Source organism: Mycobacterium sp. MFM001 (assembly GCF_003402475.1).
In the GTDB taxonomy this organism is placed as follows: domain Bacteria; phylum Actinomycetota; class Actinomycetes; order Mycobacteriales; family Mycobacteriaceae; genus Mycobacterium.
Window position 1 is genome coordinate 1 of the sequence record NZ_BFAB01000019.1, and the last position, 56,024, is coordinate 56,024.

A 56,024-nucleotide genomic window follows, 5' to 3' on the forward strand; every position below is an offset into this window, starting at 1 on the left:
TCTTGACATGAGGCAACAGGATGACAAACCCCCACTGACGGGTACGCCCGCCATTACGAAGCCGAGCTGGGCACAAACGATCTGCGCATGTACTCGAGCGCCTCGTCGCTGAACACCGCGGTGGGAACCGGCCCGCGATGAGGTCAGTGAGGTAGGCGACCAGTCCGCCGGGGTGGTAGTCGTTCGTCCAGCCGTCGGCGATCGCAACTGCCGCCCAGTCGTCAGGGCTGCCACCGCTCATGTGCCAGTAGCCGGTCTCGCCGCCCGGCGCACCACCCCAGCCGTAGTACGGAACCGGCTCGACATCCTCGATCACCATGGGAGCTTTGGTTCCGTCCGGGTAGATCCAGCTGTGGTCGCTGTAGGTGTCGCGCAAATCGGCCAACGACTGCCGGCAATAGGCCCCGCCGTCGATCAAATCGTCGCGGGTCGGTGCCATCAGCCCCAGGTAGCCACCGAACGACCCGCGACCGTAGGTGCTGATCAACTGCTTGTAATCGTCCGGCAACGCGAATCCCACGGCCGTCTCGACTGCCCCAAAGTCAAAGCGAGGTACCGGCTTTGGGGGCGGCACAAGACGGGTCAGCTCATCAAGCGACATAACCGGACCCTACGACAAGCCTCCGCCCGTCTGGGTCGACGACCCGCCGAGTTGCCTCGCGGTGTTGACCAGCCCGACCATGCTGAACGCCTGCGGCGTGTTACCCACCAGCCGCTGAGCCGAAGTGTCGTACTCCTCGGACAGCAACCCGACGTCGTTGCGCAGATCCAGCAGTTTCTCGAACAGTTTGCGTGCCTCGTCGCGGCGCCCGATGCCGTGCAGCGCGTCGGCCAGCCAGAATGTGCACACCAGGAAGGTGCCCTCGGTGCCGGGCAGGCCGTCGCCTCCGCCGTCGGCTTCGGGGTCATAGCGCATCAAAAATCCGTCACTGGACAGCTCGCGTTGGACGGCCTCCACAGTTCCGACGACGCGGGGATCGGTCCATGGCAGAAAACCAACGCGGGGAATCAGCAGTAGTGCGGAATCGAGACCACGCGAGCCGTAGGACTGGGTGAAGGTCTGACGATCGGCGTCATAACCCTTTTCGCAGACGTCAGCGTGGATCCGCTCGCGCAAGTCGCGCCATCTGTCGACCGGTCCGTCCAGGCCTTGGGTTTCCACGGTGTGCACCGCGCGGTCGACACCGGCCCAGGCCATCACCTTGGAATGCACGAAATGGCGTTGTGGGCCGCGGACTTCCCACAAGCTGGAATCAGGTTGGTCCCAATTCCCCTCGAGAAAATCCAGCAATGCGCGCTGAATGTCCCACGCCTCGTCCACCGCCTGCATCCCGGTTTCGCGGGCCAGGTGCAGCCCGTCGAGGACCTCGCCATACACGTCGAGCTGGAACTGACCGGCGGCTTCGTTGCCGATGCGGACCGGCGCCGAGTCCTCGTAGCCGGACAGCCAGTCGAGGGTCAATTCGGGCAACCGGCGGGTGCCGTCGACGCTGTACATGATTTGCAGCTTCGCCGGATCGCCGGCCACCGCCCGCACCAGCCAGTCCCGCCATGCCTGGGCCTCGTCGATGTAGCCGGTGCCCAGCAGCGCCTGCAACGTGAAGGTGGCGTCGCGCAGCCAGCAGTATCGATAGTCCCAATTACGCACGCCGCCAAGGGATTCCGGCAACGACGTGGTGGCCGCGGCGGTGATTCCGCCGGTCGGGTCGTAGGTGAGCGCCTTGAGCGTGATCAGCGCACGACGCACCGCGTCTTCCCACGGCCCGCGGTAGGTGCACTGGCTGATCCAGTCCGTCCAGAACTCCTCGGTGTCGCGCAGCGCGCGATCCGCTTGCGCCCGGACCGCGTCGGGCCGGTGCGACGGGACGTGGGTCAGCACGAAAGGGACCTTTTCGCCTGCGGCAACGTCGAATTCGGCGACCGTCGACATGTGCTCGCCGTGCAGTTCGACGGGTGTGGTCAGGCACAGCGTGTCCGGGCCGGCGATGGCGACCAGGCCGTCGTCGCTGCGGCGAATCCAGGGCACCACGCTGCCGTAGTCGAAGCGGATCACCAGGTCCATCCGGACCCGCACCCGCCCAGACAGCCCTTCGACCACCCGGACCAGGTCGGCCGCTTCACCGCGCGGCGGCATGAAATCGGTGACCCGCACGGCCCCTTCGTCGGTGTCCCACTCGGTGTCCATGATCAGCGTGTCGCCGCGATAGCCGCGGCGGGTGCACGGCCCGCCGGCGGCCGGCGCCAGCCGCCAGTGGCCGGCGGACTCGTCGTGCAGCAGGGCCGCGAAACATGCACCGGAGTCGAAGCGGGGCAGGCACAGCCAGTCGATGCTGCCGTCGCGTCCCAAGAGCGCCGCGGTGTGCAGGTCGCCGAGCAGCGCGTAATCCTCTATTCGCGCCATTACAGTTCGATGATCACTTTGACGTCGCCGTCGGCGGGCTGGAACGCCTCGGCTGCCTTCTCCAGCGGAACCCGCCGAGTGATCAGGCCGTCGAGCCAGTCGCGCTCGGCGCGGGCCAGCACCTCGGCGCCCTGCTGGTAGTGGCGCAGGTTGGCGTTGACGGAGCCGACGACCACGTCGTTCTCCAGCACGATGTCGCGGTTGACCAGACCGGCGTCGACGTCGATGGTGTGGCCGCCCGACGAGACGCCCGTCAGGCAGGTGATGCCGTAGGTGTCGGTGTTCATCAGCGCGCCGAACACGACGCTGCCCACGCCGGTGGCTTCGATGACGATGTCGGGCCGCAACTTCTTGGCCACCGACTCGATGTCGTCATGGTGGTAAGTGGCACCCAGTGATTTCACCAGATCCGGCTTGGGGCCGTCGGTCACCCGGTCCAGCACATGGGTGTCCAGCCCGCGCTGCACTCCGATCAGCGCGGCCAGCAACCCGATTGGCCCGGCACCGGTGATCAGCGCGCGTTTGGGTTCAAACCAGCCGCGGGCACCGATCCGCTCGACCTGCTCCCAGGCCTTGCATACCACCGTGGTGGGCTCCAGCAACATCCCCACGCGTTCCAGCGACGGGTCCAGCCGGACCGCGTAATCGGTTTCCACACACCAGGTTTGGCTGCCGTATCCGTCGAGTTCTTTGATGCCGCGTTCCCGGTAACGGCCGTTGCGGCACATGTCGAATTCGCCGTGGGCGCACGCCCCGCACGGTTCCGGGTCGGGGCGACGCACCACGCCGACCACCAAATCGCCGTCGCTGAACTTGCTCGATGCCGGCGCCTGCCGGACCCGCCCGAGCGACTCGTGACCGAGCACCAGGCGCGACGAGCCCGGCGGCGCCCAGCCGTATTCGCCGGAGACGATCTCCTTGTCGGTGCCGCACACCCCCATCGCGACACCGTCGACCAGCATTTCGCCATCACCCGGCGTGGGGTCGGGCGCGTCGGTCACCTTCAACGAGCCCTTCTGCCCGGGCTCTACCGTCAGCGCGCGCATACCAACTCCTTACCCATCCCCACCCGCATCAACTCCCTATTTTTCGCAACTGACCTAGCCGGGGGCCGGCGAGTTCGAAATCAATCCACTCGACCGACTTCTCCCGACCCACCAACGCCGAAGTCACCATCTCCGGCGGAAACAGTCCGTGCTCGACCACACCGGGCGTGGCGGCCAACCAGGCAGCCAAGCCTGCCGGGTCCGCGACGGGTCCCCGGTAGTCGGCGATCACCCCGCCGTCAGGACTCGGCGGTACATCGCGCAACGAGACCGGCGCGACCCGGCGCAGCGTGGCGCTGAGCCCGAACCTGAGCAGCTCCAGGGGGATTGGGCCATGCAGCGCGTCGACCAGCTTGGACGAATCGGCAATGACGATGAAGCGGTCCGCGGCGGCTGCGACGATCTTCTCGCGGGTGTGCGCGGCACCGCCCCCTTTCACCAGCCAACCGTCCGGGGCGATCTGATCTGCGCCGTCGATGGCGACATCGAGCTGCTCGATATCGCGGAATGCCTCCACCTTCAGGCCCAGCTCGCAGGCCGCCTGCGCGGTGCGCGACGACGTAGCGACACAACGAATGTCGAGCCCCCGACGGGCCAGGGCCGGCAGTAAAAACGCCACAGTCGAGCCGGTGCCGAGCCCGACGGTCATGCCGTCTTCGACGAGATCGGCCGCCGCTTCCGCCGCGAACTGTTTTTCTTGCTCGATGCTCATGAGCCTGCTTTCAGTGATCTCAGATCGGCATGCGGTAGCCGTAATATTCGTGGTCTTCGTTGTACCCGCCGTGACCGAGACCGAGGTGCGCGAAACTCTCCACGAACTCGATCGCCTCGATCCATTTGACTTGCTTGAAGCCGAGCTCGCGTTCGTTGCGCAGTCGCAGTGGCGCACCGTGGGTTTCGGTGAGGGGCTCGTCGTTCATCTCGTAAGCCAAAAGAGTGGTCGGTTCGCGCATGTGCTCGATCTTGTGGCAGTCGTAGTAACGGCCCTCGGATGGTCCGCCGGCGCCGTAAGCGAACGAATAGAACACCACCCAGCGAGCCGACGGGAGTGGCCGCACGATGTCGAGGATGTCTGCCATGCGGACTCCACCCCACTTGGCAACGCCGGACCAGCCCTGAATGCAATAGTGCTGGGTGATTTGTTCATGTTTGGGCAGCGCACGTAGCTCGTCGTAGGAGAGGCTGACAGGTTTCTCGACGAGCCCTTCGATGCGCAGCGAGTAGTCCGACCAGTTACGCGCCTGCAGCTCGCGATAACGGTCGGAGCTGGGAATGGTGCCGTTGGGCCATAGGTAGGGCGAGATGTCTTTTTCGGAATACGTGGCGTTGGGGTTCGGCAATTCCAGCAGCCCCTTGGCCCAGCCCACGACTGCGCGACCGACGCGGCGGACCACGGCCGGGTATCGAATGGTGACCGGCGAGGCGAGTAGCCACAACGCGACGATGACCACCATGGCGGCGGCGTAAATGACTACCGCCCAATACGATTGGGTATCGGCGCCGAAAATGATGTGGTTCAGGTTGCCGACGAGCCCCGTGGTGTAAACCATCACCGTGTGAACCGCGATGAAAAAGACCATCCACAGCAGGACCGCGAAGTGCACCGTCCGGGCCACCTGACGATTGAACAGGCCCCGGCCGAAACCGAACCGTGCTGCGATCGCCGGGCCCTGCAACAGCCCGGTGACAAACGCCAGCGGTGCCGCGACGAACACGGTGCTGAAGTAGGCGATGAGCTGCAACCCGTTGTAGTTGGTGAAGCCGTGGTTAGCCGGGAAGTCCAGCGACGCGTATTGCACCGCGGTCGATAAGGCGTTGGGAAAGACATCCAAAGACCGCGGGACGATGCGGCGCCACTGGCCGGAGGTGAACAACAGGATGTAGAAAACCAATCCGTTGATCAACCACAGCAGGTCGAAGCTGAAATGCCACCAGCGGGCCAGCCCGATCGAGTGCCGAAAACCCGGTATCCCCAACCACTTCGGAATCGCGACCGAATCGTCTTTGGCCGTCCAGATGCCTGCCGCATCGTTCTGGTCCTGCCTATCGGACGGGACGCGGCCGCGCATCCGCAACCATTCGCTTCCCGGCCGGCATCCGGAATTCAGATACAGCCGGGGATGATCGGCGAGAATCTGGATTCCTGCCCGCATCAAAAACATCATGAAGACGATGTTGAACAGGTGCTGCCAGCGCAACCAAGCGGGAAATCCTGAATCAACCGCCGGCGCAAAGGTTGTCGACGTTCCCGGGTAGCGCTCGATGAAGTTTTGCATCCACTCGTACTGGCGTAGCTGCTGTGCGACGGCGATGGCCAGCAGCAGCCCGACCGCGCCGATCGGCAACAACCACAACGAATTCACCCACCGACAACCAACCCGCACGACCGGCACTTGGGCCTTTTCACGTTGCGGCAGCCCCCCGGCCCACTCTTCGAGATCGATGTGCTGATCGAGCATTTTCTTGCGAGCACTCTGGTCGAGCAAAGATTCAAGGCGTGCGCGAGCGACCGTATCTGCAGCGTTCGCGGAACCGTCAGCCATCCTGTTTCCTCTCGGACGTGGCTGCCCGAAGCGCAGCCGCCGTACTCGAACGGATGGCAGTGCGCACGTCGAGGCCGGTGGCGGCAGCCACCCGGTGCGCAATTGCCGCGCGGCTCACCACGACGAGATCGTTACCCTGCTCCCGGCATGCGTTTGCCTGATTCGCCAGCGCCGCCAGACCGGAAGCAGAAATGAAGTCCAGGCCCGTGATGTCGACGATCACCGGGCCAGATATGCGGTAGGCGTCGGCGGTCTCGCAGAGGACCTGCCGCCAGATCGACAGGGTGAAGGCATCGACCTCGCCACGCGCGTAGAGAACCACGCCCGAACCGCAGCGAACCGTATCGGTCTGTAACCGCTCAGCGGCGTCGTCCGACCGGATGGACATCACCGGATTCGGCTGGGCAGCGTCTAACTCGGCGCCGGTTTCCACGTCAGTACTCACTCACTCCCGAAGACAACGTCTAAGGGGCGGCGCTGGCGTTTCAACGAAACCGCTCCCCCACCGCGGCACAAGAACTGGCGCTCGGCCCGGCGGATCCGGCTTACGGTAGCGCGATCGGAAGTGTGGTTTCCAGAGGACCCAGCGTTCTATCTGATAGATAGTTTCGATTTTGACGATCGATAGAATCGATTTATGGAGCTACGGCAATTGAGGCATTTCGTCGCTGTCGCGGAGGAACGCCACTTCACCCGGGCCGCGGCCCGGGCGCACGTCGTGCAGTCCACCTTGTCCGCCTCGATCAACGTGCTCGAACGCGAACTCGGGACTGCACTGCTGATCCGAAACAGCCGGCGCGTCGACCTGACGGCAGCCGGTCGTGCACTGCTACCGGCGGCGCGGACCGCCCTGGCCGCCGCCGACAATGCTCGTGCCGCTGTGGCTGCGGTCCGTGGAGTGCTGAGTGGGCACTTGACGATCGGCGTGGTCCAAGCCCTCGGGATTATCGACTTGCCACTACTACTAACGCGGTATCACGAGCGTTACCCCGGCGTCAGCGTGTCCCTACGGCACAACACCGTCGACGGTCTGGTCCGGGCCACTGTGGACGGGGACCTGGACCTGGCCTTCGTCAACCGTCCCTACGACGACCGCCGAGTCGACGAGGTACCACTGGGGACCGAGTTCCTGGTGCTCGGCGTGCGGCCCGATGACCCCCTGGCGCGGGCGAAGACCGTCACGCTGACGGACCTCGCGCAGCGTGAATTCATCGGCGGCCGAGCCGATCTCGCGATCCGTGCCCGCGTCGACGCGACCTGCTCCGAAGTCGGCCTGCACCGAAACATCTGCTGCGAATCAGACACGCTGAGCGATCTCGTGGAACTGGTCGGCAGCGGGTTCGGCATCGCATTCTTGCCACCGGCGATCCTGGAGCACACCGATCGCGTCGTGGGCATCAAGACCGAACCCGCCATTCCGTGGGAGCTTGTGGTCGTCACCGCCGTCGAGCGTCCGCCATCACCGGCTGCCACAGCCTTTCTCGAGATGCTTCCGGCGGCACCCTGATGGACCGCGAACCTCGTTTGAGCGGTGGCTTATCGCGGGTACACCCGTGCGTGGCCCACGCACAGATCACGCTTGAACCCCGGCTGCCGGCGGCGCACGGCCCGCTGTCGATGGCCGTCCGGCGCAGCCTCACCGAACCCGCACCGCGCGATCAGCCGGCGCGCCTCGGTTCTTCTGTGCGGGACTCGGATCCCTACGGCCTGGATCTGCAGCTGGCGCTGTACATGTGTTACGAGCTGCACTACCGCGGCTTCGCCGGTGTCGACCCGACCTGGGAATGGAACCCCGGGTTGCTGCAGCTGCGCGCGCAATTGGAGCGGGCCTTTTTGGCCGGGGTCCGTCGCGACGTCGGCGCCATCGACCCCGACCGGACTGCGGCGGACGAAATGGACGCGCTCTCAATCGAATCCGTCGACGGCACCGGCCCCTCCTACTGGCTGCGCGACAACGGAACCTGGGAGCAGATGCGCGAGTACTTCGTGCACCGGTCGCTGTATCACCTCAAGGAGGGCGACCCGCATGCCTGGGCGATTCCGCGTCTCTCCGGCCAGGCCAAGGCCTCGTTCGTGGCCGTCGAATACGACGAGTACGGCGCCGGTCGCGGCGCGCGGGTGCACCAGCAGTTGTTCGCCGACCTGTTGACCGCTGCCGGACTGGATGCGACGTATCTGGGTTACCTCGACGCGGTCCCGGCCGAATCGCTTGCGGTGGTGAACCTAATGTCGATGTTCGGTCTGCACCGCTGGTTGCGCGGCGCGGCGATCGGACATTTCGCGTCGACGGAGATCACCTCGCCACCGGGTTCGCGCCGGCTGGTCGAGGCCCTGCAGCGGCTGGGTGCACCTGCGGAGTGCGTGGCGTTCTACGCCGAGCACGTCGAGGCCGACGCGGTGCACGAGCAGGTGGTGCGCCGCGACGTGGTGGGCGACCTGGTCGCGCGCGAGCCACAATTGGACCGCGATGTGGTGTTCGGGATCCGCGCCCACGCGATGATCGAAGACCGCCTCGGCGACGCAATGGTGGCGGCGTGGAAGGCCGGTGAGTCCTCGCTACGACGCCCGCTTTAGGTTGCGGCAGCGCCGATGGCTGGTGTCGCACAGCGGATAGTTCTTGCTGCGCCGGCAAGTACACACGGCCACCATGAACCGATCGGATTCGACGACGCTGCCGTCGGGCATCTCGATGTGCACCGGGCCCTCAATCAGGATCGGCCCGTTGGGGACCATTTGTACCCGAGTCATGGCTTGTCCGCCCGGATCACGACCAATTCCTCTGTGCGGCAACCACGCTGGATGCGGCCGGTGTCCTCCAGCCAGCGGGCCCGCGCGGACATGACCGGGCCGAACGGGATCCATTGGGTGGCAACGACTTCGGCGTCCAGACCGGTCGAGCGCAGGGTGTCAATCGACTGTTCGACACCCGAAAGGCGGGAGTGCACAAGCAGCATCGAGCCGCCGTCGCACAGCAGGCTAGACGCCGACTCGCACATCGGGTCCAGTACCAGCCTCCCGTCGACTCCGGCGTTCCACGCCCACGCCGGGCCGGCAGTCGGCGGGATCTCCTCGGTGTCTGTAGCCAGCGGCGTGGCTACGTAAGGCGGGTTCGACATGATGACCTCGAACGGCCCGCACTCGAGCGCACCGATCCACGACCCCTCCCGCACGTCGACGTCGACGCCGGCGTGCACGGCATTGCCTTGGGAACACTGCACGGCGCGGGGACAGATGTCGAACGCGGTCACACTGGCCGCACCCAATTCCGCGGCGGCGATCGCGATGTAGCCGCTGCCGGTACACAGGTCCAAAACCCGACGCCCCGGCACCAGCCCGGTGCGTTCCATCGTGTCGACGAGAAGTTGCGAGTCCTGTTGCGGCGGGTATACGCCATCGGCGGCCAGGGCATCCGTCACGGGCGGCGCCAGGTAAGCGGTCACATGGGCCCTTCCGACACGTCGCCGCGACGGTCGCGGCGCCTGGCGTTTCTATGCCCCCAAACCGCCGGGTTGAAACCCGGACCGCTATGCGCTCGTCGGCGCGTGCGCGAATTTCTCCACGATTGTCGAGCAAAAGGCCGGCAGGTCAGACGGTGAGCGGCTGGAGATCAAATTCCCGTCGACGGCCACTTCCTCGTCGACGACGTTGGCGCCGGCGTTGCGCAAATCGGTGCGAATGCTCGGGTAGGAGGTCACGGTTCGCCCGGAAACCACGCCGGCCTCGACCAGACTCCACGGACCGTGGCAGATGGCGGCGACGGGCTTTCCGGACTCGACGAAGTCGCGCACGAACGAAATCGCCGAATCGTCCAGGCGCAGCTTGTCCGGGTTCACCGTGCCGCCGGGCAGCACCAGCGCGTCGAAGTCGTCGACCGACACATCGGACACCGCCCGGTCGACCGGGAAGGTACCGGCCGGCTCCAAATCGTGGTTGCGGGCCTGGATTTCGCCGGACTTCAGCGAAACCAGCTCGGTCTGGGCGCCCGCTTCTTCCAGGGCTGCCCGGGGTTGTTCGAGTTCTACTTTCTCCACGCCGTCCGCGGCCAGGAAAGCAACTTTCTTGCCTTGTAGTTGGTTTGGCATTGCTTGCGCTCCTTTGTTTGATTGTCCGGCTCCTCCTCATCGCGCTTCGCGCTCTGCATCGTCACCGGACTACGGTTTCAGGACAACCTTCGTGCAGTTGTCCTGCTTGTGCTTGAACATCTCGTAGCCGTGCGGCGCCTCGTCGAGCGGCAGCCGGTGGCTGATCAAAAACGTCGGGTCAATTTCGTGGTTCCGGATCCGTTCGAGCAGCGGCCGCATGTAGCGCTGCACATGACATTGACCGGTTTTGATGGTCAACGACCGGTTCATGATCGCGCCGATCGGGAACTTGTCCATCAGGCCGCCGTAGACGCCGATGATCGAAATCGTGCCGCCGTTACGGCAACTCAACGCTGCTTCCCGAAGGGCATGCGGTCGTTCGGTTTCCAGTCGCGCCGCCTGCTTGACGCGGTCGTAGGTGTCGACCACCGTCGAGGAGTTGCGGGCCTCCAGGCCGACCGCGTCGATGCAGTGATCCGGCCCGCGCCCGGCGGTCATGTCGCGAAGTTCTTCGAGCACCGAGGTCTCGGCAAAGTTGATCGGCGTCGCCCCGACTTCCTCGGCGAGCTCCAGCCGGTACGGAACACGGTCTATCGCAATGACTTTCGACGCACCCAGCAGGTAGGCGCTCAGCATCGCGAACAGCCCGACGGGCCCGGCGCCCCAGACGGCGACGACGTCGCCCGGGCTGATATCGCACATCTCGGCGCCCATGTAACCGGTCGGCAGAATGTCCGACAGGAACAGCACCTGCTCGTCGGTGAGGTCATCGTCGACCTTGAGCGGGCCCACGTCGGCGAACGGCACCCGCGCGTATTCGGCCTGCCCGCCGGCAAAACCGCCCAACATGTGCGAATAACCGAAAAGCCCTGCAGGAGAATGACCCATCAACTTCTCGGCCATCCCCGCGTTCGGGTTGGAATTCTCGCACAGCGAGTACAGGTCGTGTTCGCACGCCCAACACGCACCGCAGGCGATCGGAAACGGCACCACCACCCGGTCACCGACCGCCAAGTTCGTCACCGCGTTGCCGACTTCGACGACCTCGCCCATGAATTCGTGCCCGAGGATGTCGCCGTGCTTGACGGTCGGGATGTAACCGTCGTAGATGTGCAGATCGGACCCGCAGATCGCGGTCGAGGTGATCTTCACGATAGCGTCGCGCTCGTTGAGGATCTTCGGATCGGGGACCGACTGCACTTCCACGCTGTTGCGGCCTGCCCATACCGTGGCCTTCATCCGTTGTGTCCCTTCGGCGCTGCGGCGCGCTGATGCATCTGTCTGATCGCGGAGGTTCCTTCCGGCGAGCCGTCCGAGCGCATGACCTGACCGGTTTCCAGAAACTGCTTGAAGCGGCGCAGATCATCGTTGACCTGCTGCTCGGGCGACTCGCCGAACAACGTCGCCGCCGCTTTGCCGAGCGCGCCGCCCGGCTGGCGGTAGCTGATCGTCACACGCACCTCGGTGCCCCGGCCGCCCGGAGCGGGCGTGAATTCGACGCTGCCGCCGTTCTCGACGGGTGATCCCGGCACCGATTGCCAGGCGATGCGGCGGTTGGATTCGTCGTCGGTGATCTCCGCGTCGCGCATGAACGACGGCTTCTTGTCCAGGTCACGCCAGAATCGGTAGACCTCCTCGGGTGGGCGGCCCACGGTCACTGCGGCGCGCAGCATGCGGTGCCGGGATCCGTTGGCGTGCCTACCGCCGTTGCGGGTGGTACGCAGCGCCGCATACAGGTCGGCCGCGCCGATCGCGCCAAGCGCGGCGGCCGACATTGCGGCACGGCCGCGTCGTCCCCGGCTGCCGGCCACCCCGACGCCCAGCAACGCCAGGTCCAGGGCGTCGCCGGCCACCCGGGTCCACACGAGCCGCTCCGGCCCGAACAGCAGGGCGGCGGCGTGCCCGCATTCGCGCAGGCCCAACGCGCGGATCACCGGCCGAGACCGGCCGGTGTCGTCGACGCCCGCCAACGCGGCAACCTTGCCCGGCACCAGCACTTCGGTCAGCCCCAGGCCCAAGCTGGCTCCGCCAAGCCCCTTGACCAGCGCGTCAGTCATTGCTGGCCGCCCGCAGTGCGTCGAGCAATGGTTCGGCGGCTTCCTTGAAGAACAGGTCCTGCTCCTCGCCGCCGATCTGGATCAGCGCGATGTCGGTGAACCCGGCTTCCCAGTAAGGGCGGACCGCGTCGACGATCGCGTCCAGGTCCGGCCCGCACGGAATGCTCTCGGCGACGTCCTCCGGACGGACGAACTGCGTCGCACCGGCGAAACCGGCCGTGGTCGGCAGGTTGGCGTTGACGTGCCAGCCGCTGCCGAACCAGCGGAATTGGTCGTGGGCGCGCTGGACGGCGGCGTCGCGGTCGGGGTCCCAGCACACCGGCACCTGCCCGATCACCCGGCCGCCGCCGGCCATGCCGGTGGCCTGGCGCGCGGAGTGCCATTCGTGGACGAGGTCGCCGTTGGGCTCCACCGCCGCCAGGTGGTCGGCGAGCGTGGCGAACTTGGCGATCGACTTGGGGCCGGTCATCGACACCGCGATGCCCACCGGCACCTCCGGCAGGTCCCACAGCCGCGCCGAGTCCACCTGGTAGTAGTCGCCGCGCCGGTCCACCAATCCGCCGCCGAACAGGTCGCGGATGATCTCGATCGCTTCGTGCAGCATGTCCAGTCGCTGCCCGATGCCCGGCCAGCCCCGGCCGACGATGTGCTCGTTGAGGTTCTCGCCGCTGCCCAGGCCCAGCGTGAAGCGGCCGTCGGCGAGGATCTGCACCGTCGCCGCCTGCTGGGCGACCACCACCGGGCGATAACGCATCGTCGGGCAGGTCACGTACGAATACAGATCCACCTTCTCGGTGGCGTGTGCGACCGCCCCCAGCACCGCCCAGGCGTTGGGCGCATGTCCTTGCGACGCCAGCCAGGGCGAGAAGTGGTCACTGCAGACCTCGAAGTCGAAACCCCGCCGTTCGGCCGAAACCGCGTTCCGGACAAGGTCTTTAGGGCCGTTCTGCTCGGTCATCAGGGTGTAGCCAAACCGCGTCATACGACACGGGTACCCCTGGCAGGCGAGGGCAAACTGTCGCGAATTCCTAGAGCCGGTCCTTGACCGCCGCCGAGAGCCGCGCCCCGTCGGCCTTGCCGGCCGCGATGGCGGTGGCCGCCTTCATCACCATCCCCATCTGTTTCATCCCGGGCCGCTCCCCGATCTGTTCGGCCACCTGGGCGATCGCGGTGTCGACGACGTCGGCCAGCTCGCCCTCGGTGAGCGGCGGCGGCAGGTATTCGTCGATCACCCGGGCTTCGGCGTGCTCGTTGGCGGCCAGCTCACCGCGGCCGTTCTGGGTGTAGATCTCGGCCGCCTCGCCGCGCTTGCGCGATTCGCGGGCCAGGACCTTGATCACCTCGTCGTCGGAGAGCTCCCGCGACGCCTTGCCGGAGACTTCCTCGGTCTGGATCGCGGCCAGCAGCATGCGCAGCGTCGCCGTGCGCAGCTTGTCCTGCGTCTTCATCGCCTCGGTCAAATCTGACCGCAGCCGGGATTTGAGTTCCGCCATAGCCCAGACGCTACGCGGGCGGTCGTTGAGAATTGCCCGGACGGCCGACAGGATGGGAGCCATGCGCGCCGGCCACTCCTTCATGAGCACGTTGTGAGCACGCCGCCGTACGACTACCCGGACTATCCGGAGCCGGGGTATCCGCCGCCTGGTTATGGTCCTGTCGGCTATCCGCCCGCCGGCTATCCACCGCCGGGCTATGGCCCGCCCCCGAGCTACGCGCCTCCCCCGAATTACGGCCCGCCGCCGGGGTATGGCCCGCCCCCGAGCTACGCGCCACCGCCGGGTTATGCGCCACCGCCGGGGTACGGCCCGCCCGGTTATGGCCCGCCCCCTGGTTACGGGCCGCCACCGGCCTACGGGCCACCACAGTTCGTCCCGGGAGCGCCCAGGCCCGGGATCATCCCGCTGCGACCGTTGAGCCTCAGCGACATCTACAACGGCGCAGTCGGCTACATCCGCGCCAATCCCAAGGCCACGCTGGGATTGACGGCGATCATCGTGGTGATCGTGCAGCTCGTGGTGTTGATCGTGTCGGCGGGGCCGTTTGCGGCCGCGACCCGGCTGCGGACCAAACCGAGCGACGAGGTGACCACCGGTGACGTGGCCACCTGGGTGACGTCGGTGGGGGCCGGCGCCCTGGTCAGCTGGCTGGCCGGCATCTTGCTGGCTGGCATGCTCACCGTTGTCGTCGGCCGGGCGGTGTTCGGCTCGACGATCACGATCGGCGAGACCTGGACCAAGATCCGCGGGCGGCTGCCCGCACTGATCGGCCTGGCGGCGCTGGAAGGCGCGGGAGCGATATTGCTCGTCGCCGTGGTGGTGCTGATCATCGCCGCGATCGGTGCCGTGGGCAACGGCGCGGCGGTATTCCTCATCGGCTTCCCGCTGATACTGGCCGCGCTCGCCGCAGTGGCCTACGCCTACACCGTGCTGTCGTTCGCGCCGGTGCTGATCGTGCTGGAGCAGCTGAGCGTCTTCGACGCCATCGGCAGGTCGTTCACGTTGGTACGCAACAGCTTCTGGCGAGTGCTGGGCATTCGGCTGCTGACCGCCGTCGTGGTGTTTCTGGTGGCCGGTGCGGTCGCGGCGCCATTCAATTTCGTCGGCCAGCTACTGGCCGACCCAACCGGCGGGCCCGCGCTGATCAGCCTGACGGTCAGCGCCGTCGGATCGGCGATCGGGCGCGTCATCACCGCCCCGTTCAACGCGGGCGTCATCGTCCTGCTCTACACCGATCGGCGGATGCGCGCCGAGGCGTTCGACCTGATCTTGCAGACCGGCGCCGCGGGCGGCCCGGCAGCGGCGGCGTCCACGGATTATTTGTGGCTGACCCGGCCGGTGTGAGGACACGCTGAGCATGCCCGCCATCGACATCGACCGCGATGCCGCGCATCAGGCCGCGCAACGTGAGCTCGCCAAGCCGATCTATCCCAAGCCGTCTGCGACACAACGCTTTCACGAGTGGGTCAACGAACTGCTTTACCGCGTGGTCGAGAAAGGATCGACGATTCCGGGCGGCTGGTTCACCGTCGCCGTGCTGCTCACCTTGCTGGTGGTCGCGGTGGTGGTGGCGGTCCGCATCGCGCGGCGCACGATGCGGACCCGCCGCGGAGCCGACTACCCGCTGTTCGACGCCGGTCAGCTCAGCGCCGCGGCACATCGCGCCACCGCTGAACGCTTTGCCACCGAAGGCGATTGGGCAATGGCGATTCGGCACCGGTTGCGCGCGGTCGCCCGCGGACTTGAGGAGAGCGGGGCGCTCGGTCCGGCGCCCGGCCGCACCGCCAACGAACTGGCCCGCGACGCGGCCAGCCATATACCGCAGCTTTCTGCCGAGTTCACCCAGGCTGCAACGATTTTCAACGACGTCACCTACGGCGAGCGGCCAGGGACACCGGAGGGCTACCGGCTGATCGCCGACCTCGACGACCACCTCCTGCGATCGGCGGCCCGGTGACGACACAGTTGCGGACCTGGCGGTGGGTACTCTTGGCATTGGCCGCGATCTGCGCCGTCGCCGCCGTCACCACCTACCTGACCGCGCCGCGCCCGGGTGGCCGGATGGACCCGGCGTCCACCGGACCGGAAGGCGCACACGCACTGGTTGCGCTGCTGCGCGACCACGGTGTCGACGTCGTCGTCGCCAACAGCGTCGACGAGGCCGAAAATGCCGCGCGCCCGGACACATTGCTGCTGATCGCGCAGGCCCAGCACCTCACCGACGACACACTGTTGCACCGGCTCGCCCATACCCCCGGGGACCTGCTGCTGGTGGAGCCGACGTCGCGTGCCAGGGCCGCGTTGACCCCGGACATCCGCAGCGCCGGCGCCAGCGCACTGGAGAGCAAACCCGATTGCGCACTGCGCGAAGCGAATCGGACCGGATCAGTACAATTCGGTCCCACCAACACCTTTCGCGCCGCCGATGACCGCGTGATCACCAGCTGCTACGGCGGGGCGCTGGTCCGCTACCGCGACGGCGACCGCACGATCACCCTGGTCGGCAGTACCGACTTCATGACCAACCGTGGCCTGCCGCGGGCCGGCAATGCCGCGCTGGCGATGAACCTTGCCGGTGATCGCGGTCGCCTCGTCTGGTATGCGCCGCAACGCGTCGAAGGCCAAACGTCCGGATCGGCAACGCTATTCGACTTGATTCCGGACAACGTCAACTGGATGGTCTTGCAGCTGTGGTTGGCCGTCATACTTGTCGCGTTGTGGAAGGGCCGCCGGATCGGCCCACTGGTCGCCGAGGAACTGCCCGTCGTAGTGCGAGCCTCGGAAACCGTCGAGGGCCGCGGGCGCTTGTACCGGTCGCGGCGGGCCCGCGACGCCGCCGCGCACGCATTGCGCACCGCGACGCTGCAACGGCTGCTACCCAGGCTCGGACTGGCCGCCACCAGCCCGCCGCAGAACGTGGTGAACGCCGTCGCGGCGCGCAGCGGAACCGACCCGGAAACGGTGCGGCATAGGCTGTTCGGACCGTCACCGGCCAGCGACACCGATCTGGTAGCGCTGGCCCGGGCGCTCGACGACATCGAAAGGCAGGTCGCAGACCTATGACCGAACACGCGCGCGAGGCGCTGCTGGCGCTGCGCGCCGAGATCGCCAAAGCCGTCGTCGGCCAGGAAGCCGTCGTCAGCGGCCTGGTCATCGCGTTGTTGTGCCGCGGCCACGTGTTGCTCGAAGGCGTTCCGGGGGTGGCGAAAACACTGCTGGTGCGTGCCCTGGCGGCGGCGTTGCAGCTGGAGTTCAAGCGAGTCCAGTTCACCCCCGACCTGATGCCCGGCGACGTCACCGGCTCCCTGGTTTACGACGCCCGTACCGCCGCGTTCGTGTTCCGCGACGGCCCGGTGTTCACCAATCTGATGCTGGCCGACGAAATCAACCGCACGCCACCGAAAACCCAGGCCGCCCTGCTGGAAGCCATGGAAGAGCGCCAGGTCAGCGTCGACGGCGAACCCCGGCCGTTGCCGGACCCGTTCATCGTCGCCGCGACCCAGAACCCGATCGAATACGAGGGCACCTACCAGTTGCCGGAGGCACAGCTCGACCGGTTTCTGCTCAAGCTGACTGTGCCTCTGCCGCCGCGTGATTCGGAGATCGCCATCCTCGGCCGGCACGCACACGGCTTCGACCCCCGCGATCTTTCCGCGATCCGGCCCGTGGCCGGCCCGGCCGAGTTGACGGCAGGGCGCGACGCGGTGCAGGCGGTGCTGGCCGCTGACGAGGTCCTCGGCTACATCGTCGACATCGCCGCCGCGACGCGTCACTCACCGGCGCTGCAACTCGGTGTGTCACCCCGCGGCGCGACGGCGCTGCTGGCCACCGCTCGGTCATGGGCGTGGCTGTCCGGCCGCAACTACGTCACACCCGACGACGTGAAGGCGATGGCCCGCCCGACGTTGCGGCACCGGGTGATGCTGCGCCCGGAGGCGGAACTGGAAGGCGCCACCGCCGACGGCGTCCTCGACGGGATACTGGCTTCGGTCCCGGTGCCCCGCTAGTGGTTCTGACCGGACGCACCGGGCTGGTTGCGCTGATCTGCGTCGTGCCGATCACGCTGTCACCCTGGCCGGCAACATCTTTCGTCCTGCTGCTGGTCCTACTGGCGGTGGCGGTGGCCGTCGACGCGTTGTGGGCCGCGAGCCCACGCGCGCTGCGTTTCAGTCGCAGCGGCCCGTTGTCTGTGCGGCTCGGCGAACAGGTGAACGCCGGTCTGCTGATTCACAACGGTGGTCGCCGCCGGTTCCGCGGCCAGATTCGCGACGCGTGGCCGCCCAGCGCGTGCGCCGAACCGCGCGTGCACACCGTCGACATTGCCGCCGGGCAGCGCGTGGATACCCTGCTGCGGCCGGTGCGGCGCGGTGACCAGCGGTCAGCCTTGGTGACCGCGCGGTCGATCGGCCCGCTGGGCCTGGCCGGGCGTCAGCGCTCGCAGCCGGTAGCCGGGCAGGTGCGGGTGCTGCCGCCGTTTCTGTCGCGCAAGCACCTGCCGTCGCGGCTGGCCAAGCTGCGTGAGATCGAAGGGCTGTCACCGACGATGACCCGCGGTCAGGGCACCGAATTCGACTCGCTGCGTGAGTATGTCGTCGGCGACGACGTCCGGTCGATCGACTGGCGCGCCACCGCCCGGCGCGCCGACGTCGTCGTGCGGACCTGGCGGCCCGAGCGCGACCGTCGCGTCGTGATCGTGCTCGACACCGGCCGCACGGCCGCCGGGCGCGTCGGCGTCGACCCGACCGCCGGCGATCCGAGCGGGTGGCCGCGGCTGGACTGGTCGATGGACGCGGCGCTACTGCTGGCCGCGCTGGCATCCCGGGCCGGCGACCATGTCGACTTTCTGGCTCATGACCGGGTGACCCGGGCGGGCCTGTTCGGTGCGTCGCGGACCGAACTGCTGGCCAAGCTCGTCGATGTGATGGCGCCGCTGCAGCCCGCTCTTGTCGAATCCGACTCTGCGGCAATGGTTTCGGCGGTACTGAGGCGCGCCCGGCGTCGCGCACTGGTGGTTCTGCTGACCGATCTCAACGCCACCGCCCTCGAGGAGGGGTTGCTACCGGTATTGCCGCAGCTGTGTGCCAAGCACAAGGTGATCCTTGCCGCCGTCGCCGATCCGCGGGTCGATCAACTGGCCGTCGGGCGTGCCGACGCGGCCGCGGTGTATGACGCCGCGGCGGCCGAACGTTCCCGCAACGACCGCCGGGCGATCGCGTCGCGGCTGCGCCATGCCGGGGTGGAAGTGGTCGATGCGCCGCCCTCCGAATTGGCGCCGGCATTGGCCGACCAGTATTTGGCGATGAAAGCCACCGGGCGGTTGTAACCTCGACGCCGAGTGTGGGATTGAGGCACGCAATTCGCGAATCCGCGTGTCTCAAGTCCACATTCGACGCAGGATCAGGCGGTCGGCACCACATCAGGCGCGTCGGCGATGTCGCCGGTTTCCCCGGCCCGGGCCGCGCGGCGGCCGAAGTACACGATGTACGCCAGAAACAGTGTCTCGGCGGCGATTCCGATGCCAACCCGTAGGAAGGTGGGCAACGGTGACGGCGTCACCACCGCTTCGAGCACGCCCGAGACGAACAGCACCGCCACCAGCCCGACGGCTATCGTGACGATCGCGCGGCCCTGCTCGGCAAGAACCTGTCCGCGCGGGCGATCGCCGGGCGAGATCACAAACCACCCGAGCCGCATCCCCGCGGCGGCGGCCAAGAACACCGCCGTCAGCTCCAGCAGGCCGTGCGGGATCAGCAGCCCCAAGAGGATGTTTCCCTTGCCCGCGGCAAACATCAGCCCGGCGGCCACGCCGAGGTTGGCGGCGTTTTGGAACAGCAGAAACGGGATGGGTAAGCCCAACACCACCGCGAAGGCAATGCATTTGGCGGCCACCCAGGCGTTGTTCACCCAGACGTGGAGCCCGAAGGCCGCGGCCGGATGCTCGCTGTAGTAGGAGGCGAAGTCGTGGTTCACCAATTCGTCTATGTCGCTTGGTGTTCCGATGGTGGCTTGCACCTCCGCGCTGCCGGACACCCAGATCGCGATGACGGCCGTGGCGGCGAAGAACAACACCGCCGTCGCCAGCCACCAGCGCCAGGTTCGGTAGGCCACCACGGGAAACCCGACCGTCCAGAACCGGGCGAACTCGCCGGACAGCGGCGCGTGCGCGCCGGTGACCGCGGCGCGGGCCCGTGCCACCAAGGAGGAAAGCCGGCCGATCAGCACCGAATCCGACGACGCCGAACGCAACATCGACAGGTGCGTCGACACCCGCTGGTAGAGCTCGACGAGTTCGTCGACCTCGGTGCCCGTCAGTCGCCGTCGTTGCTTCACCAGCTGTTCGAGGCGGGCCCAGGTGTCGCGGTGCGCAAGCACGAACGCGTCGACGTCCACGGGGCTCAGGGTAACTTCTCAGGTATGTCCGAGGTGGTGACCGGGGACGCCGTGGTGCTCGATGTGCAGATCGCGCAGTTGCCCGTGCGTGCGGTTGGCGCGCTGATCGACATCGCGGTGATCTTCGTCGGCTACCTGCTGGGCCTGATGTTGTGGGCAGCCACGTTGACCCAGTTCGACGACGCCACCACGGCCGCCATCCTGATCATCTTCACGGTGCTGGTCCTGGTCGGGTACCCGCTCATCATGGAAACCGCCACCCGCGGCCGCTCGGTCGGCAAGATCGTGATGGGCCTGCGCGTGGTGTCCGACGACGGCGGCCCGGAACGGCTCCGCCAGGCGGTATTTCGGGCGCTGGCGTCGGTAGTGGAGATCTGGATGTTGTTCGGCAGCCCTGCGGTGGTGTGCAGTCTGCTCTCGCCGAAAGCCAAACGGATCGGCGACATTTTCGCCGGCACTGTCGTGATCAGCGAGCGCGGTCCGAAACTGAGCCCGCCGCCGCCGATGCCGCCGTCGCTGGCGTGGTGGGCGGCGTCGCTGCAGCTGTCCGGCCTGAGCGCCGGGCAGGCCGAACTGGCTCGCCAATTCCTTTCCCGCGCACCGCAACTCGAACCGGGGCTGCGCTACCAGATGGCCTGCCGAATTGCCGCGGACGTGCTGGCCCGGGTCGCTCCCCCGCCCCCGCCGGGAACTCCGCCGCACCTGGCGCTGGCCGCGGTGCTCGCCGAACGGCACCGTCGCGAACTCGCGCGGCTACGACTCACCCCGCCGCCTCCCCCGTCGTGGCCACCGCCCCCGTCGCCGTGGCCGCCCCCAGGAGGCGGCTTCGCACCGCCACGGTGAGCTACTGCGCGACCGTCACCGCAACGAGGACGATGTCGGCAATCAACAGCGCCAATGCAACCAACGGCACGATAATGCCCCACCGCCGTCGGGCGGTGAAGAACGACACGACGATGGTCAAGGCGGCCAGCACCGGAGCGCCGTAGAACAACACACCAAAGCTGATCCCGTCGGGTCCGAGGTTGGGGCAGGCCTTGTCACTGCAGCCGGCCGTGCTCATCACCGCGCCAAGCGTGAAGACCAGAACCACGGCCGCCGCGGGAATCGTCAACAGCGCCAGCACCCAGTTCACCCATAGCCGCAGCCGGCTCTCGCGACGGGCATCGGGCGGGGCTGTGGTCTCGGTGGTGTCGTTCATCTGACGAGTGCTACCCAGGCGCCCACGGCGGGAAACCTTCTTCAGGTTCGGTTCAAGTTCGCTGGCTACTGTCCTCCCATGATTCCGGGCCGGCTGGCGCGCGCACTGGATTTGCTGAACTTCTCGTTGGCCGATGTGCGCGACGGGTTGGGCCCGTATCTGTCGATCTATCTGTTGCTGACCCACCATTGGGATCAGGCCTCGATCGGGTTCGTGATGGCGTTCGGCGGGATCGCCGCGATCGTCGCGCAAACACCGGTGGGCGCGATCGTCGACCGCACTATGGCCAAGCGGGCGTTGGTGATCGCCGCCGCCATTGCCGTCACCGCCGGATCGTTGGCGATGCCGCTGTTTCCCGGCTTCTACTCGATCTCGATCCTGCAGGCGATCACCGGGATCGCCGGTTCGGTTTTCGCGCCCGCGCTCGCGGCGATCACCCTGGGCGTGGTCGGTCCGCGGTTTTTCGCACGGCGGATCGGGCGCAATGAGTCGTTCAACCACGCGGGCAACGCCTCGGCGGCGGCGGCGACCGGCGGGCTGGCCTACTTCTTCGGCCCGGTGGTGGTGTTTTGGGTGCTGGCGGCGATGGCGCTGCTCAGCGTCGTCGCCACACTGCGGATCCCGGGCGACGCAATCGACCACGACGTGGCCCGCGGCATGGACCACGCGCCCGGGCAGCCGCACCCCGAGCCGTCGCGCCTGGCGGTGCTGCTGCACAACCGGCGGCTGATGATTTTCGCCGCGGCCGTGGTGGCCTTCCATTTCGCCAATGCGGCCATGCTGCCGCTGGTCGGCCAGGTGCTGGCACTGCAGAACAAGGACCGCGGCACCGCGTTGATGGCGTCGTGCATCGTCGCGGCCCAGCTGGTGATGGTGCCGGTGGCCTACCTCGCCGGCGCCAAGGCGGACTCGTGGGGCCGCAAGCCGATCTTTTTGGTCGGCTTCGCGGTGTTGGCCGCCCGCGGATTTCTCTACACGCTGTCGGACAACCCGTACTGGCTGGTGGGTGTACAGCTGCTCGACGGGGTTGGTGCCGGCATCTTCGGGGCGCTGTTTCCCCTTGTGGTGCAAGATGTTACGCACGGTACCGGCCGGTTCAACATCAGCCTGGGCGCCATCACCACCGCGTGGGGCGTGGGTGCCTCACTGTCGAACTTCGCCGCCGGCTGGATCGTGGTGAGCGCCGGCTATCACGTGGCATTTCTGTCCTTGGGCGCGCTGGCCGCCGCGGGGTTCGCGCTGTATCTGATCGCCATGCCGGAAACCGGACCGTCGGCAAAAAATCTGCCAGCCGCCGTTGCATCGCGATAGTTTTCGATATATCGTCAATGCATCGGCAGCGCATCCGGCGCTGCCCTTCCAGAAACGAGACAGAACATGAACGCACCATTTCCCCCGTTCGGAGGGCCGTTCGTCGGCGGCCCGGCCGGTTTCGGCTTCGGCCCTCAGGACCGCCGCGCGCTGCACGAGCAGCGCAGGCAAACCCGCCGGCAGTTCCGCGAATTTGTCCGCGGCCACGACGCCGGGCACGACGGCCCGTTCGGGCCCGGATTCGGCCGGGGTTTCGGTCCCGGCTTTGGTCCCGGCGGGTTCGGGTTCGGGTTCGGCCCCGGTGGGCGCGGCGGTCGCCGCGGCGGTCCGGGCCGGCGTGGGCGCCGCGGCGACGTCCGCGCCGCCATCCTGGTCCTGCTGGCCGAGCGGCCGATGCACGGCTACGAAATGATCCAGGAGATCGCCGAACGCAGCCAGGACCTGTGGCGGCCCAGCCCCGGCTCGGTCTACCCGACCTTGCAGTTGTTGGTCGACGAGGGCCTGATCGTCGGCTCCGAAACCGAAGGCAGCAAAAGGCTTTTCCAGCTGACCGAGGAGGGCCGCGCCGCCGCCGAGAAGATCGAAACCCCGCCGTGGGACGAGATCGCCGACGGCGTCGACCCCTCGCACATCAACCTGCGTGCGGCGGTGGGCCAGCTGTTCGGCGCCGTGGCGCAATCCGCGCACGCGGCAACGCCTGAGCAGCAGCAACGCATCATCGAGATCGTCAACAATGCGCGCCGCGAGATCTACACGGTGCTCAGCGAAGACGAATAGCCGCCAGCTGGGCTGGGTCGACATGTCACGACACGTCGACCCAGCCCAGCGTCCGCTCGACAGCTTTCCGCCAGCCCGCGTAGGCCGCCTCACGTTCGTCGTCGCTCCACGACGGCGACCACCGCTTGTCCTCGCGCCAGTTGGCACGCAGATCGTCGGGGCCAGTCCAGAAGCCGACCGCCAGACCCGCCGCATACGCTGCGCCGAGCGCCGTCGTCTCGGCGACCACCGGCCGCACCACGTCAACGCCCAGCACGTCGGCCTGGATCTGCATGCAGAGATCGTTGGCAGTGATACCGCCGTCGACTTTCAAAACCTCAAGGCGCACACCGGAATCCGCAGCCATGGCGTCGACCACGTCGCGGCTCTGGTAGCAGATTGCCTCCAGGGTGGCGCGGGCCAGATGCGCGTTGGTGTTGTAGCGTGACAGCCCTACGATGGCGCCGCGGGCATCGGATCGCCAGTACGGGGCGAACAACCCGGAAAACGCCGGGACGAAGTACACCCCGCCGTTGTCGTCGACCTGACGGGCCAGCGCCTCGCTCTGCGCGGCGCCGCTGATGATGCCCAGCTGGTCGCGCAGCCACTGCACCGCCGAGCCGGTGACCGCGATCGAACCCTCAAGGGCGTAAACGGGTTTGGCGTCGCCGAACTGGTAGCAGACGGTGGTCAGCAGGCCGTTGGCCGACCGCACGATCTCCTCGCCGGTGTTGAGCAGCAGGAAATTGCCTGTGCCATAAGTATTTTTGGCTTCTCCGGGGTCCAGGCAGACCTGGCCCACCATCGCCGCATGCTGGTCGCCGAGGATTCCGGTGATCGGCACGTCATCCGCAGTGACACCGTATGGCTCCGGTGCCGACGACGGCGCAATGGACGGCAGCATCGCGCGGGGTATCCCGAACAACGACAGCAGCTCGTCGTCCCAGTCCAAGGTCTCCAGGTTCATCAGCATCGTGCGGCTGGCATTGGTGACATCGGTGACGTGTACGCCGCCGCGCGGACCGCCGGTCAGATTCCACAACAGCCAGGTGTCAGGCGTGCCGAAGACGGCGTCACCGTGTTCGGCGGCCTCGCGCACGCCGTCGACGTTCTCCAAAATCCACTGCAGCTTGCCGCCGGAGAAATACGTGGCCGGCGGCAGGCCCGCCTTGCGCCGGATCACGTCGCCCCGGCCGTCGCGGTCCAGCGCCGAGGCGATGCGGTCGGTGCGGGTGTCCTGCCAGACGATCGCGTTGTAGTACGGCCGGCCGGTACGCCGATTCCACACCAGCGTGGTCTCCCGCTGATTCGTAATGCCTAGCGCAGCAATGTCTTTCGGTGCGATGTTGGTTCTGTTCAGCACCGACGTCAGCACCGAGGAGGTACGCTCCCAGATCTCGACCGGGTCGTGCTCGACACAGCCGGAACGCGGCAGGATCTGCTCGTGCTCAAGCTGGTGGCGGCCCACCTCGGCGCCGTCGTGGTCGAAAATCATGCAGCGGGTGCTGGTGGTGCCCTGGTCGATCGAAGCGACGAATTCAGGCGACTCAGCCACGTCGTCCATGATGGCCTACATGGGCACTCGAACATTCGACATTGCGACCATGCCGCGCGGCGGCCCGAACGCCTCGTGTCTGGACCGGCGGCTGGAGACACGGCGTCCGGAATACCTGGACCGCGACGACGTCGACGACCGCAAGCGCGCCGTGGTGCGATCCCTGGACCGCTTCGGACGGCTGTTCGGCCATCACGAGATGTTCGCCCGCATCGCGCTGGACGAGATCGCCGACGTGCCCGATCCGAAGGTCCTCGAACTGGGCTCCGGCCATGGCGGGCTGGCCCGTGCGCTGCTCGAGCAGCATCCGACCGCGCAAGTCACGGTGACCGACGTCGAACCGGCGTCGGTGGCCGCGATTGCCGCAGGCGACCTGGGCAGCCACCCGCGGGCCACCGTACGCGAGATGGACGCCACCGCCATCGATGCGCCGGACGGCTACTACGACCTTGCGGTGTTCGTGATGTCGTTTCACCATCTGCCGCCGGCGCTGGCGTCCCGGGTGTTCGCCGAAGGCACCCGCGCGGCCGACAAGCTGCTGATCATCGACCTGCCGCGGCCACCGTCAGTCCTCCATATCGTGCAGCTGGCGTCGATGCTGCCATTGACCGTGCTGCTGCCGTTTGCGCACGACGGCTTCATCAGCTCGCTGCGCGCCTACAGCCCGTCGGCGCTGCGGGCGCTGGCCGCCCACGCCGATCCCGCGATCCACGTCGAGTTGCGTGGCGGCGGGCTGTTCAACCTTCCGGTGCGTCCACGTCCGCAGATCGTGGTGGCGTCGCGGCGTTAGCCGGCGAAGGGTCCATCAGCGCCCAGACGGCGTCCTTGTCGTCAAGGTCGACCTGAGGCTGTAGGTCGGCAGTCGCCCAGCGACCTTCCATCTCCGTGCGAGGGACGTTGCACATACCTTTGACGGTAGACCATCAGCGAACTGCGACAATGTGGTCGCTTCGTCTTCCTCGGCCTGGTGTGAATTCCGCCTCATGGCGATCTGGTTGCGCGCGCCGCACTGAACCGGTTGCATCGGCGTTGTGGGCGAAGAGGTCAAGCGGACCGAATACAACCACGCGCACCGGCAGGAATACCGCCGCAAGGTGCAGCTGTGTCTGGATGTATTCGAGACGATGCTGGCGCAGTCCAGTTTCGAGTTCGACCGCCCGCTGACCGGGATGGAAATCGAGTGCAACCTCGTCGACGGCGATTACCAGCCGGCGATGGCGAACCAAAATGTGCTGGCCGAGATCGCCGACCCCGCTTACCAAACCGAATTGGGCGCCTACAACATCGAATTCAACGTGCCGCCCCGCGCGTTGCCGGGCCGCACCGGCATCGAGCTGGAGGACGACGTTCGGGAGAGCTTGAACGTCGCCGAAACCAAGGCCAACGCCGACGGCGCTCACATCGTGATGATCGGGATCCTGCCGACACTGATGCCCGAGCATCTGGACGGCGGCTGGATGAGCGAGTCGACGCGATATCAGGCTCTCAACGACTCGATTTTCCGGGCCCGCGGCGAGGACATCCAGATCGACATCAGCGGCCCCGAGCCGCTCAGCCTGTATTCGCCCACGATCGCGCCCGAATCCGCTTGCACCAGTATGCAATTGCACCTGCAGGTGTCCCCTGCCGACTTCGCCAGCAACTGGAACGCAGCGCAGGTGCTGGCCGGGCCGCAGGTGGCGCTCGGCGCCAACTCGCCCTACTTCTTCGGTCATCAACTGTGGGCGGAAACCCGTATCGAATTGTTCACCCAGGCCACCGACACCCGGCCGGACGAGTTGAAGACCCAGGGGGTGCGGCCCCGGGTGTGGTTCGGCGAGCGCTGGATCACCTCGATCTTCGACCTGTTCGAAGAGAACGTCCGCTATTTCCCGTCGTTGCTGCCGCAGGTGTCCGACGAAGATCCGGTGGCCGAATTGGCCGCCGGGCACACGCCACAACTGTCGGAGTTACGTCTGCACAACGGCACGGTGTACCGCTGGAACCGCCCGGTGTACGACGTCGTCGACGGCCGGCCACATCTGCGGGTGGAGAACCGGGTACTGCCGGCCGGCCCAACCGTCGTCGACATGGTGGCCAACGCGGCGTTCTACTACGGCATGCTGCGCACCCTGTCCGAGGAAGACCGCCCGCTGTGGACCAAGATGAGTTTCGCTGTGGCAGAACACAATTTCCTCGAAGCCGCACAACACGGCATGAATGCCCACGTGTATTGGCCGGGCCTTGGCGAAGTGAGCGCCGACGAACTCGTGCTGCGCCAGCTGTTGCCGATGGCCGACGAGGGTCTGCGGAACTGGGGTGTCGCGGCGGAGGTGCGCGACCGGTTCCTCGCCGTCATCGAAGGCCGCGCGAAAACCGGTCGTAACGGCGCAGCCTGGCAGGTGTCGACGGTTCGGGCGTTGCAGGAGGGCGGGATGACCAGGCCGGCGGCGCTGGCCGAAATGCTGCGGCGCTACTGCGATCACATGCACACCAACGAGCCCGTGCACACCTGGGACTGAGCAAACGACGCCAAACAATTCGCCACGCGGGTTATAGTCGCCCCGTGATCAGCGGCGATCCGCTGACCGGGCGCGAGGACGAACTCGCCACTATTCGCCGCGTGCTCGGCGGCGCTGGCAATCACTGCGGCGTGGTGATTGTCGGGACCGCGGGCGTGGGCAAGACCCGGCTCGCGCGTGAGGTGCTGACCCGGGCGCAACGCTCCGGTGAACGCACGAACTGGATCGTCGGCACCGAATCCGCCCGCCGGCTTCCGCTCGGCGCCTTCACTGCGTCGCTCGGCGACGCGATGTCCGATCCGCTGTCGAGTGTGCGACGCCTGGTCGACTCCTTTATCACCCAACAGCGTCAGGGACGGGTGCTGCTCGGCGTCGACGACGCGCACCTTCTCGACGGCCTGTCTGCGCACGTGGTGCACCAGCTTGCCCAGTCGAACGGCGTGCGTCTGGTCGTCACCCTGCGTGCAGGCGGAGGCGAGCCGGATGCCGTCACGGCGCTGTGGAAGGACGGTGGGCTGGTCCGCATGGACCTCCAACCGTTGTCGGCGGCGGCCACCCGCCACATCATCGAGACCACCCTCGGCGGCCCGGTGGACGCGCGCAGCGCCCAACGCTTCTGGAAGCTGACCGGCGGCAACGCCCTGTTCCTGCGGCAGATGCTGAGCGATCAAATCGCGGCCGGCCGGATACGCGAGGTGGCCGGAGTGTGGATATGGGACGAAGACGTTGCCGTCTCGCCCAGCATCGGCGACATGGTGGGCCGGCAGTTGAGTCGCCTGACCCCGGGCCTGGCGCTGGTGGTCGACACCCTGTCGCAGTGCGAACCACTCGCGGTCGACGTCCTGACCGACCTGGTGCGGCGCCGCGATCTGGAGGTCGCCGAGCGGATGCACTTGGTCACCGTCGAGCGCACCGGCAAGACGCTGATGGCCCGGCTGGCCCACCCGCTTTTCGGTGAACTGCGCCGCGCCACCGCGGGTGAACTCCACCTGTCGCGCATCCGCGGCCGGCTGGCACAACGGCTGGCCAAAGACGCCGATCCCGATATGCACGCCACCGTCCGGCGGGCATTGCTCACCCTGGAATCCGACGCTGCCCCGGATTCCGACCTGTTCCTTGCGTCGGCGCGGCACGCCATGACGCTGCTCGACCTGGACCTGGCCGACCGATTCGCTACTGCCGCAGCCGAAGCCGGGGCGCCCGAGGCCGCCGGTCTGCGCGCGATGAACCTGGTGCTCGCCGGCCGCGGCGCGGAAGCCGAAGACGTGCTACGGGAGATGGACGGGCATCGCTGGGCGACCGTGCGGGCGGCCAACCTGATCTGGATGCTCGGCCGGCCCCGGGATGCCGCGACTATCCTCGAACGGCTTGCCGCCACGCGCGAGTCGGCGGCGGAGGCAGCGGAGCGTGCCGCCGTCGAAGCCTGCCTGGACGCAGTGCTGGCCCGCTGTGAAGTCGCCGTCGAAAAGGCAAGGGCTGCACTGGCTTCCGTAGAAGCATCCGATTTCCATGCGATGATGGCGTCGGTCGCGCTGATCATGGCGATGGGTGCAGTGGGCGACGTGCACGACATCACCGACGTCGCCGATGCGGCTCTCCAACGCGCCGTGACGTCGTTCCAGGCCTCGCACATGCGGTTCTGGTTCGGCAGCGTCTACGCCCGGGCCTGCCGGTTGACCGGCCGCATCGACGAATGCGTACGATCTGCGCAGCAAATCGCCGACTCCGCCAAGGACATTCCCGGGCTGGCCTATGCCAACCTCGCATTCCTGATGGGACATGCCGAGCTGGCGCGAGGCGCCGTTACCAATGCGGTGAGGCTACTGCACGAAGCGTTGGCCGGCGTTCAAAAGCATGGTGTGACAACGGGCCTGCGGCCAGCTTGCTGTTTCGCGCTCGCCGAGGCGCACGCCAAACTCGGTCAGCCGGCCGAAGCGAGCGACGCGTTGCGGGAAGCGCGGGAGTGCGTCCCGGTTGACTACCTGTTCATGCAGACCGCGCTGTCGGTGGCGACCGGGTGGGCGCTGGCCGCAGGCGGTTCGCTGAGCGACGGGATTGCGACCGTGCGGGCTGCTGCCATCGAGGCCCGCGAGCGTGCGCAGCCAACTCACGAGCTCGCCTGCCTGCAGGCCGCGGCTCAGTGGGGCGACGCCTCCGACAACGAGCGCGCCCGTGAGCTCGCCGGCGCATTGTCGCTGCCGTTGGCGGATGCCGTTGCGCAACACGCGGAATCGTTGCGCACCGGTGACGGCGAGGGCCTGTTGGCGGCGTCGGCGGCCTACCGCGCAATCGGCGATCGCGCCACCGCGGCCGACGTCGCCGCCCAAGCGGCCGCCTGCTTCAACCGGGCGCAGCACCGCAAGCGCGCGCTGTATGCGTCGGCGCTGGCAAGGGAATTGGCCGACGCGTGCGGCGGGCTGTGCACGCCCGCTGTGCGTACTCCGGTGGGAGTTCCGCTGACGGGTCGCGAACGCGAGGTCATCGAATTGGTGGCTGCCGGCTTGTCGAATCGGGAGATCGCCGATCGGCTGGTGATGTCGGTGCGCACCGTCGAGGGGCATGTGTATCGCGCGTGCCAGCGGGTGGGGGCCAAGTCGCGGGAAGACCTCGCCGCGATCCTGCAGTCCGGCCCGACGCGCTAATTCGAGTACTGCACTACGCAATACACCTCGCCTGCCGCAAGCAACGCTGTAGTCATGGTGCACGTACTACCGCGATCCGTGGCGAAGCGGGCCGCACACCTGCCCCGACCGCGCTATCCGCGGCGCGAATCCGCCTGTTTCGAGGCGGCCCGAATGTACCGCGAGATGGGTCGGCTCTGACAGGTAGCTTGGATCCATGGCAAACGAAGTCATGGATTGGGACAGCGTCTATCGAGGGGAAGGCGTTTTCGAGGGGCCGCCGCCGTGGAATATCGGTGAGCCGCAGCCGGAGTTGGCCGCGCTGATTCGTGACGGCAAGGTCGGCGGCGACGTGCTCGACGCCGGATGCGGTTACGCGGAGCTGTCGCTGGCGTTGGCCGGCGCGGGTTACACCGTGGTGGGTGTCGACCTCACGCCGACGGCGATTGCGGCCGCCACCAAGGCCGCCGAGGAACGCGGGCTGAGCAATGTCAGTTTCGTGCAGGCCGATATCACCTCGTTTTCCGGCTACGACGGGCGCTTCAACACGGTGATTGATTCCACCCTGTTTCACTCGCTGCCGGTGGAGGGCCGCGATGGCTACCTGCGCTCGGTGCATCGAGCTGCGGCGCCAGGCGCCAACTTTTACGTGCTGGTGTTCGCCAAGGGCGCCTTCCCGCCCGAGGCCGAGCAGGGGCCGAACACCGTCGACGAGGACGAGCTGCGCGCGGCAGTGAGCAAGTACTGGGAGATCGACGAGATCCGGCCGGCGTTCATCCACGCGAACATCCCGCCCGCTCCCGCGGATGCGCCGTTTCAGATGCCGGAGTTTCCCAAGGACGAGAAGAGCCGCTCCAAGCTGCCGGCGTACCTGCTGACCGCGCACAAGGCTGGTTGAGTACGGCAGTCCACAGTGAGACGCTGAGCGCACAACAACGACGGCGAGCAACGCTAGGCTCTCCACTATGGAGCCGCGGAGCCTTGAAGCACGCGTCACCGCTCTGGAAACTCAGGTGCACGACCTGGCCGGGCGAGTACGAGCAAGTGAGCAAGATGCAGCTGCCGCTCGCGTCCTCGCCGGCGCCGCAGACCGCGACGTAACCGCATTCCACGACGAGCTCCGCGATTTTCGGCAGGCGACTGTGGCGAGCTTCAATGCCCTCCGCGCCGACTTTGTCGACCTTCGTACCCATGTCGATCAAGGCTTCACCGAGATGCGCGGCAAATTCGATGCAGCGGCGGCCGGTCAGCAGCAAATAGTTGAGCTCATCCAGACGTTGATTACCCCGCCCGAATAGCCGCGGTCGCTTCAGCCAACGCTTCGGCGAACATCGCCAGCTCGTCGCTCGTGGCGTCGACATGCGGCGAGACCCGCAGCACCGGCGCGGTCATTTCCAGCGGCGCGCGCTCCACGGCTGCGGCGGTGGTGACGATCTGCCGTTCACGAATCAGCCAGACCCGCACCGTCTCTGGCTCTGCGCCGTCGAGTGGGGCCAGCGTGGTGATCGCAGTCGGCTCATCCACCGCTTCCACCACCCGCCACCCGGGCACCTCGGCCAGCGCGTTGCGGGTCATCGCGCCCACCTCTGCCAGCCGTGCCCGTACCTGAGCGGGCCCCAAAGCCAGGTGCTCCCCCAATGCCACCGAAAACCCCACTCGCGCAGCGACATTGGCTTCGCCCAGCGTGAGCCGACGGGCCACCGACAACGACGACACCCAATCCGCCGGCGGCAGCCGTGGCCGCAGCCTCTGCATCAACTCGGCTCGCACAGCGAGAGCCCCGACCCCGCGCGGGCCGGCCAGCCATTTGCGCGACGACGTGTATGTCACGTCGGCGCCCACCGCGCAGTCGATCTGGCCGAGTGCCTGAGCGGCGTCGACCACCAACGGCAGCCCCAATTCAGCACACAGGCTTGCCATTTCGGCCAATGGCTGCACGACGCCGCGATGGCTGGCCACCGCGGTGAGATGGACCAGGTCGGGCGGGTCGGCAGCCAGGCCCACGGCCGCCTCGTCAACCGCGACCCTGCCATCGCCGTCGACAGGCAGTGGGCGACGGGCGAATCCGTGCGCAGCCATCACCGCGAGGTTGGGTCCGTACTCGCCCGGCAGGCAGGTCAGCGTGCGACCGCCGTGCCAGCTGCCCAGCAGTAAATCCAGCGCGTGCAGCGAACCGGTGGTGAACACCACCTCTGCATCGGGCATGCCGGCCAGCGCCGCGACGGCGGCACGCCCGGCGTCCAAGGCCGGTTCGGCGGCCTCGGCCGCGACGTATCCACCGACCTCCGCCTCGTGGCGGGCGTGCTGGGCGGCGGCGTCGAGCGCGGCGAAACTCTGCCGCGAGCAGGCTGCGTTGTCCAGGTGCAGGCCGGCCACCGGTGGGCGGGCCTCCCGCCAGGCGTCCGCCAAGCTCACTTGACTGCGAGCGACAGACCGAAATCGCCCGCGCGGTCGGTCCACCACCGGGTCCGGCGCAGCCCCGCCTGCGCCAGTTCGGCGGCCACTGCGTCGGGCCGGAATTTGCACGACACTTCGGTGAGCATCTCTTCCCCGGCGGCGAATTCGACGGCCAGGTCGAGGGCGCCGATCCGCACCCGTTGCGGGCGCTCGGCCCGCAGCCACATTTCCATTCGCTCTTCCTCGGCGTTCCAGCGCGCGACGTGCGCATAGGCGTCGGCGTCGAAATCGGCGTCGAGTTCCCGGTTGATCACTGTGAGCACATTGCGGTTGAAGCGGGCGGTCACGCCGGCGGCGTCGTCGTAGGCGCGCACCAGGCGGTCGGTGTCCTTGACCAGGTCGGTGCCCAACAGCAGACTGTCACCCGGCTGTAACACCGCGGCCAGCGACGCCAGGAACTCTGCACGCGCGCCGGTGGTGAGGTTGCCGATCGTCGACCCTAAAAACACGAAGAGCCGCCGCCCGCCGCCGGGAATCTCGGCCAGGTGCTCCTCGAAATCGCCACACACAGCGGCGATTTCGACGCCAGGGTATTCCCGCTGGATGCCGGCCGCGGCCGACGACAGCATGTTGGCGTCGACGTCGAACGGGACGAACCGGCGCAGCGAGCCACCGTTGCGCAGCGCGTCCAGCAGCATCCGGGTCTTCTCCGACGTCCCGCTGCCCAGCTCCACCAGGGTATCCGCGCCGGTGGCCGATGCGACCTCGGCCGAGTGGGCGCGCAGGATCTCCGCCTCGGCGCGCGTCGGGTAGTACTCGGGTAACCGGGTGATCTGGTCGAACAGGTCGCTGCCCACCGAATCGTAGAACCACTTGGGCGGCAAGGACTTCGGAGCGCGGCGCAGGCCGTCGAGCACGTCGCGCCGCAGCGCGTGATACGCGGAGTCCGCGGCCAGATGGTTGGACAACGACAGCGTCATCAACGTCCCTTCAGTGCGGTCAGGGTGATTCCGTCGGGGGTGACCTCGACCAGATGGCAGTCGGGCACGTCCTCCCAGCCGGGATCGTCGTCATAGGGTTCGCTGGCCAGCACCACGCCGTCGTCACGCCGCAACAGTGACAGCGTGTCACCCCACGTGGTGGCGAGAAGTCGAGAACCGTTGCCGGCCAAGATGTTCAGCCGGGCATGCGGATCGGCCGACCCTACCTCCGCGACCACCTCGCCCAGCGCCTCGAGTCCGCGCTCGAAGATCAGGTCAGCGAGAATTGCGCTGTCGCATACCGATTCGGCTCGCGAAGCCGGAGGTAGCTTCGATCGGTCGACGATGCCGTTGTGGGACAACAGCCAGCGGCCATCGGTGAACGGCGCGGTGGCGCTGACCTCGATCGGCATGCCGACGGTCGCGGAGCGCACCGCCGCCACCACGCAATGGCTGTGCAGCGCGGGCGCAATGGATTCGAACGACACGTCTCCCCACAGCGGTGCGGCGCTGCGCCACCGCCGCGGCGTGGTCCCGTCGAAAAACCCCACGCCCCAGCCGTCGGCGTTGAGTAGCGCATGCTTTTGCCGCCGCGGTGCGTACGACTGCGTCCGCAGACCGTGCGGCGGATCAAGCACCAGCGACGACACGGAGACGTCCCGTCCCAGCCAGCCCAGATGTCTGCACATCAGACGTCCCACGCCAGGCGGACGCCGGAGAAGATCTGTCGGCGAATCGGGTGGTCCCAGTTGCGGAAGCTGGGCCGCAGGATGCCCGGCTCCACCGCCCACGACCCGCCGCGCAGCACCCGGTAGTCGCCGCCGAAGAACGGCTGCGAGTAGCGCTGGTAGATCATCGGCGTGAATCCCGGCCACGGCCGCAGCGGCGAGGTGGTCCACTCCCAGACGTCGCCGAGCATCTGCTCGACGCCGTACGCCGACGCCCCGGCCGGGTACGCGCCCACCGGGGCCGGACGCAGCGCGGCGCCGCCGAGGTTGGCGTGAGCGGCCGACGGATCGTCCGATCCCCACGGGTAGCGGCGCCGGGCGTCCGCCGCCGGATCCCACGCGCAGGCCTTCTCCCACTCGATCTCGGTGGGCAGCCGGGCGCCGGCCCATGCGGCATAGGCCTCGGCCTCGAAGAAGGTGACGTGCTGGACCGGTTCGTCGGCGGGGATGTCCTCGACGTGTCCGAAGCGCGTGCGGGTGCCGTCGGGGTTCCAGAATTGCGGCGCGGTCAGGCCGGCGCGCTGCCGGTGCTCCCACCCGCGCTCCGACCACCACCGATTGTCGGTGTAGCCGCCGTCGTCGACGAACTGTCGCCATTCGCCGTTGGTGACTGGCACCCGGCCGATCCGGAAGGCCGGGACGTCGACGACGTGGGCGGGGCGTTCGTTGTCCAGCGAGTACGGTTCGCTCGCGGCGTCGACGCCCAGCACGAACGGTCCGCCGGGCACCAGCACCGACGTCCCGGCCACGCCGGGCCGGCCCGGCGGCAGCTCGGCCCCGGAACCCAGCAACGGCGGGCCGCAGCGCAGGTTCAGCGCCTGCAGCATGGTTTCGTCGTGCTGATTTTCGTGGCTGACGACCATCGCGAAGACGAAGTCCGCGTCCGGTTCGTCGGGCAGCGCGTCGAGGGCATCGAGTGCGGCCGATCGCACTGTGCGGCAATACTTTCGGGCCTCGGCCGGTGAGAGCAGCGGCAGGTCGACGCGGCTGGCTCGGGAGTGCACGAAGGCGTCGTAGAGGCCGTCGACGGCCGGCGGCAACAGCCCGGGCCGGTCCGGGTCGCCGCCGCGCAGCAGCCACAACTCCTCCTGCTGGCCGATGTGGGCGAGGTCCCACACCAGTGGGCTCATCAGCGGGTGGTACTGGCGGCGCAACTCGGCGTCGTCGAAGTCGACCAGCCGCAGCGTGCGCTCCCGCGCGCGAGTCAGGTTGCGCGCCAAGGCTTCTCGCGAAGTCACGGCTCTCCCTGCGCCAGCTGGGTGACCGTCGGTGCGATGCCGTCGCCGATCACGCGGTCGGAAAAGTCGTCGGCGGGACAGCGGCCCTGCTCGACCGCCCGAACCAGGCGGCCCATCGCCTCGCCGAGCTGCGAGGGCGCGCGGTCCGCGGCGACAGCCACGCAGCGGTTGGCCGCGGCGTGCAGCCGCCGGTCGGCCAGCCCCACCCGGGCCGCGGTGTCCCAGGCACCGGCGACGGGTTCGACGGCCTCGGCCGCGATGTCGGCGGCATCCGGGTCGTCGAGCAACGCCACCAGCATGAACACCACGGCGGGCCACACCGCGTCGGGAATGCTGTCCAGGTAACGGATTTCGAGCCACTGGCGCGGCCGCACCGGCGGAAACAGCGTGGTGAGGTGGTAATCCAGGTCGGCGGTGGTCGGGCGGCGCCCGCCGAGTAGCGCCCGCCCGTCGGCCCAGTCCGCGAACGGCACGTATTGCGTCACCGGCACGGCTTGCGGGGCGTGCACCAGCATCACCGGGGCCTTCAGCGCGTAGCGCGCCCAGTCGGTGCCGGGGTCGTCGCCGCTGGCGGTCAGAATGGGGCCGCAGCGCGCCGAATCCAGCTGACTCCACACCCGCTGCCGGGTGGAGAGCCAACCCGAGAACTCCCCACCGAGCAGCGGGGAATTGGCGGCGATCGCCACCATCGTCGGCCCCAGTGCGTGCGCCAACCGCACGCGCTGCCCCCATCCCGCTTGCGGCCCGGCGTCCAGGTTGACCTGAATAGACGCCGTCGACGTCATCATCGCCGCGCCCGCCACACCGGTGTCGGTGGCGGCGAAGAATTGCTCCATGGCGGCATAGCGCGCGCCCGGGTTGATCCGCTTGGCCGGCCGCAGCGGGTCCGTTCCCAGCTGCACCAAACCCAGACCCGCAGCGGCGAATGCCTTGCACAGCACCGTCTGGTCGCTGGTCATCGCCTCGATGGCCGGCACCACGCCGTCGACGGGCGGGCCCGAAAGTTCCACGGCGCCACCGGGTTCCACGGTGACGGCACTGCCGCCCGGCATCGGCGGAAGCGACTGGAGCACGTCGCTGATCTCGTCCCAGCCAGGTCTGCGGTGTGGCTCGACCGGGTCGTAGCAGTGCGCCTCGACCTCCAGGCCGACGCGGCCCAGCGGCGCATCGGACAGGCAGGTGTCGGTGATGTATTGCGCGGCGGCCGCGGAACCGGCCAGTTCGCCGTCGGCGAGGCGTGTGTGATCCAGCTGCGACGCGACGGCGAAAGCCATATTCGTCAATCCCTCCGGGCCCGGGTGGGCCGTTGGTTGCGCGCGGCTATCGCCACGATAGCCGTACGTTCCATCTTCCGGAGGGCACCGACATATTCCCCCCGCGCAGGCGCATTACTGGCCGAGCGCGTTTTCCATGGCTCCGGCCAGCACGTTTACCGCCGGACCGCCGTTGCCGGACTGGCAGACTTTGGCCTGCAACAGCACGTTTTCCCGCAGCCGGGTCTGGTTGAAGCAGCGGCGGTCGGTGCCGCCCTCCTGTTTGGTCCACGCCGCGTCGGTGGCCCCCGCCGGCCCGCCGTCGAACGACCACACCTCGGTGGCGCCGTTGTCCAGGTGCATCGCGGTGGTCTGCCCGGAGCAGCCGACCGTGCGGTCCACGACGCGATGAAAGGCCCGGCCCGCGGCGTCACCGGTGGCGAAAACGCCGACCGCCTGCTTGACGAAGTGGGCCTGGTCGGTGGCCGTCGTCTGGGTGATGGCGCTGTTGAACGACGCCAGGTCGGGATCGTTGTAGACCTCGGGCAACCCGATGTCGGCCCAGTTGTTGCACACCGGGTCGTCGACCCAAAAGCCCTGGTACGGCTCGGTGGACACCGACTCCCATCGCATCGGGCCACCGACGATGTTGCCCACCGACCCCTTGCCCATCACCGCGTAGTTGACCACGCCGGGGTCTGAGGGGCGGGCCGCCGCCGTCGGGGCCATCGCCAGGGCCAGCCCGATGCCCACCGCCGCCGCGGCGGTGCGCCGCACGGGTTAGACCTTGGCCGAGACGTCGACGTCGACGTTGCCCCGGGTGGCCTTGGAGTACGGACACACCTGGTGCGCTTGGTGCATCAGGTCGTCGGCGGCCTTCTGCTCCAGGCCGGGCAGGTAACCGACGATCTTGCCCGTCAACCCGAAGCCACCTGCAGGGTCCTTGCCGAACCCGATCTGGACGGTGACGTCGGTGGCGTCGTCCAGCTTGACGTTGGACTTGCCGGCTACCAGTCGCAGCGCACCGAGGAAGCAGGCGGCATACCCGGCGGAGAACAACTGCTCGGGGTTGGTGCCGTCACCACTGCCGCCCATCTCTTTCGGTGGCCGGGTGTCGAGGTCGATGCGACCGTCCGACGACTTCACATGACCGTCGCGGCCGCCACCGGTTGCCGTGGACTCCGTGGTGAAAACGAGTTCGATGCTCATGGGCTCGATCATGCCAACCTTGCCCGCGAAACAGAACCTAGGGTTTGCGATTTCAACTCGAAGGCAGCCCTGGCTTCTGGTTGACGGCAGCGGCCGCCGCAGCGGGCTGTTATGGGCGCGGCGGGGGCGGCGGCGCGGGCGCGGTGGTCGACGGCGACGGGCCGGGACTCATCCCCGGGCCCATGCCCGGACCGCCGGGCATCATCGGCATCATCGGCGGGCCGCCGGGACCACCAGGACCCATGCCGGGAGGTCCGCCCGGTCCGCCCGGTCCGCCGGGGACGACGAACAGCCACTGTCCGGTGCCGGGCGGCGGACCGCCGGGTCCACCCGGGCCGAACATTCCGTGGTGGTGGTGATGACGGTAGTGGTGCCCGGAGACCGCGGCACCGGTGAAGAAGATGGTCGCGACGATGAAGACAATGCCGGCGACGATCACCACCCACGCGGCGGCTTGGTACAACCTGCTCGGGGGCGGTGCTGCATAAGGCGGCGGTGGAGGTGGCGGAGGGGGTTCGGGTGTTTCGGTCATATCCCGATCATGCGCCCAGAGAGCCGGTACGAACCAGACAGTCGGGAGCCCGGCGCCCCATCAGCGGGACGCCGGGCTCGTGGGCGGATCCTATGGGTGGGCAGGAGTAGTGGACGGCGCGATGGACTGCGGCGGCTGCCCGGGTCCGGGGACGCCGGCGCCGGGGCCACCCCCGCCCTGCGGGCCACCGGGGCCGCGGTGATGGAACATCGCGGGGTGGTGATGCCCGTGGTGGTGTCCGTGGTGGCCATGGTGGCCCGCGATCCGGAAGCCGGCGAAGAAGATCGTCGTGACGATGAACAGGATGCCGGCCACAATCACGACCCAGGCCGCGAACCGGTAGAGCCAGTACGGTTTCTCAGGGGACGCCGGCGCCGTAGCGGCGGTCGTCCGCGTGGTTGGTGTGTCAGGTGTTTCACTCATGCCTGAAATGATGCGCGGGCAACGGCCAGCGCCCGCTAGGTACAAGCTATGAAACAGCTATGAGTCGAACCGCGCCTAATCGGGCTTGAACGGGTTGACCGCAAACTGGATCACTCGATAGGGCGCCCGAGCGCGGGGATCGGCGTTGTTCCACTGGCTGATGAAAATCCGCAACTCGTCCAGCGTCGAACCGGGCGAGATGTAGCCGCCGTACGGCTGCGCCAACCGGTTGTCGTACGGCGGCGGCAGGCTTTCGGCCGGATCCGGCCACTCGTCGTGTTGGACCACCGTGGTCACCGGCGCGGTACCCAGCGATGTCGGGTCATTGGCCACCCGCACTTCCATGTTCCCGTTGGTGGCGTTGAAATACGACAACACCGCCTTGCCGTCGATCTGCTGGAAGCTCATCTCGCCAACCTGGTCCTCCCACAACGGTGTTGGCGGCTTACCCCAACCTCCGGCGGGGCCGGCCGCCCAGCCCTGCCAATGGGACCGGTCGCCGAAGTTCTCCGGCGCCACCCGATACAACGTCACCGGGTGGGTGCGCTGAAAACTGTCGGCGACGATGTAGACCCAGCCGCTGGGCGAGTTGGCCGACGGGACGGGGTCGTAGTAGCCGCTGATCTGCGACTGACCGCCGCCTTGGTAGGCCGCATCCCGTACGGAGCCCGGCACGGTTTGCCAAAGCCCATGTGCGGGTTGGGCTTTCACCAATCGCGAGTTCTGCGGCGCCAACTCTTTGGTGGTCGTGACCAGCAAGTAGTTCTGCCGATTGATCTGCACGACGCCGGCCGGCAGTTGCGATGCGCCCGGCGGCGTCGGGTCAGCCAGCAGTGGTTGCCATACGCCGGTCACACCGGTGTAGCGCACCCCGCCCGGGTCGTCGACGGAGGCGGTGTCGACCCGCAACGCGATCGGCGAATACCAGCCGCCGAACCCCACACCCTCGCCCGCGAAGCTGTCCCCGCAGACCTGCAGCACTTCGCTGGGGAATTCCATGAACTCGCACAGATCGGTGGCGCCGATGCCGTAATCGCGAGTGGGCGTACCGGTTCCGGCGGTGGGACCGATCCGCATCACCTGACCTTCTGCCAGCGGCTGCAGGATCGGCTCGGGCATCGGGGCCGGCGGGTCGGCGTAGGCACGCGAAACACTCAGCGGGGCAAGCAAACACGCGACCAGTAGCGCTAGCCGACCAGCCGAGCTCACCGCGATTCGGCGACCAGCAGCTCAGCGATCTGGATCGTGTTCAGCGCCGCGCCTTTACGCAGATTGTCGCCGGCGACGAACAGCGCCAGTCCGCGTCCGTCGGGACCCCCCGGATCGCGGCGGATCCTGCCGACCAGCGACTCGTCGACACCTGCGGCGGCCAGCGGGGTGGGCACGTCGACCAGCTTGACGCCGGGGGCGCCGTCGAGCAGCTCGCGGGCCCGCTCGGGTGAAAGTGGTTGGGCGAACTCTGCATTGATCGACAGGCAGTGGCCGGTGAACACCGGCACCCGCACACACGTGCCGCTGACCAACAGATCCGGGATGCCCAGGATCTTGCGACTTTCGTTGCGCAGCTTCTGGTCTTCGTCGGTCTCGCCGGAGCCGTCGTCGGCCAGCGACCCGGCCAACGGGACCACGTTGAACGCGATCGGCGCGACGTACGTCTTCGGCGGCGGGAACGCCAGCGCGCCGCCGTTGTGCACCAGCAGCTCGGCGCCGTCGACCACCGAGCGCACCTGCCCCGCCAACTCGGCCACTCCGGCAACGCCGCTGCCGGAAACGGCCTGATATGTCGACGCCACCAGCCGCACCAGCTGTGCCTCGTCGTGCAGCACCTTGAGCACCGGCATCGCGGCCATCGTGGTGCAATTCGGGTTGGCGATAATGCCTTTCGGCCGGTTGCGCGCGTCGGCGAAGTTCACTTCGGAAACCACCAGCGGCACGTCGGGGTCTTTGCGCCACGCCGACGAGTTGTCGATCACGGTGACCCCGGCGGCGGCGAACCGCGGCGCGTGCACCCGCGACATCGCCCCGCCCGCGGAGAACAACGCAATGTCCAGCCCGGCCGGGTCGGCGGTTTCGGCGTCCTCGACCTCGATCTCCTGGCCGCGGAACGCCAGCTTGCGGCCCTGCGAGCGCGCCGAGGCGAAAAACCGTACGGATGAAGCCGGGAAGTCGCGGTCCTCCAGCAGCGTGCGCATCACCTGGCCCACCTGGCCGGTGGCGCCCACTACTCCGATGGCAACCATCTAGCGTCCCGTCCCGGCGTAGACGGTGGCTTCCTCGGCTCCGCCGAATCCGAACGCCTCGTGCAGCGCGAGCACGGCCTTGTCCAGCTCGGTGTCCCTGACCAGCACCGAGATCCGGATCTCCGAGGTGGAGATCAGGTCGATGTTGACCCCGACGGCGGCCAGCGCCTCACAGAACGTGGCGGTGACACCGGGATGGCTGCGCATGCCCGCGCCGACCAGCGACACCTTGCCGATGTGGTCGTCGTAAAGGACCTGGGAAAAGCCGATCTCCTCCTTGAGCGAGTCCAGCTTCTCCACCGCCGACGGCCCGGCGTCGCGCGGGCAGGTGAACGTGATGTCCGTCTTGCCGTTTTCGACCTTGGAGACGTTCTGCAACACCATGTCGATGTTGACGTCGGCGTCGGCGACCGCGCGGAACACCTTGGCCGCGTACCCCGGGATGTCGGGGATGCCGACGACGGTCACCTTGGCCTCGCTGCGGTCGTGAGCGACGCCGGTCAGGATGGGGTCTTCCATGGGCTTGTCCTTGATCGATCCGGTGACGACGGTGCCGGGCTTGTCCGAATACGACGACCGGACGTGCACCGGAATGTTGTAGCGGCGGGCGTATTCCACACAGCGCAGCATCAGCACCTTCGCGCCGCAGGCCGCCAGCTCGAGCATCTCCTCGAAGGTGACGGTCTGCAGCCGTCGGGCATTGGGCACGATCCGAGGGTCGGCGGAAAAGATGCCGTCGACGTCGGTGTAGATCTCGCAGACGTCGGCTTTAAGAGCCGCGGCCAAGGCCACTGCGGTGGTGTCCGAGCCGCCGCGGCCCAGCGTGGTGACGTCCTTGGTGTCCTGACTGACGCCCTGGAACCCGGCAACCAGCACGATCAGGCCTTCGTCGAGCGCGGTCTGCAGCCTCGCCGGTGTGACGTCGATGATCTTGGCCTTGCCGTGCGCGCCGGTGGTGATCACACCGGCCTGCGAGCCGGTGAACGAGCGGGCCTTGGCGCCCAACGATTCGATCGCCATGGCGACCAGGGCGTTGGAGATGCGCTCGCCCGCGGTCAGCAGCATGTCCAGTTCACGGGCCGGCGGCACCGGGCACACCTGCTGGGCCAACTCGAGCAGATCGTCGGTGGTGTCGCCCATCGCGGAGACGACCACGACGACGTCGTTGCCCTGCTTCTTGGTTTCGACGATGCGCTCGGCGACGCGGCGGATCCGCTCGGCGTCGGCCACCGAAGAACCGCCGTACTTCTGCACGACGAGCGCCACTGTCGTCCTTTCCGGGGATTGAGGTCGTGAACAGAATACGTGCCTGCGCTGAGCGCCGTTTTGGCGACAGCTGCGGGCGCGGTAAAGTGTTCGACGTGCAGCGGGTGCTCCTTCTCGGACGCCGCGACGGGGTCTGATCACAGACCGGCTTCCCGTCGCGGGTGTTCGCGATGCGCCGGTCTGAGGTCCCTCTAGACACCCCGGAGCAATCACCGTGACCAGCTTTCCTCCCGACTCGCCTGACGCTTTTTCGGCCAGTCGCACCATCACCAAACCGGCCGGCGCGCCCAACCCGGACCAGCCCGCCTGGAACACCCAGCGCGGATCGGCAATGCCGATCCGCCGGTACCGCCCGTTCGCCGACGAAGTCGAGCCCGTCCGGCTGACCGACCGCACCTGGCCCGACCGCGTCATCACCAAAGCGCCGATGTGGTGCGCGGTCGACCTGCGCGACGGCAATCAGGCGCTGATCGACCCGATGAGCCCGGCCCGCAAGCGCCGCATGTTCGACCTGCTGGTGCGGATGGGCTACAAGGAGATCGAGGTCGGCTTCCCGTCGGCCAGCCAGACCGATTTCGACTTCATCCGCGAGATCATCGAGCAGGGCGCAATTCCCGACGACGTGACGATCCAGGTGCTGACCCAGTGCCGTCCCGAGCTGATCGAGCGCACCTTCGTGGCGTGTGAGGGCGCGCCGCGGGCGATCGTGCACTTCTACAACTCGACGTCAATCCTGCAGCGGCGCGTGGTTTTTCGCGCCGACCGGCCCGCTGTGCAGGAGATCGCGGTGCAAGGCGCCCGCAAGTGCGTCGAAGAAGCGGCGAAATACCCTGGCACGCAATGGCGATTCGAGTACTCGCCGGAGTCCTACACGGGCACCGAACTGGAGTACGCCAAGCAGGTCTGCGACGCCGTCGGCGATGTCATCGCGCCCACGCCGGACAACCCGATCATCTTCAACCTGCCGGCCACCGTGGAGATGGCCACGCCCAACGTGTATGCCGACTCGATCGAGTGGATGAGCCGCAACCTGGCTCGCCGCGACTCGGTCATCCTGAGCCTGCACCCGCACAACGACCGCGGAACTGCCGTCGCCGCAGCCGAATTGGGCTACCAAGCGGGTGCCGACCGAATCGAGGGTTGCCTGTTCGGCAACGGCGAACGCACCGGCAACGTGTGCCTGGTCACGCTGGGGCTGAACCTGTTTTCCCGCGGCGTCGACCCGCAGATCGACTTCTCCAACATCGACGAGATCCGTCGCACCGTGGAGTACTGCAACCAGCTGCCGGTACACGAACGTCACCCGTACGGCGGGGACCTGGTGTACACCGCGTTCTCCGGCAGTCACCAGGACGCCATCAACAAGGGCCTGGACCAGATGAAGATCGATGCCGACGCCGCGGACACCGACGTCGAGGACATGCTGTGGCAGGTGCCCTATCTGCCGATCGACCCGCGCGACGTCGGGCGCACCTACGAGGCAGTGATCCGGGTCAACTCGCAGTCCGGCAAGGGCGGGGTGGCCTACATCATGAAGGCCGACCACGGGCTGGCACTGCCGCGACGGCTGCAGATCGAGTTTTCCCAGGTGATCCAGAAGATGGCCGACGGGGAGGGCGGCGAGGTCTCGCCGAAGGAGATGTGGGACGCGTTCGCCGAGGAGTACCTGGCCCCGGTGCGGCCGCTGGAGCGGATGCGTCAGCGGGTGATCGCCTCCGAGGTGGACGGCGGCACCGACCGCATCGAGGCCGTCGTCAAGATCGACGGAACCGAGACCGAGATCAGCGGCGCCGGCAACGGCCCGTTGGCCGCGTTCGTCGACGCGCTCAGCCATGTCGGCTTCCACGTCAACGTGCTGGACTACTCCGAGCACGCGATGTCGGCCGGCGAGGAGGCACAGGCCGCGGCGTATGTAGAGGCGTCGATAGCCGGCCGGACGGTGTGGGGCGTGGGCATCGCGCCGTCGATCACCACCGCGTCGCTGCGCGCCGTAGTCTCGGCGGTCAACCGTGCATCCCGTTAGGAGCCGAGGATGTTGCACACGTTCTGGGACTTCTTGTGGTCGGCGATCGTGGCGTTCGCGTTCATCGCCTACCTGCTGATCCTGTTCAACATCATCGGCGACCTGTTCTGGCGTGACCACCAAACCTCGGGCCGCATCAAGGCGCTGTGGGTGGTGTGCCTGATCCTGTTCCCATACCTGACCGCGCTGATCTACCTGATCACCCGTGGCCAGAGCATGACCGTGCGGGCGCGGGACGCCGCTGGGCCGTCACCGGCGCAGGAAATTGCCCACGCCAAGGAGTTGCTGGACGCCGGAACAATCACCCCGGACGAGTTCGACGCGCTGAAGGCGAAGGCTCTCGGTTAGAACCGCCCGGCGACGATGCGCGCCGCGGAGCGGCGTGAGGAGGAGCCGGGCAATCAGGACCGCCCGGCGACGATGCGCGCCGCGGAGCGGCGTGAGGAGGAGCCGGGCAATCAGAACAGCGCGAACTGCTCACCGACGTCTTGCGGTTCGGTGAAGTCCTCGACACCGGTACCGCCGACGACGGTGCCGACGCTCTCCATGAACTGCGCGTCGGACACCACCGGGACGCCCAGTTCACGCGCCTGGTAGCCCTTGCCGTGTTCCGGGCGGGGCTCGTTGCAGACCACGAGAGAGGTGTCGGGGTCGACGGCGTCGGTGTAGGCCAGCCCGGCGTGCAGGATCCGCTCGACCAACTCCTCGTGCGTGCGGGTGCATTCGGCGGCCAGGGCCACCCGCATGCCCTGCACCAGCGGCCGGCCCCGCACATACGGGCCGGGGTTGAGATACGGGCACGGCATCCGGGACGCCAACATTTTCAGCGGCCGCAGCTCCTCGTGGGTGACGCGGCCGTTGGGCCACCGCCGCCGGGTGACCGGCCGCACCGGTAACCACACGTCGCGCTCACGTGCCCGGTCGAGTGCGGCGCCCAGCACGCGGGTCAGCACCATGGCATCGTCGAACGCGTCGTGCGGCCTTTGCTGGGCAACGCCCCAGTGCGCGGCCAGCGTCTCCAGCCGCAGGTTGTCGATGCCAAGCCCGAGCCGTCGGGCCAGCTCGACCGTGCACATCACCGAGTCGATCGGCAGTTCGGCGTCGGCGATCTCGGCCTCGGCGGCCAAAAAGGAGTAGTCGAACGACACATTGTGCGCGACGAGCGTGCGGCCATCGAGCACTTTGACCACGTCGTCGACGATGTCGGCGAACTGCGGCTGGTCTTCCAGCATGGCGGCGGTCAGGCCGTGCACGTGGGTGGGGCCCGGGTCCACCCCGGGATTCAGGAGGCTGACGACGGATTGCTCGACCCGCCCGTCGGCGTCGAGGGCAAGCGCGGCAAGGCTGATGATGCGGGCCTGGCCCGGCCGAAAGCCCGAGGTTTCGACATCGACGACGGCCCAGCCGGTGCAGGGTTCATCGGCCGGCCGACCCCAGATCGTCCCCATAAAGGGAGGATGGCACGACGGACCGACATCGCCGGGTCGCTGCGGATCGTGTCGTCAACTTCATTCGATGAGGGCGACCCGCGGCGCCCGGCGCAAGCGCCGCGCTTGCGATCGCCCTAAACTCCTGCGCGTGATCAACGCCCGAGGACGTCTCGCCCTGGCCGCCGGAGCCGGCGCGCGGTGGGCGTCGCGGGCGACCGGTCGCGGCGCCGGCGCCATGATCGGCGGCCTGGTGGCGATGACGCTGGACCGCTCGATCCTGCGTCAGCTGGGGTCGGGCCGGCGCACGGTGATCGTGACCGGAACCAACGGCAAGTCGACGACCACACGGATGACCGCGGCGGCGCTCGGCACGCTCGGCGCGGTGGCCACCAACGCCGAGGGCGCCAACATGGACGCCGGCTTGGTGGCTGCACTGGCGGCCCGGCGGAACGCGGGGTTGGCGGCGTTGGAGGTCGACGAGATGCACGTCCCCCACGTCGCCGATGCCGTCGAGCCCAGCGTCGTCGTCCTGCTCAACCTGTCCCGCGACCAGCTCGACCGGGTCGGCGAGATCAACGTGATCGAACGCACGCTGCGCAGCGGGCTGGCCCGGCATCCGGCGACGGTCGTGGTCGCCAACTGCGACGACGTGCTGATGACGTCAGCGGCCTACGACAGCCCTGAGGTGGTGTGGGTGGCCGCCGGCGGCGGCTGGGCGGCCGACTCGGTGAGTTGCCCGCGCAGCGGCGAGGTCATCGTCCGGGACAAGTCGCACTGGTACTCGACCGGCGCCGACTTCAAGCGGCCCAGCCCGAAGTGGTGGTTCGACGACGAGATGCTCTACGGCCCGGACGGTCTGGCGTTGCCGATGCGGCTGGCGTTGCCCGGCGCAGTCAACCGCGGCAACGCCGCGCAGGCCGTGGCGGCGGCAGTCGCTCTAGGCGCGGATCCGGCTGCGGCGGTGGAGGCGGTGTCTGGCGTCGACGAGGTCGCCGGGCGGTATCGCACCGTCCGCGTCGGCGACCACGACGTCCGGGTCCTGCTGGCCAAAAACCCGGCCGGCTGGCAGGAGGCGCTGTCGATGGTCGACAAGCACGCCGCAGGCGTCGTTATCGCGGTCAACGGCCAGGTCCCCGACGGCGAAGACCTGTCTTGGTTGTGGGATGTGCGCTTCGAGCACTTCGAGGACACGGTGGTGGTCGCCGCCGGCGAGCGGGGCACGGATCTGGCGGTGCGGCTCGGCTATGCGGGCGTGCAGCACACCTTGGTGCACGACACCGTGCGGGCGATCGAATCCTGCCCGCCCGGGCACGTCGAGGTCGTCGCCAACTACACGGCGTTTCTGCAGCTGCAGCGGAGGTTGGAGCGGTGACGGTCCGCATCGGGCTGGTGCTGCCCGACGTGATGGGCACCTACGGCGACGGCGGCAACGCCGTCGTGCTGCGGCAGCGGCTGCTGCTACGGGGCATTCCCGCGGAGATTGTCGAGATCACGCTGGCCGACCCGGTGCCGGAGAGTCTCGATGTGTACACGCTGGGCGGGGCCGAGGACTACGCGCAACGACTGGCGACCAGGCACTTGGTCAAGCATCCGGGGCTGCAGCGCGCTGCGGCCCGCGGCGCGCCGGTGCTGGCGATCTGCGCGGCCATCCAGGTGCTCGGGCAGTGGTATGAGACGTCGGCGGGTGAGCGGGTTGACGGCGTCGGCTTGCTCGACGCGACTACTTCGCCGCAGGCCAAGCGGACCATCGGCGAGGTGGTTGCCCGGCCGCTGCTGGACGGGTTGACCCAGCCGCTGACCGGCTTCGAGAACCACCGCGGCGGGACGGTGCTGGGCCCGGCCGCCAAGCCGCTGGGGGCGGTGCAGAAGGGAGCCGGCAACCGGGCGGGCGATGGGGTCGACGGCGTGGTGCAGGGCAGCGTCGTCGCGACCTACATGCACGGGCCGTGTCTGGCCCGCAATCCGGAGCTGGCCGACTTTCTGCTGAGTCGGGTCGTCGGCGAGTTGCCGCCGCTGGAGTTGCCCGAGGTGGACTTGCTGCGCCGCGAACGCCTGCGGGCTTAGGATTTCTTGCCGCGTTGAGGTCGCGTCCAGGGTCGTTATAAGCACGGATCAACAGCCCTGAGCGCGATCTCAACGCAATCACGCCATCGCGCGGCGGCCCGTCAAGGCACGGCCCAGCGTCAGCTCGTCGGCGAACTCCAGATCCCCGCCCATCGGCAGCCCGGACGCAATCCGCGTCACGGTCAGGCCGGGGATGTCGCGCAGCATCCGCACCAGGTAGGTCGCCGTCGCCTCGCCCTCGGTATTGGGGTCGGTGGCGATGATGACTTCGGTGATGTCGACGCCGTCGACCTGCTCACCGATCCGGTTCAGCAACTCACGGATCCGCAGCTGCTCGGGACCGACCCCGGACAGCGGATCCAGCGCCCCGCCGAGCACGTGGTAGCGGCCGCGGAATTCCCGGGTGCGCTCGATGGCCTGGACGTCTTTGGGCTCCTCGACGACGCACACCAGCGAGCCGTCGCGGCGCGGGTCGGCGCAGATCCGGCAGCGTTCGTCGTCGGAGACGTTGCCGCAAACCGCGCAGAACCGCACGCCGTCGCGGACCCTGCCCAGCACCGCGGTCAGCCGGTCGATGTCGGCCGGTTCGACCGACAACAGGTGAAAGGCGATGCGCTGCGCGCTCTTCGGCCCGATCCCCGGCAGCTTGCCGAGCTCGTCGATCAGATCCTGGACCGGCCCCTCAAACAAGTCAGGACCCCGGCATCCCCAATGCGCTGCCCATCCCGCCGGCCAATGGGCCGAGCTGCTCCTGAGCCATCGTGGTGACCTGCGCAGACGCGTCGGCCAACGCGCCGACGATCAGGTCCTGCAGGGTCTCGACGTCGTCGGGGTCGACGACCTTGGGGTCGATCTTGACCGCGACCACCTCGCCGCTGCCCTTGACGGTGACCTCGACCAAACCCCCGCCGGCTTTGCCGTGCACTTCGGAGTTGGCGAGTCGCTGCTGGGCGGCCATCAGCTGTTGTTGCATCTGCTGCGCCTGCGCGAGCAACGCCGACATGTCGGGCTGGCCTCCGGGTTGCATGACAGTCCCCTTGCGTCTTGGTCTCGAGTTGGTTTCGCCTCAAGCTTTCGGGCGGTTCGAAACTTCAAGCGTAGACGGCGCCGCGCTACCGTGGCGCGGTGCGCGTACCTGTTTGCCTGCGTGTCGGGATCGCGATGACCCTTACTGTCCTCGCCGCGGGTCCGGCGCCCGCCACGGCCGCCCCCACCAGCATCGCCGGCATGATCGTGTTCCTCGACCCCGGCCACAACGGCGCCAACGACGCGTCCATCAGCCGGCAGGTGCCCACCGGCCGCGGCGGCACCAAGGACTGTCAAGCCAGCGGGACCTCGACGAACAGCGGATACCCGGAGCACAGCTTCACCTGGGACACCACGCTGCGGATCCGCGCTGCGCTCAACGCGCTGGGCGCCCGCACCGCCCTGTCCCGCGGCAACGACGACGCGCTGGGCCCGTGCGTCGACCAGCGGGCCGAGATGGCCAACTCGTTGCACCCCAACGCCATCGTGTCCATCCACGCCGACGGCGGCCCGCCGACCGGCCGGGGATTCCACGTCAACTACTCCGCCCCGCCGCTGAACCAGGTTCAGGCCGGGCCGTCGGTGCAGTTTGCCCGGATCATGCGCGACCAAATGCAGGCCTCGGGCATCCCGCCGGCGACCTACATCGGCCAGAACGGCCTCTACGGGCGCTCCGACCTGGCCGGGCTGAACCTCGCGCAGTTTCCGGCCGTCCTCGTCGAATGCGGCAACATGAAGAACCCCGCCGACTCGGCGCTGATGGAAACCGAGGCAGGGCGGCAGAAGTACGCCGACGCCGTCGTCAAGGGCATCGCGGGCTTCCTGGGCAGCCAGGGCCGGGCGAGCTAAGCCTCCAGCTGCTTCTTGAGGTTGGCCAGCACCTCGGACTGAATCTTCTTCAGCCCCAGCGGCGCGAACGTCTTCTCGAAGAAGCCTTTCACTCCGCCGGCGCCGGTCCACGTGGTCTTGACGGTGACGCTGGAGCCCGGCCCGGCGGGAGCCACCGTCCAGTTGGTGACCATCGTCGAGTTGGCGTCCTTCTCGATGACGGCGTGGCCGGCGACGTCGACGCTGGCTTGTACGTCCCGGACGCGGGATTTGGTGGCCTGCAGCTTCCACTTGGCGACGGTGCCCTGCCCCTGACCGCCCTGCAGCACCTGGTAGTCGCTGTAGTGCGCGGACAAGATTTTGGGCCGGACGTTTTGGTAGTCGGCGACGGCGTTCAGCACGGCGTCGGGCTGCGCGTTGATCAAGATCGTACTGGCTGCGCTGACCTGTCCCATCAGGCAACACTCCTTTGCTGTGGATGTGCTGATATCGCGCGCCGCTCGCTGCGACGGCCGCTGTCGGGGACTAGGGTATATGTGGTGCCTGTCCCCGAAGCCGCACTGGAGGTTCACCGGGCGGGCGTCGAGCGGTTGTTGGGGAGCTATCGCTCCATTCCCGCGACGGCGTCCGTCCGCCTCGCCAAGCCCACCTCGAATTTGTTCCGCGCGCGGGCCAAACGCAGTGCGCCCGGGCTGGATACGTCGGGTCTGACCAACGTTATTGCGGTCGACCCCGACGCGCGCACCGCGGACGTGGCCGGCATGTGCACCTACGAAGACCTGGTCGCGGCGACGCTGCCGTACGGGCTGTCGCCGCTGGTGGTCCCGCAGCTGAAGACGATCACGCTCGGCGGCGCGGTCACCGGCCTGGGGATTGAGTCGGCGTCGTTCCGCAACGGCCTGCCCCACGAGTCGGTGCTGGAGATGGACATCCTCACCGGTGCAGGCGAATTGCTCACCACGTCGCCGGGGCAGCACCCCGACTTGTATCGGGCGTTTCCCAATTCCTACGGCACGCTTGGCTATTCGACGCGGCTGCGGATCGAGCTGGAGCCCGTCAAGCCGTTCGTGGCGTTGCGGCACATCCGCTTCCACACGCTCGCCGACTTGGTGGCGGCCATGGACCGCATCATCGAGACCGGCGGGTTCGACGGCGTGCCGGTCGACTATCTCGACGGCGTGGTGTTCGGCGCCGACGAGAGCTACCTGTGCGTCGGAGTGCGGACCAGCACGCCCGGGCCCGTCAGCGACTACACCGGCCAGAACATCTACTACCGCTCGATCCAGCACGACAGCGGTGTCAAAGAAGACCGGTTGACCATCCACGACTACTTCTGGCGCTGGGACACCGACTGGTTCTGGTGCTCGCGCTCGTTCGGCGCCCAGAATCCCCGCATCAGGCGCTTCTGGCCGCGGCGCTACCGTCGCAGCAGCTTCTACTGGAAGCTGGTGGCCCTCGACCAGCGGTTCGACATCGCCGACCGGATCGAGAAGCGTAACGGCCGCCCGCCCCGCGAACGGGTGGTCCAGGACATCGAGGTGCCGATCGAACGGACCGAAGAGTTCCTGGCGTGGTTCCTCGACAACGTGCCGATCTCGCCGGTCTGGCTGTGCCCCTTGCGGTTACGCGACCAGGACGGCTGGCCGCTGTATCCGATCCGGCCGGGCCGCACCTACGTCAACGTCGGCTTCTGGTCGTCGGTGCCGGTCGGCGCCACCGAGGGCGCGACGAACCGGTTGATCGAGGCCAAGGTGAGCGAACTCGACGGCCACAAGTCGCTGTACTCGGATTCGTACTACTCCCGCGAGGAGTTCGACGAACTCTACGGCGGCGAGGCCTACAAAACGGTAAAGAAAACCTATGACCCGGATTCGCGTCTTCTCGACCTCTACGCAAAGGCGGTGCAACGGCGATGACGACGATCAAAGAGACTAGGGCACACGCTTCGGCCAACGGCAAGTTGAGCCTCGCCGAGATCCTGGCGATTTTCACCGAAGGCGGTCGGCAACCGCTGAAGTTCACCGCCTACGACGGCAGCAGCGCCGGTCCCGACGACGCCGTGCTGGGCCTGGATCTGCTGACGCCGCGCGGCACCACCTATCTGGCCACCGCGCCCGGTGAACTCGGGTTGGCCCGCGCCTACATCTCGGGCGATCTGGAGGCGCGCGGCGTCCACCCCGGCGACCCGTACCCGCTGCTGAAGGCGCTGGCCGACAAGCTCGACTTCAAACGGCCCTCCCCGCTGGTGCTGGCCAACATCGTCCGCTCGATCGGGTTCGAGCGGCTGGTGCCGATCCCGCCGCCACCGCAGGAGGCGCTGCCGCGCTGGCGCCGGCTCGCGGAAGGCTTGCGGCACAGCAAGACTCGCGACGCCGAGGCCATCCACCACCACTACGACGTCTCCAACACCTTCTACGAGTGGGTGCTCGGCCCGTCGATGACCTACACCTGCGCGGTATACCCCGAAGGCGACGCCACGCTGGAAGAAGCGCAGGACAACAAGTACCGGCTGATCTTCGACAAACTACGCCTGCAATCGGGTGACCGCCTGCTCGACGTCGGCTGCGGCTGGGGCGGCATGGTCCGCTACGCCGCCCGCCGCGGTGTCCGCGCGATCGGCGCCACACTGTCTGCCGAGCAAGCGAAATGGGCGCAGCAGGCAATCGCCGAAGAGGGGCTGTCCGAGCTGGCCGAGGTGCGCCACTCCGACTACCGCGACGTCCGCGAAACCGGGTTCGACGCGGTGTCGTCGATCGGGCTGACCGAGCACATCGGCGTCAAGAATTACCCGGCGTACTTCGGTTTCCTCAAGTCGAAGCTGCGCACCGGCGGCCTGCTGCTCAACCACTGCATCACCCGCCACGACAACCGGTCGATGTTCCGGGCCGGCGGCTTCACCGACCGCTACGTGTTCCCCGACGGCGAGCTGACCGGTTCGGGACGCATCATCACCGAAATCCAAGACATCGGTTTCGAGGTACTGCACGAGGAGAACTTCCGGCACCACTACGCGATGACACTGCGCGACTGGTGTGCAAACCTGGTGGCGCACTGGGACGAAGCCGTCGACGAGGTGGGCCTGGCGACCGCCAAGATCTGGGGCCTGTACATGGCCGCTTCGCGAGTTGGCTTCGAGCACAACAACATTCAGCTGCACCATGTGCTGGCGAGCAAAGTCGACGCACGCGGCAACGACGACCTGCCGCTGCGGCCATGGTGGAAGCCGTAGCCGCTAGCCGTTTTCGATTCGGCGGGCGCCGAGTTCGTTCTGCAGCAGTTCCAGTGCGGCCTCTTCCGGGTCGCGCCGCGGCGCCGACGCATCGTCCCGGCCCACCTCGGCCAGCATGCTGTCTTCGTCACTGGGGGCCGCGGCGGCGGGTGGATCGCTCAGCGTCGGCGCACCCGGCTCGCAGCGCACTCGCCAGTCGACGCCCAGCGCGTCTTTGAGCGCTTCGGCGATGACGTCGGCGTTGCGTTGTTCGCACAGCCGCCTGGCCAGCGGCGCCGACTCGTGCGTCAGCACCAACGTGTTGCCCTCCACCGCGCGCACCGTCGCCCCCGCCAGCATCACCTCGGTGGTACGGCTGCGCTGACGGACCTTCTCGCGCACCGTCGGCCACAGGGTTCGCACCGCGGCCGCGTTCGGTTCACCCGAAGTGGGGGCGGGAACCGGCTCTGGAGCCGGATCACGCTGCGGCTCAGGCGGTTTCGGCTGTGGAGCCGGGCGCTGCTGGGGAGCAGCAGCGGCCGGAATCGACATGTCCAGCCTGGTCTCGATCCGCTCGACGCGTTGTAGCAGCGCCGCTTCGGTGTCGCTGGCCGACGGCAGCAGCAGCCGCGCGCAGATGACTTCCAGCAGCAGCCGCGGCGCCGTCGCACCCCGCATCTCCCCCAGCCCGGCCTGCACCACCTCGGCGTAGCGGGTCAGCGTCGCGGCACCGAGCCGGGCGGACTGATCGCGCATCCGATCCAGCACGTCTTCCGGCGCATCCACCACGCCGCGTGCCGCGGCGTCCGGAACCGCTTGCAGCACAAGCAGATCGCGGAACCGCTCCAGCAGATCGGTGGCGAACCGCCGCGGGTCGTGACCGGCGTCGATCACCGATTCCACCGCCCCGAACAACGCCGCCGCATCCCCGGCGGCCAGCGCGTCGACGGCGTCGTCGATCAGCGCGACGTCGGTGGCGCCGAGCAACCCCAGCGCCCGCTGGTAGCCGACATGATTCCCGTCGGCGCCGGCCAGCAGCTGGTCGAGCACCGAGAGCGTGTCGCGCGGTGAGCCGCCGCCGGCGCGAATCACCAACGGGTACACCGCCTCGTCGACGACGACACCCTCCTGCTCGCAGATGCGCTCGATCAGCGTGCGCATGGTGCGCGGCGGCAACAGCCGGAACGGATAGTGATGGGTGCGCGAGCGAATCGTCGGCAACACCTTTTCCGGCTCGGTGGTGGCGAAGACGAAGATCAGGTGCTCGGGCGGCTCCTCGACGATCTTGAGCAGGGCGTTGAACCCCGCGGTGGTGACCATGTGCGCCTCGTCGACGATGAAGACCCGATAGCGGGACTGGGCCGGCGCGTAGAACGCGCGGTCCCGCAGCTCGCGGGTGTCGTCCACACCGCCGTGGCTGGCGGCGTCGAGTTCGACGACGTCGATGCTGCCCGGCCCGTTGGGCGCCAGCGCGACGCAGGACTCGCAGACCCCGCACGGCGTGGCCGTGGGCCCTTCCGCGCAGTTCAGCGACCGGGCCAGGATGCGCGCCGACGACGTCTTGCCGCAGCCGCGCGGGCCGGAGAACAGATACGCGTGGTTGATGCGGCCGGACGCCAGCGCGGTGGACAGCGGCTCGGTGACGTGCTCCTGCCCCACCACTTCGGCGAAGGTCGCCGGTCGGTACTTGCGGTAGAGGGCCACGGTCAGCAGGTTACCGACGCGGTCCGACGCGTCGCCGAGTGGGAAGTTGTGTCACGGTTTCGGTCGGATCGCGTGTCATAACTGGCCACTCGAGCCGACCAGCGACTCGGTGGCGGCCAGCAGCGCGCAGGTCGCCAGGCCGTCGATCGCATTGCGCAGATCGGGCAGCGACGGGAACGTCGGCGCAATGCGGATGTTCTTGTCGTCCGGGTCTTTTCGGTACGGGAATGACGCCCCAGCCTCGGTCACCGCGATACCCGCGTCCTTGGCCAGCGCGACGGTGCGCCGCGCCGTGCCAGGCAGCACGTCGAGGCTGACGAAGTAGCCCCCCTTGGGCTCGGTCCACGACGCGATCTTCGAATCGCCCAGCCGCTTCTCCAGAATCTCCTGCACCAAAGCAAATTTCGGCGCGAGGATCTGCTGGTGACGCAGCATCTGCAGGCGCACCCCGTCCGCGTCGCCGAAGAAACGCAGGTGCCGCAGCTGGTTGACCTTGTCCGGGCCGATCGACTTCTTGCCGGCGTACTGCAGATACCACGCGATGTTGCCCAGCGATCCGCCGAAGAAGCTGACCCCGGCGCCGGCGAACGTGATCTTCGACGTCGAGGCGAAGACGTACGGCCGGTTCGGGTTGCCGGCCGCGGCGGCCAGCCCCAGCACGTCGACCTGACGGACGAAGTCCAGAGTCAGGGTGTGCACCGCGTAGGCGTTGTCCCAGAACAACCGGAAATCGTTTGCGGCCGTGCGCATTTGGACCAGCCGGCGAACGGTCTCCCACGAGTAGGTGACGCCGGTGGGGTTGGCGAAAACCGGTACCGTCCACATGCCCTTGATGGCGGGGTCGACGGCGACCAGTTCCTCGATCAGGTCGACGTCGGGCCCGTCGTCGCGCATGGGGATCGGGATCATCTCGATGCCCATCGTCTCGGTGATCGCGAAATGCCGGTCGTAGCCGGGCACCGGGCAGAGGAACTTGACGTTCGGCTCGGCAATCCAGGGCCGCGGGGAGTCGACGCCGCCGTGCAGCATCGAGAAGACGATCACGTCGTGCATGTACTCGAGGCTGGCGTTGTTACCGGCGATCAGGTTAGGCACTGGAATGCCGAGCAGCTCGCCGAAGATGGCCCGCAGTTCCGGCAGACCGTGCAGCCCGCCGTAGTTGCGGGTGTCGGTGCCTTCCTCGTCGCGGAAGTTGTCGCCGGGCAGGGAAAGCAACGCGTTGGACAGGTCGAGCTGCTCGGGCGCCGGCTTGCCGCGGGTGAGGTCGAGGCTCAGCTTCATCGCCTGCAGTTCGGCGTAGTCCTGCTGGTGGCGCGCGTGCTGGGCCGCGAGTTCCTCACGGCCGAGTGAATGAAACGACACCATGCGCCTTTCACCGTCAACGCCGTGGAATGTTGGGGGGACCCCGCGCACCCGCTAGAGCCCGTTGACCCTTGCTGCCTTCCGGCCCTGGGGGAGTTCACAGGATAAACGCCGCGCGGGGTCCACGGCGAGTCTAGCCGCTTGAGGATCGAC

56 protein-coding genes and 1 other RNA gene are annotated in these 56,024 nt (G+C 67.9%); 22 read left to right on the top strand and 35 right to left on the bottom strand.

Going from position 1 to position 56,024, the window contains the following annotated elements; all coding sequences use genetic code 11:
- From MFM001_RS22375 to MFM001_RS22400, 6 genes are all read right to left on the bottom strand, one after another.
- Nucleotides 1–520 (bottom strand): hypothetical protein (locus MFM001_RS22375; RefSeq protein ID WP_116377455.1); only part of this gene is annotated, 520 nt, incomplete at its 3' end.
- A 90-nt stretch (nucleotides 521–610) separates the two neighbouring features.
- Nucleotides 611–2,401 (bottom strand): glycoside hydrolase family 15 protein, encoded by a 1,791-nt coding sequence (locus tag MFM001_RS22380; protein ID WP_116377456.1) that lies wholly within the window; start codon nucleotides 2,399–2,401, stop codon nucleotides 611–613.
- The gene (locus MFM001_RS22385) at nucleotides 2,401–3,447 is read right to left on the bottom strand and encodes a glucose 1-dehydrogenase (protein WP_116377457.1); all 1,047 of its coding nucleotides are present in this window, start codon (nucleotides 3,445–3,447) and stop codon (nucleotides 2,401–2,403) included. Before MFM001_RS22385 ends, MFM001_RS22380 begins: the two co-directional genes overlap by 1 nt.
- A 28-nt stretch (nucleotides 3,448–3,475) precedes the next feature.
- The gene (rpiA, locus tag MFM001_RS22390; RefSeq protein WP_116377458.1) at nucleotides 3,476–4,159 is read right to left on the bottom strand and encodes a ribose-5-phosphate isomerase RpiA; all 684 of its coding nucleotides are present in this window, start codon (nucleotides 4,157–4,159) and stop codon (nucleotides 3,476–3,478) included.
- 19 nt (nucleotides 4,160–4,178) lie between these two features.
- The gene (locus MFM001_RS22395; protein ID WP_238159341.1) at nucleotides 4,179–5,906 is read right to left on the bottom strand and encodes a molybdopterin-dependent oxidoreductase; all 1,728 of its coding nucleotides are present in this window, start codon (nucleotides 5,904–5,906) and stop codon (nucleotides 4,179–4,181) included.
- A 76-nt stretch (nucleotides 5,907–5,982) separates the two neighbouring features.
- Nucleotides 5,983–6,423, bottom strand: a complete 441-nt coding sequence (locus tag MFM001_RS22400; RefSeq protein WP_116377460.1) for an anti-sigma factor antagonist — start codon at nucleotides 6,421–6,423, stop codon at nucleotides 5,983–5,985.
- A 204-nt stretch (nucleotides 6,424–6,627) separates the two neighbouring features.
- On the opposite strand from MFM001_RS22400, the gene MFM001_RS22405 reads away from it, so the two are divergent.
- Both MFM001_RS22405 and MFM001_RS22410 read left to right on the top strand, forming a co-directional pair.
- Nucleotides 6,628–7,497 (top strand): LysR family transcriptional regulator, encoded by an 870-nt coding sequence (locus MFM001_RS22405; RefSeq protein WP_116377461.1) that lies wholly within the window; start codon nucleotides 6,628–6,630, stop codon nucleotides 7,495–7,497.
- A gap of 110 nt (nucleotides 7,498–7,607) precedes the next feature.
- Nucleotides 7,608–8,564: an iron-containing redox enzyme family protein gene (locus tag MFM001_RS22410; RefSeq protein WP_238159343.1), complete on the top strand. Its 957-nt coding sequence runs from the start codon at nucleotides 7,608–7,610 to the stop codon at nucleotides 8,562–8,564.
- Here the strand turns inward: MFM001_RS22410 and MFM001_RS22415 are convergent.
- The 7 genes from MFM001_RS22415 to MFM001_RS22445 all read right to left on the bottom strand — a co-directional run bounded on the left by MFM001_RS22415 (nucleotide 8,547) and on the right by MFM001_RS22445 (nucleotide 13,622).
- Nucleotides 8,547–8,738, bottom strand: a complete 192-nt coding sequence (locus MFM001_RS22415; RefSeq protein ID WP_116377463.1) for a CDGSH iron-sulfur domain-containing protein — start codon at nucleotides 8,736–8,738, stop codon at nucleotides 8,547–8,549. The genes MFM001_RS22410 and MFM001_RS22415 overlap by 18 nt on opposite strands.
- Entirely contained in the window at nucleotides 8,735–9,430 is a 696-nt protein-coding gene (locus MFM001_RS22420) for a HemK2/MTQ2 family protein methyltransferase (protein ID WP_255422480.1), read from the bottom strand. The genes MFM001_RS22415 and MFM001_RS22420 overlap by 4 nt, the downstream gene beginning before the upstream one ends.
- Nucleotides 9,431–9,514: 84 nt before the next feature.
- Nucleotides 9,515–10,072, bottom strand: coding sequence for a type 1 glutamine amidotransferase domain-containing protein (locus tag MFM001_RS22425; RefSeq protein WP_116377464.1), 558 nt, complete (start codon nucleotides 10,070–10,072; stop codon nucleotides 9,515–9,517).
- A gap of 69 nt (nucleotides 10,073–10,141) precedes the next feature.
- On the bottom strand, nucleotides 10,142–11,311 hold the full coding sequence (locus tag MFM001_RS22430) for a zinc-dependent alcohol dehydrogenase (RefSeq protein ID WP_116377465.1): 1,170 nt from the start codon (nucleotides 11,309–11,311) through the stop codon (nucleotides 10,142–10,144).
- Nucleotides 11,308–12,129 (bottom strand): SRPBCC family protein, encoded by an 822-nt coding sequence (locus tag MFM001_RS24985; protein ID WP_116377466.1) that lies wholly within the window; start codon nucleotides 12,127–12,129, stop codon nucleotides 11,308–11,310. The genes MFM001_RS22430 and MFM001_RS24985 overlap by 4 nt, the downstream gene beginning before the upstream one ends.
- Nucleotides 12,122–13,111 (bottom strand): LLM class F420-dependent oxidoreductase, encoded by a 990-nt coding sequence (locus tag MFM001_RS22440; protein ID WP_116377467.1) that lies wholly within the window; start codon nucleotides 13,109–13,111, stop codon nucleotides 12,122–12,124. Before MFM001_RS22440 ends, MFM001_RS24985 begins: the two co-directional genes overlap by 8 nt.
- Nucleotides 13,112–13,157: 46 nt before the next feature.
- Nucleotides 13,158–13,622, bottom strand: coding sequence for a GatB/YqeY domain-containing protein (locus MFM001_RS22445; protein ID WP_116377501.1), 465 nt, complete (start codon nucleotides 13,620–13,622; stop codon nucleotides 13,158–13,160).
- A gap of 93 nt (nucleotides 13,623–13,715) precedes the next feature.
- On the opposite strand from MFM001_RS22445, the gene MFM001_RS22450 reads away from it, so the two are divergent.
- From MFM001_RS22450 to MFM001_RS22470, 5 genes are read left to right on the top strand one after another with little or no spacing between them, the layout of a single operon-like run.
- On the top strand, nucleotides 13,716–14,969 hold the full coding sequence (locus MFM001_RS22450; RefSeq protein ID WP_116377468.1) for a hypothetical protein: 1,254 nt from the start codon (nucleotides 13,716–13,718) through the stop codon (nucleotides 14,967–14,969).
- 13 nt (nucleotides 14,970–14,982) lie between these two features.
- Entirely contained in the window at nucleotides 14,983–15,582 is a 600-nt protein-coding gene (locus MFM001_RS22455; RefSeq protein WP_116377469.1) for a DUF4129 domain-containing protein, read from the top strand.
- Nucleotides 15,579–16,688 (top strand): DUF4350 domain-containing protein, encoded by a 1,110-nt coding sequence (locus MFM001_RS22460; protein ID WP_238159342.1) that lies wholly within the window; start codon nucleotides 15,579–15,581, stop codon nucleotides 16,686–16,688. The genes MFM001_RS22455 and MFM001_RS22460 overlap by 4 nt, the downstream gene beginning before the upstream one ends.
- Complete coding sequence (locus MFM001_RS22465) at nucleotides 16,685–17,632, top strand: MoxR family ATPase (protein WP_116377471.1); 948 nt, start codon at nucleotides 16,685–16,687, stop codon at nucleotides 17,630–17,632. Before MFM001_RS22460 ends, MFM001_RS22465 begins: the two co-directional genes overlap by 4 nt.
- A complete protein-coding gene (locus tag MFM001_RS22470; RefSeq protein WP_116377472.1) occupies nucleotides 17,632–18,948 on the top strand; it encodes a DUF58 domain-containing protein in 1,317 nt (438 codons plus the stop codon). The genes MFM001_RS22465 and MFM001_RS22470 overlap by 1 nt, the downstream gene beginning before the upstream one ends.
- A gap of 74 nt (nucleotides 18,949–19,022) precedes the next feature.
- Here MFM001_RS22470 and MFM001_RS22475 read toward each other — a convergent pair whose 3' ends face one another.
- Nucleotides 19,023–20,015 carry a stage II sporulation protein M gene (locus MFM001_RS22475; protein ID WP_116377473.1) on the bottom strand — a complete coding sequence of 331 codons (993 nt, stop codon included), beginning with the start codon at nucleotides 20,013–20,015 and terminating at the stop codon, nucleotides 19,023–19,025.
- A 24-nt stretch (nucleotides 20,016–20,039) separates the two neighbouring features.
- On the opposite strand from MFM001_RS22475, the gene MFM001_RS22480 reads away from it, so the two are divergent.
- Nucleotides 20,040–20,858, top strand: coding sequence for an RDD family protein (locus tag MFM001_RS22480; RefSeq protein ID WP_116377474.1), 819 nt, complete (start codon nucleotides 20,040–20,042; stop codon nucleotides 20,856–20,858).
- Between the two features lies 1 nt (nucleotide 20,859).
- Here MFM001_RS22480 and MFM001_RS22485 read toward each other — a convergent pair whose 3' ends face one another.
- Nucleotides 20,860–21,216, bottom strand: a complete 357-nt coding sequence (locus MFM001_RS22485; RefSeq protein ID WP_116377475.1) for a hypothetical protein — start codon at nucleotides 21,214–21,216, stop codon at nucleotides 20,860–20,862.
- A 78-nt stretch (nucleotides 21,217–21,294) separates the two neighbouring features.
- Here MFM001_RS22485 and MFM001_RS22490 point away from each other — a divergent pair, with 78 nt between their 5' ends.
- Both MFM001_RS22490 and MFM001_RS22495 read left to right on the top strand, forming a co-directional pair.
- Complete coding sequence (locus MFM001_RS22490; RefSeq protein WP_116377476.1) at nucleotides 21,295–22,527, top strand: MFS transporter; 1,233 nt, start codon at nucleotides 21,295–21,297, stop codon at nucleotides 22,525–22,527.
- A gap of 66 nt (nucleotides 22,528–22,593) precedes the next feature.
- Nucleotides 22,594–23,304, top strand: coding sequence for a PadR family transcriptional regulator (locus MFM001_RS22495; RefSeq protein ID WP_116377477.1), 711 nt, complete (start codon nucleotides 22,594–22,596; stop codon nucleotides 23,302–23,304).
- A 25-nt stretch (nucleotides 23,305–23,329) separates the two neighbouring features.
- On the opposite strand, the gene glpK is transcribed toward MFM001_RS22495, so the two are convergent.
- The gene (gene glpK / locus MFM001_RS22500; RefSeq protein WP_116377478.1) at nucleotides 23,330–24,847 is read right to left on the bottom strand and encodes a glycerol kinase GlpK; all 1,518 of its coding nucleotides are present in this window, start codon (nucleotides 24,845–24,847) and stop codon (nucleotides 23,330–23,332) included.
- A 1-nt stretch (nucleotide 24,848) separates the two neighbouring features.
- Here glpK and MFM001_RS22505 point away from each other — a divergent pair, with 1 nt between their 5' ends.
- The 5 genes from MFM001_RS22505 (at nucleotide 24,849) to MFM001_RS22525 (ending at nucleotide 31,258) form a co-directional block, all read left to right on the top strand.
- On the top strand, nucleotides 24,849–25,628 hold the full coding sequence (locus tag MFM001_RS22505; RefSeq protein ID WP_116377502.1) for a class I SAM-dependent methyltransferase: 780 nt from the start codon (nucleotides 24,849–24,851) through the stop codon (nucleotides 25,626–25,628).
- Nucleotides 25,629–25,869: 241 nt separating this feature from the next.
- Complete coding sequence (locus MFM001_RS22510; RefSeq protein ID WP_116377479.1) at nucleotides 25,870–27,339, top strand: glutamate--cysteine ligase; 1,470 nt, start codon at nucleotides 25,870–25,872, stop codon at nucleotides 27,337–27,339.
- A gap of 44 nt (nucleotides 27,340–27,383) precedes the next feature.
- On the top strand, nucleotides 27,384–29,981 hold the full coding sequence (locus tag MFM001_RS22515) for a LuxR family transcriptional regulator (protein ID WP_116377480.1): 2,598 nt from the start codon (nucleotides 27,384–27,386) through the stop codon (nucleotides 29,979–29,981).
- A gap of 196 nt (nucleotides 29,982–30,177) precedes the next feature.
- Nucleotides 30,178–30,858: a class I SAM-dependent methyltransferase gene (locus MFM001_RS22520; protein ID WP_116377481.1), complete on the top strand. Its 681-nt coding sequence runs from the start codon at nucleotides 30,178–30,180 to the stop codon at nucleotides 30,856–30,858.
- A gap of 67 nt (nucleotides 30,859–30,925) precedes the next feature.
- Nucleotides 30,926–31,258 carry a hypothetical protein gene (locus MFM001_RS22525; protein ID WP_116377482.1) on the top strand — a complete coding sequence of 111 codons (333 nt, stop codon included), beginning with the start codon at nucleotides 30,926–30,928 and terminating at the stop codon, nucleotides 31,256–31,258.
- On the opposite strand, the gene egtE is transcribed toward MFM001_RS22525, so the two are convergent.
- The 12 genes from egtE to MFM001_RS22580 all read right to left on the bottom strand — a co-directional run bounded on the left by egtE (nucleotide 31,242) and on the right by MFM001_RS22580 (nucleotide 42,226).
- A complete protein-coding gene (egtE, locus tag MFM001_RS22530; RefSeq protein ID WP_116377483.1) occupies nucleotides 31,242–32,375 on the bottom strand; it encodes an ergothioneine biosynthesis PLP-dependent enzyme EgtE in 1,134 nt (377 codons plus the stop codon). The two genes, MFM001_RS22525 and egtE, sit on opposite strands and share 17 nt — an antisense overlap.
- A complete protein-coding gene (gene egtD / locus MFM001_RS22535; RefSeq protein ID WP_116377484.1) occupies nucleotides 32,372–33,337 on the bottom strand; it encodes an L-histidine N(alpha)-methyltransferase in 966 nt (321 codons plus the stop codon). Before egtD ends, egtE begins: the two co-directional genes overlap by 4 nt.
- Nucleotides 33,337–34,026, bottom strand: a complete 690-nt coding sequence (gene egtC / locus MFM001_RS22540) for an ergothioneine biosynthesis protein EgtC (protein WP_116377503.1) — start codon at nucleotides 34,024–34,026, stop codon at nucleotides 33,337–33,339. The genes egtD and egtC overlap by 1 nt, the downstream gene beginning before the upstream one ends.
- Nucleotides 34,026–35,303: an ergothioneine biosynthesis protein EgtB gene (gene egtB, locus MFM001_RS22545; protein WP_116377485.1), complete on the bottom strand. Its 1,278-nt coding sequence runs from the start codon at nucleotides 35,301–35,303 to the stop codon at nucleotides 34,026–34,028. Before egtB ends, egtC begins: the two co-directional genes overlap by 1 nt.
- Entirely contained in the window at nucleotides 35,300–36,577 is a 1,278-nt protein-coding gene (egtA, locus tag MFM001_RS22550) for an ergothioneine biosynthesis glutamate--cysteine ligase EgtA (RefSeq protein ID WP_116377486.1), read from the bottom strand. The genes egtB and egtA overlap by 4 nt, the downstream gene beginning before the upstream one ends.
- Nucleotides 36,578–36,691: 114 nt before the next feature.
- Entirely contained in the window at nucleotides 36,692–37,285 is a 594-nt protein-coding gene (locus MFM001_RS24655; RefSeq protein WP_192887029.1) for a sensor domain-containing protein, read from the bottom strand.
- A gap of 51 nt (nucleotides 37,286–37,336) precedes the next feature.
- Nucleotides 37,337–37,765 (bottom strand): organic hydroperoxide resistance protein, encoded by a 429-nt coding sequence (locus MFM001_RS24660; protein WP_192887027.1) that lies wholly within the window; start codon nucleotides 37,763–37,765, stop codon nucleotides 37,337–37,339.
- A gap of 109 nt (nucleotides 37,766–37,874) precedes the next feature.
- Nucleotides 37,875–38,297: a hypothetical protein gene (locus MFM001_RS22560; RefSeq protein ID WP_116377487.1), complete on the bottom strand. Its 423-nt coding sequence runs from the start codon at nucleotides 38,295–38,297 to the stop codon at nucleotides 37,875–37,877.
- 90 nt (nucleotides 38,298–38,387) lie between these two features.
- Nucleotides 38,388–38,720, bottom strand: a complete 333-nt coding sequence (locus MFM001_RS24990) for a hypothetical protein (RefSeq protein ID WP_116377488.1) — start codon at nucleotides 38,718–38,720, stop codon at nucleotides 38,388–38,390.
- A gap of 75 nt (nucleotides 38,721–38,795) precedes the next feature.
- Nucleotides 38,796–39,839: a DUF4185 domain-containing protein gene (locus MFM001_RS22570; RefSeq protein ID WP_192887031.1), complete on the bottom strand. Its 1,044-nt coding sequence runs from the start codon at nucleotides 39,837–39,839 to the stop codon at nucleotides 38,796–38,798.
- A gap of 86 nt (nucleotides 39,840–39,925) precedes the next feature.
- Nucleotides 39,926–40,960 (bottom strand): aspartate-semialdehyde dehydrogenase, encoded by a 1,035-nt coding sequence (locus MFM001_RS22575; protein ID WP_116377490.1) that lies wholly within the window; start codon nucleotides 40,958–40,960, stop codon nucleotides 39,926–39,928.
- On the bottom strand, nucleotides 40,961–42,226 hold the full coding sequence (locus MFM001_RS22580; RefSeq protein WP_116377491.1) for an aspartate kinase: 1,266 nt from the start codon (nucleotides 42,224–42,226) through the stop codon (nucleotides 40,961–40,963).
- 214 nt (nucleotides 42,227–42,440) lie between these two features.
- Here MFM001_RS22580 and leuA point away from each other — a divergent pair, with 214 nt between their 5' ends.
- Nucleotides 42,441–44,249 (top strand): 2-isopropylmalate synthase, encoded by a 1,809-nt coding sequence (leuA, locus tag MFM001_RS22585; protein ID WP_371685607.1) that lies wholly within the window; start codon nucleotides 42,441–42,443, stop codon nucleotides 44,247–44,249.
- 9 nt (nucleotides 44,250–44,258) lie between these two features.
- On the top strand, nucleotides 44,259–44,597 hold the full coding sequence (locus tag MFM001_RS22590) for an SHOCT domain-containing protein (protein ID WP_116377493.1): 339 nt from the start codon (nucleotides 44,259–44,261) through the stop codon (nucleotides 44,595–44,597).
- 110 nt (nucleotides 44,598–44,707) lie between these two features.
- Here the strand turns inward: MFM001_RS22590 and MFM001_RS22600 are convergent, their stop codons facing one another.
- A complete protein-coding gene (locus MFM001_RS22600) occupies nucleotides 44,708–45,697 on the bottom strand; it encodes a DEDDh family exonuclease (protein ID WP_116377494.1) in 990 nt (329 codons plus the stop codon).
- Between the two features lie 130 nt (nucleotides 45,698–45,827).
- Here MFM001_RS22600 and MFM001_RS22605 point away from each other — a divergent pair, with 130 nt between their 5' ends.
- Together MFM001_RS22605 and MFM001_RS22610 are read left to right on the top strand one after the other, a co-directional pair.
- Nucleotides 45,828–47,051, top strand: coding sequence for a Mur ligase family protein (locus MFM001_RS22605; RefSeq protein WP_116377495.1), 1,224 nt, complete (start codon nucleotides 45,828–45,830; stop codon nucleotides 47,049–47,051).
- Complete coding sequence (locus tag MFM001_RS22610; protein WP_255422485.1) at nucleotides 47,048–47,743, top strand: type 1 glutamine amidotransferase; 696 nt, start codon at nucleotides 47,048–47,050, stop codon at nucleotides 47,741–47,743. Before MFM001_RS22605 ends, MFM001_RS22610 begins: the two co-directional genes overlap by 4 nt.
- 78 nt (nucleotides 47,744–47,821) lie before the next feature.
- On the opposite strand, the gene recR is transcribed toward MFM001_RS22610, so the two are convergent.
- Together recR and MFM001_RS22620 are read right to left on the bottom strand one after the other, a co-directional pair.
- A complete protein-coding gene (recR, locus tag MFM001_RS22615; RefSeq protein WP_045376032.1) occupies nucleotides 47,822–48,433 on the bottom strand; it encodes a recombination mediator RecR in 612 nt (203 codons plus the stop codon).
- A 1-nt stretch (nucleotide 48,434) separates the two neighbouring features.
- Nucleotides 48,435–48,770: a YbaB/EbfC family nucleoid-associated protein gene (locus tag MFM001_RS22620; RefSeq protein ID WP_083134475.1), complete on the bottom strand. Its 336-nt coding sequence runs from the start codon at nucleotides 48,768–48,770 to the stop codon at nucleotides 48,435–48,437.
- A gap of 134 nt (nucleotides 48,771–48,904) precedes the next feature.
- Between MFM001_RS22620 and MFM001_RS22625 the strand changes: the two genes are divergently transcribed.
- Complete coding sequence (locus MFM001_RS22625) at nucleotides 48,905–49,618, top strand: Rv3717 family N-acetylmuramoyl-L-alanine amidase (protein WP_116377496.1); 714 nt, start codon at nucleotides 48,905–48,907, stop codon at nucleotides 49,616–49,618.
- On the opposite strand, the gene MFM001_RS22630 is transcribed toward MFM001_RS22625, so the two are convergent.
- Nucleotides 49,615–50,052, bottom strand: a complete 438-nt coding sequence (locus MFM001_RS22630; RefSeq protein ID WP_116377497.1) for an SRPBCC family protein — start codon at nucleotides 50,050–50,052, stop codon at nucleotides 49,615–49,617. The genes MFM001_RS22625 and MFM001_RS22630 overlap by 4 nt on opposite strands.
- 81 nt (nucleotides 50,053–50,133) lie before the next feature.
- Here MFM001_RS22630 and MFM001_RS22635 point away from each other — a divergent pair, with 81 nt between their 5' ends.
- A complete protein-coding gene (locus MFM001_RS22635) occupies nucleotides 50,134–51,513 on the top strand; it encodes an FAD-binding oxidoreductase (protein ID WP_192887028.1) in 1,380 nt (459 codons plus the stop codon).
- Nucleotides 51,510–52,826, top strand: a complete 1,317-nt coding sequence (locus MFM001_RS22640) for a class I SAM-dependent methyltransferase (protein WP_116377498.1) — start codon at nucleotides 51,510–51,512, stop codon at nucleotides 52,824–52,826. The genes MFM001_RS22635 and MFM001_RS22640 overlap by 4 nt, the downstream gene beginning before the upstream one ends.
- A 3-nt stretch (nucleotides 52,827–52,829) precedes the next feature.
- On the opposite strand, the gene MFM001_RS22645 is transcribed toward MFM001_RS22640, so the two are convergent.
- The 3 genes from MFM001_RS22645 to ffs all read right to left on the bottom strand — a co-directional run bounded on the left by MFM001_RS22645 (nucleotide 52,830) and on the right by ffs (nucleotide 55,998).
- Nucleotides 52,830–54,509: a DNA polymerase III subunits gamma/tau gene (locus MFM001_RS22645; RefSeq protein WP_116377499.1), complete on the bottom strand. Its 1,680-nt coding sequence runs from the start codon at nucleotides 54,507–54,509 to the stop codon at nucleotides 52,830–52,832.
- A 75-nt stretch (nucleotides 54,510–54,584) separates the two neighbouring features.
- Nucleotides 54,585–55,871 (bottom strand): aminotransferase class I/II-fold pyridoxal phosphate-dependent enzyme, encoded by a 1,287-nt coding sequence (locus MFM001_RS22650; RefSeq protein WP_116377506.1) that lies wholly within the window; start codon nucleotides 55,869–55,871, stop codon nucleotides 54,585–54,587.
- 32 nt (nucleotides 55,872–55,903) lie between these two features.
- An RNA gene (gene ffs / locus MFM001_RS22655) (signal recognition particle sRNA small type) lies at nucleotides 55,904–55,998 on the bottom strand.
- Nucleotides 55,999–56,024 lie beyond the last annotated feature (26 nt).

Bases quoted from the DNA above. Each gene is read 5' to 3' on its own strand.
- MFM001_RS24655 (WP_192887029.1), bottom strand. From the start codon at position 37,285: ATGGCCCCGACGGCGGCGGCCCGCCCCTCAGACCCCGGCGTGGTCAAC.
- egtA (WP_116377486.1), bottom strand. From the start codon at position 36,577: ATGGCTTTCGCCGTCGCGTCGCAGCTGGATCACACACGCCTCGCCGAC.
- MFM001_RS22465 (WP_116377471.1), top strand. From the start codon at position 16,685: ATGACCGAACACGCGCGCGAGGCGCTGCTGGCGCTGCGCGCCGAGATC.
- MFM001_RS22625 (WP_116377496.1), top strand. From the start codon at position 48,905: ATGACCCTTACTGTCCTCGCCGCGGGTCCGGCGCCCGCCACGGCCGCC.
- MFM001_RS22440 (WP_116377467.1), bottom strand. From the start codon at position 13,111: ATGACGCGGTTTGGCTACACCCTGATGACCGAGCAGAACGGCCCTAAA.
- MFM001_RS22430 (WP_116377465.1), bottom strand. From the start codon at position 11,311: ATGAAGGCCACGGTATGGGCAGGCCGCAACAGCGTGGAAGTGCAGTCG.
- MFM001_RS22445 (WP_116377501.1), bottom strand. From the start codon at position 13,622: ATGGCGGAACTCAAATCCCGGCTGCGGTCAGATTTGACCGAGGCGATG.
- egtC (WP_116377503.1), bottom strand. From the start codon at position 34,026: ATGTGCAGACATCTGGGCTGGCTGGGACGGGACGTCTCCGTGTCGTCG.
- MFM001_RS22570 (WP_192887031.1), bottom strand. From the start codon at position 39,839: ATGCCCGAGCCGATCCTGCAGCCGCTGGCAGAAGGTCAGGTGATGCGG.
- MFM001_RS22575 (WP_116377490.1), bottom strand. From the start codon at position 40,960: ATGGTTGCCATCGGAGTAGTGGGCGCCACCGGCCAGGTGGGCCAGGTG.
- MFM001_RS22640 (WP_116377498.1), top strand. From the start codon at position 51,510: ATGACGACGATCAAAGAGACTAGGGCACACGCTTCGGCCAACGGCAAG.
- MFM001_RS22425 (WP_116377464.1), bottom strand. From the start codon at position 10,072: ATGCCAAACCAACTACAAGGCAAGAAAGTTGCTTTCCTGGCCGCGGAC.
- MFM001_RS22620 (WP_083134475.1), bottom strand. From the start codon at position 48,770: ATGCAACCCGGAGGCCAGCCCGACATGTCGGCGTTGCTCGCGCAGGCG.
- MFM001_RS22395 (WP_238159341.1), bottom strand. From the start codon at position 5,906: ATGCTCGATCAGCACATCGATCTCGAAGAGTGGGCCGGGGGGCTGCCG.
- MFM001_RS22495 (WP_116377477.1), top strand. From the start codon at position 22,594: ATGAACGCACCATTTCCCCCGTTCGGAGGGCCGTTCGTCGGCGGCCCG.
- MFM001_RS22415 (WP_116377463.1), bottom strand. From the start codon at position 8,738: ATGACTCGGGTACAAATGGTCCCCAACGGGCCGATCCTGATTGAGGGC.
- MFM001_RS24660 (WP_192887027.1), bottom strand. From the start codon at position 37,765: ATGAGCATCGAACTCGTTTTCACCACGGAGTCCACGGCAACCGGTGGC.
- MFM001_RS22630 (WP_116377497.1), bottom strand. From the start codon at position 50,052: ATGGGACAGGTCAGCGCAGCCAGTACGATCTTGATCAACGCGCAGCCC.
- MFM001_RS22485 (WP_116377475.1), bottom strand. From the start codon at position 21,216: ATGAACGACACCACCGAGACCACAGCCCCGCCCGATGCCCGTCGCGAG.
- MFM001_RS22480 (WP_116377474.1), top strand. From the start codon at position 20,040: ATGTCCGAGGTGGTGACCGGGGACGCCGTGGTGCTCGATGTGCAGATC.
- rpiA (WP_116377458.1), bottom strand. From the start codon at position 4,159: ATGAGCATCGAGCAAGAAAAACAGTTCGCGGCGGAAGCGGCGGCCGAT.
- MFM001_RS22385 (WP_116377457.1), bottom strand. From the start codon at position 3,447: ATGCGCGCGCTGACGGTAGAGCCCGGGCAGAAGGGCTCGTTGAAGGTG.
- MFM001_RS22410 (WP_238159343.1), top strand. From the start codon at position 7,608: ATGGCCGTCCGGCGCAGCCTCACCGAACCCGCACCGCGCGATCAGCCG.
- MFM001_RS22455 (WP_116377469.1), top strand. From the start codon at position 14,983: ATGCCCGCCATCGACATCGACCGCGATGCCGCGCATCAGGCCGCGCAA.
- MFM001_RS22505 (WP_116377502.1), top strand. From the start codon at position 24,849: ATGGCCTACATGGGCACTCGAACATTCGACATTGCGACCATGCCGCGC.
- MFM001_RS24990 (WP_116377488.1), bottom strand. From the start codon at position 38,720: ATGAGTGAAACACCTGACACACCAACCACGCGGACGACCGCCGCTACG.
- egtD (WP_116377484.1), bottom strand. From the start codon at position 33,337: ATGACGCTGTCGTTGTCCAACCATCTGGCCGCGGACTCCGCGTATCAC.
- MFM001_RS22490 (WP_116377476.1), top strand. From the start codon at position 21,295: ATGATTCCGGGCCGGCTGGCGCGCGCACTGGATTTGCTGAACTTCTCG.
- MFM001_RS22380 (WP_116377456.1), bottom strand. From the start codon at position 2,401: ATGGCGCGAATAGAGGATTACGCGCTGCTCGGCGACCTGCACACCGCG.
- MFM001_RS22590 (WP_116377493.1), top strand. From the start codon at position 44,259: ATGTTGCACACGTTCTGGGACTTCTTGTGGTCGGCGATCGTGGCGTTC.
- MFM001_RS24985 (WP_116377466.1), bottom strand. From the start codon at position 12,129: ATGACTGACGCGCTGGTCAAGGGGCTTGGCGGAGCCAGCTTGGGCCTG.
- MFM001_RS22560 (WP_116377487.1), bottom strand. From the start codon at position 38,297: ATGACCGAAACACCCGAACCCCCTCCGCCACCTCCACCGCCGCCTTAT.
- MFM001_RS22600 (WP_116377494.1), bottom strand. From the start codon at position 45,697: ATGGGGACGATCTGGGGTCGGCCGGCCGATGAACCCTGCACCGGCTGG.
- MFM001_RS22525 (WP_116377482.1), top strand. From the start codon at position 30,926: ATGGAGCCGCGGAGCCTTGAAGCACGCGTCACCGCTCTGGAAACTCAG.
- MFM001_RS22520 (WP_116377481.1), top strand. From the start codon at position 30,178: ATGGCAAACGAAGTCATGGATTGGGACAGCGTCTATCGAGGGGAAGGC.
- MFM001_RS22405 (WP_116377461.1), top strand. From the start codon at position 6,628: ATGGAGCTACGGCAATTGAGGCATTTCGTCGCTGTCGCGGAGGAACGC.
- glpK (WP_116377478.1), bottom strand. From the start codon at position 24,847: ATGGACGACGTGGCTGAGTCGCCTGAATTCGTCGCTTCGATCGACCAG.